Annotated in this window: 51 protein-coding genes (2 of these 51 only partly in view); 23 read left to right on the top strand and 28 right to left on the bottom strand. The window is 67.4% G+C overall.

The window, feature by feature from the left end; translation table 11 throughout:
* Together GTW51_RS09470 and GTW51_RS09475 are read right to left on the bottom strand one after the other, a co-directional pair.
* On the bottom strand, window positions 1-439 hold the 5' portion of the coding sequence (locus tag GTW51_RS09470; RefSeq protein ID WP_163043674.1) for a YceD family protein. It extends 140 nt beyond the left edge of the window; 439 of the gene's 579 nt are visible here — the first part of the coding sequence; the start codon lies at window positions 437-439; the stop codon falls past the left edge of the window.
* Window positions 436-966 (bottom strand): ubiquinol-cytochrome C chaperone family protein, encoded by a 531-nt coding sequence (locus GTW51_RS09475; RefSeq protein ID WP_163043675.1) that lies wholly within the window; start codon window positions 964-966, stop codon window positions 436-438. The genes GTW51_RS09470 and GTW51_RS09475 overlap by 4 nt, the downstream gene beginning before the upstream one ends.
* 188 nt (window positions 967-1,154) lie before the next feature.
* On the opposite strand from GTW51_RS09475, the gene GTW51_RS09480 reads away from it, so the two are divergent.
* Window positions 1,155-1,637 (top strand): outer membrane protein assembly factor BamE, encoded by a 483-nt coding sequence (locus tag GTW51_RS09480; RefSeq protein ID WP_163043676.1) that lies wholly within the window; start codon window positions 1,155-1,157, stop codon window positions 1,635-1,637.
* Between the two features lie 74 nt (window positions 1,638-1,711).
* Here GTW51_RS09480 and GTW51_RS09485 read toward each other — a convergent pair whose 3' ends face one another.
* From GTW51_RS09485 to GTW51_RS09535, 11 genes are all read right to left on the bottom strand, one after another.
* The gene (locus GTW51_RS09485) at window positions 1,712-3,862 is read right to left on the bottom strand and encodes a sodium-translocating pyrophosphatase (protein WP_163043677.1); all 2,151 of its coding nucleotides are present in this window, start codon (window positions 3,860-3,862) and stop codon (window positions 1,712-1,714) included.
* Between the two features lie 145 nt (window positions 3,863-4,007).
* Entirely contained in the window at window positions 4,008-5,231 is a 1,224-nt protein-coding gene (locus GTW51_RS09490; protein WP_163043678.1) for an MFS transporter, read from the bottom strand.
* Window positions 5,231-5,722: a transcription antitermination factor NusB gene (gene nusB / locus GTW51_RS09495; protein ID WP_163043679.1), complete on the bottom strand. Its 492-nt coding sequence runs from the start codon at window positions 5,720-5,722 to the stop codon at window positions 5,231-5,233. The genes GTW51_RS09490 and nusB overlap by 1 nt, the downstream gene beginning before the upstream one ends.
* A 5-nt stretch (window positions 5,723-5,727) precedes the next feature.
* Window positions 5,728-6,177, bottom strand: coding sequence for a 6,7-dimethyl-8-ribityllumazine synthase (gene ribH / locus GTW51_RS09500; protein WP_163043680.1), 450 nt, complete (start codon window positions 6,175-6,177; stop codon window positions 5,728-5,730).
* Window positions 6,178-6,314: 137 nt separating this feature from the next.
* The gene (locus tag GTW51_RS09505) at window positions 6,315-6,932 is read right to left on the bottom strand and encodes a riboflavin synthase (RefSeq protein ID WP_163043681.1); all 618 of its coding nucleotides are present in this window, start codon (window positions 6,930-6,932) and stop codon (window positions 6,315-6,317) included.
* Window positions 6,932-8,074 carry a bifunctional diaminohydroxyphosphoribosylaminopyrimidine deaminase/5-amino-6-(5-phosphoribosylamino)uracil reductase RibD gene (gene ribD / locus GTW51_RS09510; protein WP_163043682.1) on the bottom strand — a complete coding sequence of 381 codons (1,143 nt, stop codon included), beginning with the start codon at window positions 8,072-8,074 and terminating at the stop codon, window positions 6,932-6,934. Before ribD ends, GTW51_RS09505 begins: the two co-directional genes overlap by 1 nt.
* Window positions 8,071-8,553, bottom strand: a complete 483-nt coding sequence (gene nrdR / locus GTW51_RS09515; RefSeq protein WP_163043683.1) for a transcriptional regulator NrdR — start codon at window positions 8,551-8,553, stop codon at window positions 8,071-8,073. The genes ribD and nrdR overlap by 4 nt, the downstream gene beginning before the upstream one ends.
* Window positions 8,554-8,607: 54 nt before the next feature.
* Window positions 8,608-9,924, bottom strand: a complete 1,317-nt coding sequence (gene glyA, locus GTW51_RS09520) for a serine hydroxymethyltransferase (protein WP_163043684.1) — start codon at window positions 9,922-9,924, stop codon at window positions 8,608-8,610.
* Between the two features lie 178 nt (window positions 9,925-10,102).
* Entirely contained in the window at window positions 10,103-11,446 is a 1,344-nt protein-coding gene (locus GTW51_RS09525; RefSeq protein ID WP_163043685.1) for a L,D-transpeptidase family protein, read from the bottom strand.
* 260 nt (window positions 11,447-11,706) lie between these two features.
* Window positions 11,707-12,216 carry a transcriptional regulator LdtR gene (gene ldtR, locus GTW51_RS09530; protein ID WP_163043686.1) on the bottom strand — a complete coding sequence of 170 codons (510 nt, stop codon included), beginning with the start codon at window positions 12,214-12,216 and terminating at the stop codon, window positions 11,707-11,709.
* A 159-nt stretch (window positions 12,217-12,375) separates the two neighbouring features.
* Window positions 12,376-12,801 (bottom strand): DUF6163 family protein, encoded by a 426-nt coding sequence (locus GTW51_RS09535; protein WP_163043687.1) that lies wholly within the window; start codon window positions 12,799-12,801, stop codon window positions 12,376-12,378.
* Between the two features lie 269 nt (window positions 12,802-13,070).
* Here GTW51_RS09535 and hemB point away from each other — a divergent pair, with 269 nt between their 5' ends.
* The 4 genes from hemB to GTW51_RS09555 all read left to right on the top strand — a co-directional run bounded on the left by hemB (window position 13,071) and on the right by GTW51_RS09555 (window position 17,370).
* Entirely contained in the window at window positions 13,071-14,105 is a 1,035-nt protein-coding gene (gene hemB / locus GTW51_RS09540; RefSeq protein ID WP_163043688.1) for a porphobilinogen synthase, read from the top strand.
* 79 nt (window positions 14,106-14,184) lie between these two features.
* Window positions 14,185-14,658, top strand: coding sequence for an RDD family protein (locus tag GTW51_RS09545; protein ID WP_163043689.1), 474 nt, complete (start codon window positions 14,185-14,187; stop codon window positions 14,656-14,658).
* Window positions 14,659-14,777: 119 nt separating this feature from the next.
* Entirely contained in the window at window positions 14,778-16,604 is a 1,827-nt protein-coding gene (locus GTW51_RS09550) for an SLC13 family permease (RefSeq protein ID WP_163043690.1), read from the top strand.
* A gap of 16 nt (window positions 16,605-16,620) precedes the next feature.
* On the top strand, window positions 16,621-17,370 hold the full coding sequence (locus tag GTW51_RS09555; RefSeq protein WP_163043691.1) for an arginyltransferase: 750 nt from the start codon (window positions 16,621-16,623) through the stop codon (window positions 17,368-17,370).
* Window positions 17,371-17,429: 59 nt separating this feature from the next.
* Here GTW51_RS09555 and parC read toward each other — a convergent pair whose 3' ends face one another.
* Entirely contained in the window at window positions 17,430-19,682 is a 2,253-nt protein-coding gene (gene parC, locus GTW51_RS09560) for a DNA topoisomerase IV subunit A (RefSeq protein ID WP_163043692.1), read from the bottom strand.
* 233 nt (window positions 19,683-19,915) lie between these two features.
* On the opposite strand from parC, the gene GTW51_RS09565 reads away from it, so the two are divergent.
* Window positions 19,916-21,118: a hypothetical protein gene (locus GTW51_RS09565; protein WP_163043693.1), complete on the top strand. Its 1,203-nt coding sequence runs from the start codon at window positions 19,916-19,918 to the stop codon at window positions 21,116-21,118.
* A gap of 89 nt (window positions 21,119-21,207) precedes the next feature.
* On the opposite strand, the gene GTW51_RS09570 is transcribed toward GTW51_RS09565, so the two are convergent.
* A complete protein-coding gene (locus GTW51_RS09570; RefSeq protein WP_163043694.1) occupies window positions 21,208-21,810 on the bottom strand; it encodes a DUF2076 domain-containing protein in 603 nt (200 codons plus the stop codon).
* Window positions 21,811-21,911: 101 nt separating this feature from the next.
* Window positions 21,912-23,702 carry an aspartate--tRNA ligase gene (gene aspS / locus GTW51_RS09575; protein WP_163043695.1) on the bottom strand — a complete coding sequence of 597 codons (1,791 nt, stop codon included), beginning with the start codon at window positions 23,700-23,702 and terminating at the stop codon, window positions 21,912-21,914.
* 174 nt (window positions 23,703-23,876) lie between these two features.
* Between aspS and rnd the strand changes: the two genes are divergently transcribed.
* The gene (gene rnd, locus GTW51_RS09580) at window positions 23,877-25,028 is read left to right on the top strand and encodes a ribonuclease D (RefSeq protein ID WP_163043696.1); all 1,152 of its coding nucleotides are present in this window, start codon (window positions 23,877-23,879) and stop codon (window positions 25,026-25,028) included.
* Between the two features lie 19 nt (window positions 25,029-25,047).
* On the opposite strand, the gene GTW51_RS09585 is transcribed toward rnd, so the two are convergent.
* From GTW51_RS09585 to GTW51_RS09605, 5 genes are read right to left on the bottom strand one after another with little or no spacing between them, the layout of a single operon-like run.
* Window positions 25,048-26,562, bottom strand: a complete 1,515-nt coding sequence (locus GTW51_RS09585) for a Ppx/GppA family phosphatase (RefSeq protein WP_246232859.1) — start codon at window positions 26,560-26,562, stop codon at window positions 25,048-25,050.
* Window positions 26,555-29,095, bottom strand: a complete 2,541-nt coding sequence (locus tag GTW51_RS09590) for an RNA degradosome polyphosphate kinase (RefSeq protein WP_246232862.1) — start codon at window positions 29,093-29,095, stop codon at window positions 26,555-26,557. The genes GTW51_RS09585 and GTW51_RS09590 overlap by 8 nt, the downstream gene beginning before the upstream one ends.
* 2 nt (window positions 29,096-29,097) lie before the next feature.
* Window positions 29,098-29,811 carry a P-loop NTPase family protein gene (locus GTW51_RS09595; protein WP_163043698.1) on the bottom strand — a complete coding sequence of 238 codons (714 nt, stop codon included), beginning with the start codon at window positions 29,809-29,811 and terminating at the stop codon, window positions 29,098-29,100.
* Window positions 29,812-29,822: 11 nt separating this feature from the next.
* A complete protein-coding gene (locus tag GTW51_RS09600; protein ID WP_163043699.1) occupies window positions 29,823-30,980 on the bottom strand; it encodes an AI-2E family transporter in 1,158 nt (385 codons plus the stop codon).
* Window positions 30,977-31,543 (bottom strand): CDP-alcohol phosphatidyltransferase family protein, encoded by a 567-nt coding sequence (locus GTW51_RS09605; protein ID WP_163043700.1) that lies wholly within the window; start codon window positions 31,541-31,543, stop codon window positions 30,977-30,979. The genes GTW51_RS09600 and GTW51_RS09605 overlap by 4 nt, the downstream gene beginning before the upstream one ends.
* 131 nt (window positions 31,544-31,674) lie before the next feature.
* Here GTW51_RS09605 and purM point away from each other — a divergent pair, with 131 nt between their 5' ends.
* The 3 genes from purM (at window position 31,675) to GTW51_RS09620 (ending at window position 36,659) form a co-directional block, all read left to right on the top strand.
* Entirely contained in the window at window positions 31,675-32,742 is a 1,068-nt protein-coding gene (purM, locus tag GTW51_RS09610; protein WP_163043701.1) for a phosphoribosylformylglycinamidine cyclo-ligase, read from the top strand.
* Window positions 32,739-33,437: a phosphoribosylglycinamide formyltransferase gene (purN, locus tag GTW51_RS09615; protein ID WP_163043702.1), complete on the top strand. Its 699-nt coding sequence runs from the start codon at window positions 32,739-32,741 to the stop codon at window positions 33,435-33,437. The genes purM and purN overlap by 4 nt, the downstream gene beginning before the upstream one ends.
* 315 nt (window positions 33,438-33,752) lie before the next feature.
* Window positions 33,753-36,659, top strand: a complete 2,907-nt coding sequence (locus tag GTW51_RS09620; protein WP_203565995.1) for a hypothetical protein — start codon at window positions 33,753-33,755, stop codon at window positions 36,657-36,659.
* 83 nt (window positions 36,660-36,742) lie between these two features.
* On the opposite strand, the gene GTW51_RS09625 is transcribed toward GTW51_RS09620, so the two are convergent.
* Window positions 36,743-38,857: a molybdopterin oxidoreductase family protein gene (locus GTW51_RS09625; RefSeq protein ID WP_163043703.1), complete on the bottom strand. Its 2,115-nt coding sequence runs from the start codon at window positions 38,855-38,857 to the stop codon at window positions 36,743-36,745.
* A gap of 151 nt (window positions 38,858-39,008) precedes the next feature.
* Window positions 39,009-40,121 carry an alkene reductase gene (locus tag GTW51_RS09630; protein ID WP_163043704.1) on the bottom strand — a complete coding sequence of 371 codons (1,113 nt, stop codon included), beginning with the start codon at window positions 40,119-40,121 and terminating at the stop codon, window positions 39,009-39,011.
* A 155-nt stretch (window positions 40,122-40,276) separates the two neighbouring features.
* On the opposite strand from GTW51_RS09630, the gene GTW51_RS09635 reads away from it, so the two are divergent.
* The 3 genes from GTW51_RS09635 to GTW51_RS09645 all read left to right on the top strand — a co-directional run bounded on the left by GTW51_RS09635 (window position 40,277) and on the right by GTW51_RS09645 (window position 42,342).
* The gene (locus tag GTW51_RS09635) at window positions 40,277-41,122 is read left to right on the top strand and encodes a 23S rRNA (adenine(2030)-N(6))-methyltransferase RlmJ (RefSeq protein ID WP_163043705.1); all 846 of its coding nucleotides are present in this window, start codon (window positions 40,277-40,279) and stop codon (window positions 41,120-41,122) included.
* A 69-nt stretch (window positions 41,123-41,191) separates the two neighbouring features.
* Window positions 41,192-41,731, top strand: a complete 540-nt coding sequence (locus tag GTW51_RS09640; RefSeq protein WP_163043706.1) for a hypothetical protein — start codon at window positions 41,192-41,194, stop codon at window positions 41,729-41,731.
* 14 nt (window positions 41,732-41,745) lie between these two features.
* Window positions 41,746-42,342: a glutathione S-transferase family protein gene (locus GTW51_RS09645; protein WP_163043707.1), complete on the top strand. Its 597-nt coding sequence runs from the start codon at window positions 41,746-41,748 to the stop codon at window positions 42,340-42,342.
* A gap of 21 nt (window positions 42,343-42,363) precedes the next feature.
* Here the strand turns inward: GTW51_RS09645 and GTW51_RS09650 are convergent, their stop codons facing one another.
* A complete protein-coding gene (locus tag GTW51_RS09650) occupies window positions 42,364-43,029 on the bottom strand; it encodes an outer membrane protein (RefSeq protein ID WP_163043708.1) in 666 nt (221 codons plus the stop codon).
* A gap of 265 nt (window positions 43,030-43,294) precedes the next feature.
* Between GTW51_RS09650 and uvrC the strand changes: the two genes are divergently transcribed.
* The 5 genes from uvrC (at window position 43,295) to GTW51_RS09675 (ending at window position 47,257) form a co-directional block, all read left to right on the top strand.
* A complete protein-coding gene (gene uvrC, locus GTW51_RS09655) occupies window positions 43,295-45,373 on the top strand; it encodes an excinuclease ABC subunit UvrC (protein ID WP_163043709.1) in 2,079 nt (692 codons plus the stop codon).
* Window positions 45,374-45,466: 93 nt separating this feature from the next.
* A complete protein-coding gene (pgsA, locus tag GTW51_RS09660) occupies window positions 45,467-46,048 on the top strand; it encodes a CDP-diacylglycerol--glycerol-3-phosphate 3-phosphatidyltransferase (protein WP_163043710.1) in 582 nt (193 codons plus the stop codon).
* A 55-nt stretch (window positions 46,049-46,103) separates the two neighbouring features.
* The gene (moaD, locus tag GTW51_RS09665; protein WP_203565997.1) at window positions 46,104-46,355 is read left to right on the top strand and encodes a molybdopterin converting factor subunit 1; all 252 of its coding nucleotides are present in this window, start codon (window positions 46,104-46,106) and stop codon (window positions 46,353-46,355) included.
* Between the two features lie 2 nt (window positions 46,356-46,357).
* A complete protein-coding gene (locus tag GTW51_RS09670; protein ID WP_163043711.1) occupies window positions 46,358-46,831 on the top strand; it encodes a molybdenum cofactor biosynthesis protein MoaE in 474 nt (157 codons plus the stop codon).
* Window positions 46,832-46,930: 99 nt separating this feature from the next.
* Window positions 46,931-47,257 (top strand): CBS domain-containing protein, encoded by a 327-nt coding sequence (locus tag GTW51_RS09675; RefSeq protein ID WP_163043712.1) that lies wholly within the window; start codon window positions 46,931-46,933, stop codon window positions 47,255-47,257.
* Between the two features lie 58 nt (window positions 47,258-47,315).
* Here GTW51_RS09675 and ndk read toward each other — a convergent pair whose 3' ends face one another.
* Window positions 47,316-47,738, bottom strand: a complete 423-nt coding sequence (ndk, locus tag GTW51_RS09680) for a nucleoside-diphosphate kinase (protein ID WP_163043713.1) — start codon at window positions 47,736-47,738, stop codon at window positions 47,316-47,318.
* A gap of 77 nt (window positions 47,739-47,815) precedes the next feature.
* Window positions 47,816-48,505, bottom strand: coding sequence for a glutathione S-transferase N-terminal domain-containing protein (locus GTW51_RS09685; RefSeq protein WP_163043714.1), 690 nt, complete (start codon window positions 48,503-48,505; stop codon window positions 47,816-47,818).
* A 33-nt stretch (window positions 48,506-48,538) separates the two neighbouring features.
* Between GTW51_RS09685 and GTW51_RS09690 the strand changes: the two genes are divergently transcribed.
* The 3 genes from GTW51_RS09690 (at window position 48,539) to GTW51_RS09700 (ending at window position 52,084) form a co-directional block, all read left to right on the top strand.
* Window positions 48,539-49,045: a DinB family protein gene (locus tag GTW51_RS09690; RefSeq protein WP_163043715.1), complete on the top strand. Its 507-nt coding sequence runs from the start codon at window positions 48,539-48,541 to the stop codon at window positions 49,043-49,045.
* Window positions 49,046-49,165: 120 nt separating this feature from the next.
* Window positions 49,166-51,073 carry an ABC-F family ATP-binding cassette domain-containing protein gene (locus GTW51_RS09695; protein WP_163043716.1) on the top strand — a complete coding sequence of 636 codons (1,908 nt, stop codon included), beginning with the start codon at window positions 49,166-49,168 and terminating at the stop codon, window positions 51,071-51,073.
* 150 nt (window positions 51,074-51,223) lie between these two features.
* Window positions 51,224-52,084: a hypothetical protein gene (locus GTW51_RS09700; protein ID WP_163043717.1), complete on the top strand. Its 861-nt coding sequence runs from the start codon at window positions 51,224-51,226 to the stop codon at window positions 52,082-52,084.
* On the opposite strand, the gene GTW51_RS09705 is transcribed toward GTW51_RS09700, so the two are convergent.
* Together GTW51_RS09705 and GTW51_RS09710 are read right to left on the bottom strand one after the other, a co-directional pair.
* On the bottom strand, window positions 52,035-52,487 hold the full coding sequence (locus GTW51_RS09705; RefSeq protein WP_163043718.1) for a DNA polymerase III subunit chi: 453 nt from the start codon (window positions 52,485-52,487) through the stop codon (window positions 52,035-52,037). The genes GTW51_RS09700 and GTW51_RS09705 overlap by 50 nt on opposite strands.
* A 78-nt stretch (window positions 52,488-52,565) precedes the next feature.
* Window positions 52,566-54,074, bottom strand: coding sequence for a leucyl aminopeptidase (locus tag GTW51_RS09710; protein WP_163043719.1), 1,509 nt, complete (start codon window positions 54,072-54,074; stop codon window positions 52,566-52,568).
* Between the two features lie 241 nt (window positions 54,075-54,315).
* Here GTW51_RS09710 and GTW51_RS09715 point away from each other — a divergent pair, with 241 nt between their 5' ends.
* Entirely contained in the window at window positions 54,316-55,503 is a 1,188-nt protein-coding gene (locus GTW51_RS09715; protein WP_163043720.1) for an LptF/LptG family permease, read from the top strand.
* A protein-coding gene (gene lptG / locus GTW51_RS09720; protein WP_163043721.1) for an LPS export ABC transporter permease LptG crosses the window boundary here: on the top strand, window positions 55,500-56,349 show its 5' portion. 233 nt of this gene lie beyond the right edge of the window; 850 of the gene's 1,083 nt are visible here — the first part of the coding sequence; it begins with the start codon at window positions 55,500-55,502; its stop codon lies off the right edge, out of view. The genes GTW51_RS09715 and lptG overlap by 4 nt, the downstream gene beginning before the upstream one ends.

Below are 56,349 nucleotides of genomic sequence, written 5' to 3' on the forward strand. Positions count from 1 at the left end.
ACACCAGAGCCTCGGCGATATAGGGACCGAGATCGATGCGATCGCCCTGGAAGACTTCCGGCGGATCGTCGCCCTCGGGGTCGATGTGCAACTCGTGCTCGCTGGGTGCCGCGATGCGGGCGAGCTTCGAGCCCTCCGGCACGAAAACGGCCCTGAAGGCCTCGTCGATCGCCCGGTCGAGCGGCTCGAGGCTGACGACGCTTTCCTGCTGCACCCGGGCGACGATCGAGCCCTCGACGCGCACCCCGTCGCGGCGCCACGGCGTCGCGCGCAGGTCGACCTTGAGGGACCCGACCGCGACGATACCCAGCTGCCGCGCGAGCGCTGCACGTTCCCGCTCATCCGCCTCGAAGCGGACCGCCATGCCGTCGCGGGGCAGCTTGACCGCCGAGATCTCGTAGCGAAGGGCCACCCCGTCGTCGTTGTCTGCGCGGTTCATGTCGCTTCCCTCATCTCCAGTCGTCCGGCAAGAATCGCCGCCGCCGGCACTGCCTCGAGACAGTTGCCGGTCTCCCTCATGTAGGCGGCAAGTCGCTGTGGCGCACCCTCCCCGGCGTCAGGTGCGACGGCGCGGGGCCGAAGCGCCTCGGCGAGACGGCCGCTCCCCGGCTCGGCGTCCATGGCCGGATCGTAGGCCTTGACCCGCTCGTAGAAGATTCCCGCCAGCTTGCGCATGCGCTTGGGCACCGACTGGTCGCCAACGCCGAGTTCGCGGATCGAGCGGTCGACGTCGGCGATGAAGCGATCGACCACGTCCTGCGCCACCGGGCGAAGCGCTTTGTCTTCGCGGCAGCGGCGGAGGAACAGGAAGACGTGGATCGACAGCGCCTCGAAACGGCCCATGACGGTGTCCGGAATGCCTGCATCTTCATAGAGATGCGGCTGACGCGCGCGTTCGACGAGATCGACGTAGATCGCGTCGATGATCTCGCGATTTCGGCGGCCGGCTCGCAATCGTTGGAACATGATGGAATGCCTCGTCTCTGCGGCAGGCGGTGCCACAGGCTTGCGTCGATTGCAACGCCGCCAAAGGTGCTTTACCTAGGCTCCGCCGCAGCTTTTGCCGGCGATATCGGGATCTGCCGGGGGTATTTCGGCAGTGCCTCAGATAAGCCGCCAAGCCATAGGCAGCTCAGATCGGTGGCCCAGGGAGTATGATCCGCGTGAACAGTACCGTCCGCCTGAAACGACCGCTCCTTGCTTCCGCCGCCTTCTCGGTCCTGCTTGTCCTCGGGGCCTGCACGACGGCCGAGGTGCTGAACCAGGGTTACATCGTCGACGAGCGGTCGCTCGAGCTGGTGCCGGTCGGCTCCAGCCGCGAGCAGGTGCTGCTGGCGCTCGGCTCGCCCTCGACCACCGCCACCTTCGATAACGAGGTCTTCTACTACATCTCGCAAAAGCGGGTCCGGCCGGTCGCGTTCATGGAGCCGCAACTGGTGGACCAGCGCGTGCTCGCCGTCTATTTCGACGGCGAGGGCCGCGTCGCCAATATCGCCAATTACGGCCTGCAGAACGGCCAGCTCTTCGACTTCATCTCGCGCACGACGCCGACCGGCGGCCGCGACGCCTCGTTCCTCGGCCAAATCCTCACCGACACGACCAGCGGCGCGCCCGGCCCGCGCCTTCCGTCGCAGTAACGCGTCTTTCAGGACAGCCAAAAAAGGCCCTGCGAAATCATCGCAGGGCCTTTTTTCTTGGGCGGAATTCGCGCTCAGGAGTGCGCGAGCACCGCCAGCAGCAGCAGCGCGACGATGTTGGTGATCTTGATCGCCGGGTTCACGGCGGGACCCGCGGTATCCTTGTAGGGATCGCCGACCGTGTCGCCGGTCACCGAGGCCTTGTGCGCCTCCGAGCCCTTCATGTGCCGCACGCCAGCCGAATCGACGAAGCCGTCCTCGAAGGACTTCTTGGCGTTGTCCCAGGCGCCGCCGCCCGAGGTCATCGAGATGGCGACGAACAGACCGGTGACGATGACGCCCAGCAGCATGGCGCCGACCGCTGAGAAGGCCTGGCTCTTGTCGGCGACCAGCAGCACGGCAAAATAGACCACGATCGGCGCCAGGACCGGCAGCAGCGAGGGAACGATCATCTCCTTGATCGCCGCCTTGGTCAGAAGGTCGACCGCCCTTGCGTAGTTCGGCTTCGACGTGCCGGCCATGATGCCCGGATCCTCGCGGAACTGCTTGCGTACTTCCTCGACGATGGCGCCCGCGGCCCGGCCGACGGCGGTCATCGCCATGCCGCCGAACAGGAACGGGATGAGCCCGCCGAGCAGCAGGCCGACGACGACATACGGATTGCTGAGGGCGAAGTCGGGCTGCACGTCGCGGAAATATTCGTAGCCATTGCCGGCCTGTGCCTGTGCCACGAAGTATTGAAGGTCATAGTTATAGGCGGCGAAGAGGACCAGCGCGCCGAGGCCCGCGGATCCGATCGCATAGCCTTTGGTCACCGCCTTGGTGGTGTTGCCGACCGCATCGAGCGCATCGGTCGAGCGGCGCACGTCGGCGGGCAGGCCCGCCATCTCGGCGATGCCGCCGGCATTATCGGTCACCGGCCCGAAGGCGTCGAGGGCGATGATCATGCCGGCAATGCCCAGCATCGCCGTCACCGCGATGGCGGTCCCGTAGAGGCCGGCGAGCTGGAAGGTGGAGATGATGCCGCCGACGATGACGATGGTCGGCAGCGCGGTTGATTCCAGCGATACGGCGAGGCCCTGGATGACGTTGGTGCCGTGGCCGGTCACCGAGGCTTGGCTGATCGAGCGGACAGGCCGGAAACCGATGCCCGTGTAGAACTCGGTGATCCAGACGATAAGACCCGTCACCACGAGGCCGATGATGCCGCAGATGAACAGGTTGAGCCCGTTGATCGTCAGGCCTGCGGCCGACTGGCCGATGTCGCCGAAGCCGATCGTCGCCCAGGTGGCGATGGCCAGTCCGACGATCGACAGCAGCGTTGTCGCCCACAGGCCCTTGTAGAGGGCGCCCATGATCGAGCCGTTGGCGCCGAGGCGCACGAAGAACGTCCCGACGATGGAGGTGACGATGCAGGCGCCGCAGATCGCCAGCGGATAGACCATGGCGCTCTCGATGATGTCCGTGCCGGCGAAGAAGATCGCCCCCAGCACCATCGTCGCCACCACGGTCACCGCGTAGGTCTCGAACAGGTCGGCCGCCATGCCGGCGCAGTCGCCGACATTATCGCCGACATTGTCGGCAATGGTCGCCGGGTTGCGCGGGTCGTCCTCGGGAATGCCCGCCTCGACCTTGCCGACGAGATCGCCGCCGACATCGGCGCCCTTGGTGAAGATGCCGCCGCCGAGCCGGGCGAAGATCGAGATCAGCGACGCGCCGAAGCCGAGCGAGACGAGCGCGTCGATGACGGTGCGGTCGGAGGCGGCGAAGCCGAACTGGACGGTGAGCACGTAGAAATAGACGGTGACACCGAGCAGCGCGAGGCCGGCCACCAGCATGCCGGTGATCGCTCCCGACTTGAAGGCGATGCCAAGGCCCAGCGCCAGCGACCGGGATGCCGCCTGGGCAGTCCGGACGTTGGCGCGCACCGAAACGTTCATGCCGATGAAGCCGGCGAGGCCCGAGAGGATGGCGCCGATGGCAAAGCCCGTGGCGGCATAGAGCGATAGCAGGAACCAGGTGAGCGCGAAAACCACGGCGCCGACGATGGCGATGGTGGTGTACTGGCGCGCCAGATACGCCTGCGCGCCCTCGCGAATGGCGGCGGCGATCTCGCGCATCCGGGCGTTGCCCTGATCTGCGGAGAGAACGGAGCTGGTCGCCCATATCGCGTAGGCGATCGCCAGCAGGCCGCAAACGGCCACGACAATGAGAATTGTTGGCATGCTGTCCCCTCACCTGTGCACCTGGCGCGGAGCGCTGGCGCATACCCTGTTCTGCCTGCCCGCGGTAGGCTCCCCCCGCCCCCGGACAGAGTGAGGCTATAGGAAGGCCGAATGCCGTCAAGCAGTCAGATAGGTGGCGCGGGATTCAACCCTCGGCGGCAACCCGCCGGCCGCGTATCGCCTGCAGCGCGAGGGCGGCCAGGCAGGTCGCGACGACCGGGAAGACCACAAAGTTCATCGTCTCCCAGCCTGCCGCGACGTAGATCCGGCCCGACAGCAACGAAGCGGCGGCGACGCAACCGAACAGCACCATGTCATGCAGGCCCTGCGTCTTGTTGCGCTCCGAAGGGCGGTAGGTCTCGGCGACCATCGCGGTCGCGCCGATGAAGCCGAAGTTCCAGCCGAGGCCGAGGAGCACGAGGCCGAGCCAGAAATTCCAGATCGCCAGCCCCGCCAGCGAGACAGCAGCGCTGGCGGCGAGCAGCAGCATGCCGGTGGCGACGATCCGGGTCTTGCCGAAGCGGGCGATCAGGCGGCCGGTGAAGAAGCTCGGGCCGAACATGGCGAGCACGTGCCACTGGATGCCTAGTACGCTGACGTCGCGCGACAGGCCGCAGCCGACCATCGCCAGCGGCGCGCCGGTCATCACGAAGCTCATCGTCGCATAGGTGCCGACGCCGCAGAGCAGCCCGACGAGGAAGCGCGGCTGCCGGACGATTGCCGCCAAAGGGCGCGGCGGGATCGCATCGTCGACATGGTTCTCGCTCGATACGGGAGGCACCCGCAGGAAGCTGAGCACCGCGGCCCCGATCAGCCCGAGCACCGCCAGCGCGAAGAAGGCGCCGGCAAACTCCACCGGGAAGAACAGCCCGTCGGTGAAACGGACGGCCTGCGGGCCGATCACCGCGGCGAAGATGCCGCCGGCGAGCACGATCGCGATGGCACGCGGCTGATAGGTGCGCGGCGCACCGTCGGCTGCCGCAAAACGGTATTGCTGGGTGAAGGAGCCGCCGGTTCCGACCATCACCAGCGCCAGGGCGAACAGCCAGAAGCTTTGCTGGAAAAGCGCCAACGCGGCGCAGAGCGCACCGGTGGCCGTTATCAGGGACCCGGCCACGAAGCCGTGCCGGCGTCCGATCGCGCGCATCAGGGCGGCGGCAGGAATGGCGCCCAGCGCGACGCCGAGATTGTAGCCGGTGACCGGCAGCGTCGCGAAGGACTTGTCGGCCGCAAGGAGCCAGAAGCCGGCGAGGCCGCCGATGGAGATGGCGATCGGCCCGGCCGAACCGACGACCGCCTGCGCCGTTGCCAGCACCAGGGCATTGCGCCGGGCCGCATTTTCCGCGACGCCCCGCGCAATGCCCGTCATCAGTCGCGTCCCTTGCCCTCGCCCCGCTCGGACCGAGCGATGCGATCGAGAACGGCGTTGACGAGCTTGGGCTCCTCGTCGTTGTAGAAGGCCTTGGCGACGTCGACATATTCCGAAACGATCACCGCTACCGGCACGTCCTTGCGGGCGGAAAGTTCGTAGCAGCCGGCCCGCAGGATCGCCCGCAGCGTCGTGTCGAGACGCGACAGCGGCCAGTCGGTCGGCAGCGACGCGTGGATCAGCGGGTCGATGCTCGTCTGGGCGCGGACGACGCCCGAGACGACATCTCGGAACCAGGCGGCATCGGCATCACGATAGGTCTCGCCATCGATTTCCTGGCCGAGGCGATAGCTTTCGTATTCGGTGACCGTCTCCAGGAGACCGGTGCCGCCGACATCCATCTGGTAGAGCGCCTGCACGGCGGCGAGACGCGCCGCGCCGCGCTTGTTGGCCTGCTTGACGGAACGCGGTTGCGGGTCGGTGTCGGCCATCGCCCTTACGCCCCCAGTCGGTCGCGCAGCGCGATCATCGCCAGGGCGGTGCGGGCCGCCGCGCCGCCCTTGTCCTTGCGCTTGGGATCGGCCCGCTCGAGCGCCTGCTCCTCGTTCTCGACGGTCAGGATGCCGTTGCCGATCGCCAGGTTCTCGTCGATGGACAGGACCATCAGCGCACGAGCCGATTCCCCGGCGACGATCTCGAAATGGTAGGTCTCGCCGCGGATGACACAGCCGAGGACGACGTAGCCGTCATACTCGTTCTCGCCCTCGTCGGCGCCGGTCAGCGCGAAGCCGACGGCGGCCGGTGCCTCCAGCGCGCCGGGCACGGTGACGACCTCGTAGGTGGCGCCGACATCGTCGAGCGCGGCCTTCGCGCCCGCGAGCAGCAGATCGCCGATGTGATCGTAGAAGCGGGCCTCGACGATGAGGATGTGCGGCTTTGCGGCCATGATCTATTCCTTCGTGGCGAATGACGCGGCAACGCCAGCCGGGTGGACCCGCAAGGACGGTCCCGCAGCAGGTTCCGCCACCCGCCCGCGCCGGCTGATGCTTGGCTGTCCGAATGGGCCGGCGGCTGACGATCCGCTCACGAAGCGGCCGGGTGCGCGCCGAACAGGCGCTCCGCATAGCGCGCAATCTGGTCGACCTCAAGGTTGACGACGTCGCCGACCTGCCGATCCTTCCAGGTGGTCACGTCGAGCGAGTGCCGGATCAGCAGCACGTCGAAGCAGTCGTCCTCGACCGAATTGACCGTCAGCGACGTGCCGTCGAGGCAGACCGAGCCCTTGCGGGCGATGAAGCGCTTCTCGTCGGGGCCGGCCCGCAGCCGGAATCGCGTCGCCTCGCCTTCCGCCTCCACCGCGACGATCTCGGCGAGCCCGTCGACATGGCCGGACACGAGGTGTCCACCGATCTCGTCGCCGATCCTCAGCGAGCGCTCGAGATTAATCGCCGTGCCCTCGTCCCACACGCCGGCAGTGGTCAGCCGCAGCGCCTCCTCCCACGCCTCGACCTCGAACCAGCGCCGGTCCTCGTCGGCCTGCGGCAGGGCGGTAACCGTCAGGCAGACGCCGGAACAGGCGATCGAGGCACCGAGCGCGATCGACGCGGTGTCGTAAGCGGTGCCGATGCGGAGCCGCCGCCCCTCGTCCAGTGTCTCGACCCGCTCGATACGCCCCACGTCGGTGATCAGTCCGGTAAACATCAGTCGTCTCTCCGCACATATTCGAACCAGCGATCCGGCCCGAAGCGATAGCTTCGCACCGGCCGGAAGCGCTGGCCGGCGATGGACGGCACGATCGGCGCGGCAACGCCGTTCGGGCCGACTTCGGTGTCGCCCTCGACCAGGATCAGCCGGTCGACGAGGTCGCTGTCCAGGAAGCTCGCCCCGGTCTCGGCGCCGCCCTCGACGAGGATGCTCGACATGCCGACGGCACCAAGGTCCTCCAGCATTTCCGGCAGCGCGATCCGGCCGGTGTCCGGGTCGGTCTCGCAGGACAGGAACGCGACGCCACAGGCGACGAGCGCGGCGCGGCGGGCGGGATCGGCGTCGACGAAGGTAGCGATCAGCGTCGGCGTGTCGCCGGCGGTGCGCGCCAGCGCCCGATCCGGCTCCGTGCGCAGCCGCGGGTCGAGGACGATGCGGGTCGGCGAGCGGTCGCCAAGGCCCGGCAGCCGGCAGTCGAGCCGCGGGTCGTCTTCCAGCAGCGTACCCGAGCCGACAAGGATCGCGTCGTGGCGGGCGCGCACGAGATGGGTCTGCGCATCGGCGACGGGGCCGGTGATCTTAACCTGGCCGCCGCCGCGGATGCCGATCTTGCCGTCGCGCGAAACCGCAAGCTTGAGAGTCACTTCCGGGCGGTTCCTGCGATGCCGATTCAGGTAGCCGGACATCGTCTCCGCGGCTTCCTCGGCCATCACCCGCGGCGTCACCGACAATCCGGCGGCGCGCAGGATCGCGTGCCCCTTGCCGTCGACGCGCGGATCGGGGTCGGCCGCGGCGGACACGACGCGCGCCACGCCCGCCGTCACCAGCGCCTCGGCGCAGGGCGGCGTGCGGCCATGATGGGCGCAGGGCTCGAGCGTCACATAGGCCGTCGCCCCGCGCGCCCGATCGCCGGCTTCCGCCAGCGCCACGGTCTCCGCATGCGGGCGACCGCCGAGCGCGGTGACGCCGCGACCGACGACGACCGGCCCGGCGCCGTCGTCGCGCACGATCAGCGTCGCAACCGAGGGATTGGTGGCGGTCCGGCCGGCGTTGCGCATGGCAAAGCGGATCGCCGCTGCCATGAAGCGGCGGTCGGTCTCGGTGGCGGCCGGGATCATCTCTTTGGAGACGGCGGTCATGCCGGCTTCGCCGGGTCCGCCGGCAACTGCGAACGCGCCAGCTCGCCGATCACCGATTCGAAGTCCTTGGCCTCGCGGAAGTCGCGATACACCGAGGCAAAGCGGACATAGGCGACGTCGTCGAGGCCCTTCAGCGCCTCCATCACCATCTCGCCGATCGTATCGGACGGGATTTCCTGCTCGCCGGACTGCTCGAGCCGGCGCACGATGCCGGAGATCAGCCGCTCGATGCGCTCGGGATCGACCGGGCGCTTGCGCAGCGCCACCTCGACCGAACGCGCCAGCTTGTCACGGTCGAACGGCACCTTGCGGCCGGCCTTCTTCAAGACCTGCAGCTCGCGCAACTGGATTCGCTCGAAGGTGGTGAAGCGGCCGTTGCAATCCGGGCAGACGCGACGGCGCCGGATCGCCCCGCCATCCTCGGCGGGGCGCGAATCCTTCACCTGGCTGTCTTGCGAGCCGCAATAGGGGCAGCGCATGAATCCTCGCTTACTGGCCTTGCTGTGCCGCGGTGATCGACGCGCGCCGACGCGTCAGAGCGTCGGGTAGATCGGGAAACGGTCGGTCAGGGCGATGACCTTCGCCTTGACCCGCGCCTCGACCTCGGCATTGCCCTCTTCCGAATTCGCCGACCGCAGCCCGTCGAGCACCTCGACGATCATCTGGGCGACTTCCCGGAATTCCTGGACACCGAAGCCGCGGCTCGTCGCTGCGGGCGTGCCGAGACGGACACCCGACGTGATGGTCGGCTTCTGCGGATCGTTGGGAACGCCGTTCTTGTTGCACGTGATGTTGGCGCGGCCGAGCGCCGTCTCCGAGTGCTTGCCCGTGAGGTTCATCGGCCGGAGGTCGACCAGCATCAGATGGGTATCGGTGCCGCCGGATACGATATCCAGCCCGCCCTCGCGCAGCGTCTCGGCCAGAACCTTGGCGTTCTCGACGACACTCTTGATGTAGGACTGGAAGGTCGGCGTCAGCGCCTCGCCGAAGGCCACGGCCTTGCCGGCGATGACGTGCATCAGCGGCCCGCCCTGAAGGCCCGGGAAGATCGCCGAATTGATCTTCTTGGCGATCGCCTCGTCGTCGGTCAGCACGATGCCGCCGCGCGGGCCGCGCAGCGTCTTGTGGGTCGTCGAGGTGACGACATGGGCGTGCGGAAACGGGCTCGGATGCTGGCCGGCGGCGACGAGGCCGGCGAAATGCGCCATGTCGACCCAGAGATAGGCACCGACCTTGTCGGCAATCGCCCGGAAACGGGCGAAGTCGATGTGGCGCGAATAGGCAGAGCCGCCGGCGACGATCACCGCCGGCTTGTGCTCGACGGCGAGCGCCTCGACCTGGTCGTAGTCGATCAGCCCGGTCTCAAGGTCGAGCCCGTACTGCACCGCGTTGAACCAGCGGCCGGAAAGATTGGGCTTGGCGCCGTGGGTCAGATGGCCGCCGGCATCGAGGCTCATGCCGAGCAGCGTGTCGCCGGGCTTGGACAGCGCCAGCAGCACCGCCTGGTTGGCCTGGCTGCCGGAGTTCGGCTGGACGTTGGCGAAGCCGCAGCCGAAGAGCTGCTTGACCCGCTCGATCGCCAGATCCTCGACGATGTCTACGAATTCGCAGCCGCCATAATAGCGCCGGCCGGGATAGCCCTCGGCGTATTTGTTGGTGAGGACGGAGCCCTGTGCCTCGAGCACGGCCCTGGAGACGATGTTCTCCGAGGCGATCAGCTCGATCTCGTGGCGCTGCCGGGCAAGTTCCTGGCCGACGGCGCCGAAGATCGCCGGATCGCGCTCGCTGAGCGAGGCAGTGAAGAAATCGCCGAAATCATTGGCGTCACCGGTGCGGACGGCCTGGCTCATGATCGTTTCTCCCGTTGCAGTGGCTGGTTCTGCGGGCCCACCTGCCTGTCGCGACGCCCTTAGCACAGCCGCTGACGGCGCACCAACCGCGCCAGGCGGCGGCCGCTTCAAAAAGCCGCGGCCGGGCGCATCGCTGCACCCGGCCGGCATTCAGTCATTCGCGATGGCGGTCCCGCGATCAGTAGCCGTCGTCGCCGCGTGCGTAGGGGTTTTCCTGCCCGGCCGCATAGGCGGTCGTCGTCAGCTCGCTCATCGCCAGCTGCTCGGCGCCATCCAGATGGTAGATGTCGTCGCGGAACTGCACCACCGTCGGATCGGTCGCCCAGGCGGAGACATAGGTGAAGTGGACCGGGATCGGGTTGGAGAGATCGATGTCCTGGCGCGTACGGGCAGCGATGATCTGCTCGATCGCCTGGCGATCCCAGCCCGGCTCGTCGCGGGCGATCCAGACGATCAGGTCGCGGACGTTCTGGACACGGACGCAGCCCGAGGATTCAAAGCGCATCAGCTCGGAGAACAGGCTCTGCTGCGGCGTGTCGTGCATGTAGACCGCATGGGCGTTCGGGAAGTTGATCTTCACCGAGCTCATCGCGTTGTTCTTGCCCGGCTCCTGGCGGAACAGGTAGCGCACGGCGTCGTCGGAGTTCCAGTTGATCGTCTCCGGCGCAATCTCCTGACCCTTGCCGTCGAAGATGTGGATGTCGTTCCGCTCCAGATAGGTCGAATCCTTCTGCATCAGCGGAATGATGTCCTTGCGGACGATCGAGGCAGGCGCGTGCCAGTACGGGTTGAGATTGAGATTGGTGATCTTCGAATCGAGAATCGGCGTCTGGCGATCGGTCTTGCCGACCACGGCCGTATGGCGCTGGACCACGCGGCCGTTCTCGACGGCCTCGATGGCGGCTGCCGGAATGTTGACCATGACGAAGCGTGCGGCCCGCTCGCTGGCGAGCGATTCCTGCAGTCGACCGAGATTCACCTGCAGCTGGCGCAGGCGCAGATCCGCCGGCACGTTCATCGCCTTGAAGGTGTGGGTCGCCGCGACGCCGTCGGCCGGCAGGCCGTGGCGGGCCTGGAAGCGCTTAACCGCGGCGTCGACATAGGTGTCGAAGGACGGCGAGGCGCCGGCGCTCTGCGGCAGGTCGCCGGACGCGTAAAGCCGCTGGCGCAGGGCCGTCACGGACGGCGAGGTGACGCCGAGGCGGAGCGTCTCGCCTTCCGGCACCGTCTGCCAGCCGCCCATGGAGACGAGTTCGCCATAGGCCTGCACCGCCTGCTGGGTGGCGGCGAAGGTGTTCTGCGAGAAGATCGGCGAGTTCGAGGCGACTTCGCGAACGTTCGTGCCGCGCGTGTCGAACTGGTCGTCCCAGTTGCCGCGGCTCGGTGCGCGCAGGAGATCGTTCAGCGCGTTCTGCGCGAAGGCCGCGCCGGGTAGCAGCGCCGCGCCGGCCGCTGCCGTCGCCAGGACGAACTTCCGGCGCGTCAGCCGCTTTGCGTTCGAGCCGTCGTTGGAAATCGTCATGGTAACCCCTCGTCTTGCCGCCGCCCCTGCGTGGAACCCGCCCGCGGGTGGCCTCCAGGCTCCCCCGCGGGCGCATGAGGCCGCACCTCGTACCCCGCCTGCGTGACCAAAGGGTAAGGCACCGCAATATGGCCAAAGCGTGAAGCGATGCCCCTGATCTACAACGGTTACCGGTAGTCAGATGCGCTGCGGACGCGCGAATGCCCCGCCGACCCTTTCGGGAGCCGCGGAGCCTTCACGCAGACGTGTGGGGCGGACGATCAGAGCCGGTAGAGGATCTGGTCGTTCCAGAAGCGGTCCAGCCGCTGCAGCGAGCGATTCATCTTCTGGAATTCCTGCTCGTCCAGTCCGCCGACCTTGTCGATCGAGCCGATGTGGCGGTCATACAGCTCGGCGACGACGGCCGCGACTTCCATGCCGGCGTCCGTCAGCGAGACGCGCACGGCGCGGCGATCGACCCGCGATTTCTGGTGGTTGATGAAGCCGAGCTCGACCAGCTTCTTCAGATTGTAGGAGACGTTCGAGCCCAGATAGAAGCCGCGGGTGCGCAGCTCGCCGGCGGTCAGCACCGAGTCGCCGATATTGAAGAGCAGCAATGCCTGGACGGCGTTGATGTCGGTGCGGCCGCCGCGTTCGAACTCGTCCTTGATGACGTCGAGGAGGCGACGATGCAGACGCTCCACCAGCTGCAGCGTCTCGAGATACAGCGACTTCAGCTCTGCCTTGGCTTCCGGCTGCGCTTGGTGGTCGTTCTTCGTCTGCGCGTTCATAGTATACTCCGCTGTTGATCTGATGGATGTTCTCTTTCGACCCCATCTTGAAAATCAACCTACGCGGCGCGTCTAAAATTCGACTTAAACCGCAGGCTTAATGCGGCCTTACGAGCGACAGTTCAATTGTTTTGCTTAACGAAATCCCGCGGGCGGGTTTCAGCGGCGGCGAGCCTTGCGTTCCTCGCGCCAGCCGACGAGGCGCAGCGCCGCCAGCATGCCCAGTCCCCAGACGTGGAAGCCGAGCCAGACGAGGTCGCCGCCGAACAGCTCGGGGAAGCCGAGATGCATCACGGCCTCGATCAGCGCGATCAGGATCCAGATCACCGCGCCCCAGCCCGCCGTCAGCCAGAGCCCGATGCCACCGACCGGATAGAGGACGGCAAGCGCCGGCGCAGCCATCTTCCACCACAGCGGCATCAGATCGAAGCGATCGAACGGTCCGTCGGAGATGCCGACGAGGCGGATCCAGTAGCCGATTCCGAGCGTGAACAGGGCGAGCGCGGAGAGCCGGTAGAGCCACACGATCAGTCGCTGATTGAGGCTTTCGGCCGGGGCGTCCCGCGGGGTGAGCTCGATGGTCAAATTGCTACGGCCTTTCTCGCCAGCATGATGTCGGGGAGCCGCAGGCTCGGGGTTATATCGTAGGCAGTGATCTGCCCAGGCTTGGCCTCCCCGCGATGGCCCTCGACGCTAGGGCCCGGCCGCGAGCGCCGTCAATCTTGCGATAGCCGCAGCGAAGGCCTACCCAAGGCGCCAACGGCGCGGCGGACGCCACGCCGCGCGACCGCCGGGCGAACCATTGCCCCAACCGGGCGCCGATAGCCATGCCGAGCGAAGGGACGGACATTCCGATGGACCACCGAAGCGATGCCCTCCCCTTGATCAGCGAACGGATCGACGCGGTCACCGGCGGGCTGCGGATGCGCCGCCTGCGCCAGGCAGACTGGACGCGCCGGCTGGTCCGCGAGACGACGCTGGGCGTCGACGATCTGATCTGGCCGATCTTCGTACGGGAAGGCGATGGCGACGGCGAGCCCGTGCCGTCGATGCCGGGCGTCTTCCGGCTGTCGGTCGCGGGCTGCGTCGAGGCAGCGCGGCAGGCGCGCGATCTCGGCATCCCGGTGATCGCGCTGTTTCCTTACACGGATCCCGGCAAGCGGGACGAGACCGGCTCGGAGGCGCTGAACGAGGGCAATCTCGTCTGCCGCGCCAGCCGGGCGATCAAGTCCGCCGTGCCGGAAGTCGGGATCCTCTGCGACGTCGCGCTCGATCCCTATACAAGCCACGGCCATGACGGCGTGATGCAGGGCGATCGCATCCTCAACGACGAGAGCGTCGACATGCTGTGCCGCCAGGCGGTGGTCCAGGCGCAGTCGGGCTGCGACATCATCGGCCCATCGGACATGATGGACGGCCGTGTCGCCTGCATCCGCGGCGCGCTCGACTCGGCCGGACTGCGCGACACGCTGATCATGGCCTATTCGGCGAAATATGCCTCGGCCTTCTACGGCCCGTTCCGCGACGCGGTCGGCTCGGGGGTGATGCTGCGCGGCGACAAGCGGACCTACCAGATGGACTATGGCAACTCGGAAGAGGCCTTGCGGGAGGCGGCGCAGGACATCGCCGAAGGCGCCGACATGATCATGGTCAAACCTGGCATGCCCTATCTCGACATCGTCGGCCGGCTGTCGCGCGAGCTTGGCGTGCCGACCTTCGCCTACCAGACCTCCGGCGAATACTCGATGATCATGGCCGCCGCGCAGAATGGCTGGCTCGACGGCGAAAAGGCGATGCTGGAAAGCCTCGGCGGCTTCAAGCGGGCCGGCGCGGCCGGCATCCTCAGCTATTTCTCACCGCGGGTCGCTGCGCATCTGAAGGCTCGCTGACGCCCCTCGCCGGCCTGTTGCGGCGCGGCATTCGGGTACCCATTTATCTGATGACCGCTTCCGACCAAGGATCTTCGAGATGAGCTACCAGGCCGAAACCAGCTACGTGAACGCCGCCGCGCGCGACCTGGACGAGCCGCGGCTGTACTCCGGGGTCCGCACGCGCCGCATCGTCGCCTTCCTGTTCGACTATGCGCTGGTCCTCATCCTCTCCATCCCGGCCGCCATCGTCGTTTTCCTGCTCGGCCTCGTGTCACTCGGGCTGGCCTGGGGGCTGTATGCCGTGCTCCTGCCGGTGATCGCCATCGTCTATGTCGGCTTCACCATGGGCAGCGCCGCGCAGGCGACGCCCGGCATGCGGCTTGCGGATCTGCGCGTCCGGCGGCTGGATGGCGCCCCGGTCGAGCCGGTGCTGGCGGTGCTTCACGGCGTCCTGTTCTGGGCCTCGGTTTCGGTGCTGACGCCACTGGTTCTGCTCGTCGCGCTGTTCACCGGCCGCAAGCAGCTGCTCCACGATCTGCTGCTCGGCACGGTCATCGTCCGCGACCACTGAGCAAAGCGCGCCCGCTGCCGCTTCAGCGGCCAGCCACCATCGCGGCGCATAGGCCGGCGGCTTGCCACGCCGGCCCGTGGAACCGATAAGCTGCGTTGTACAACAAGACGCGGCGGTTCATGGATTCCTTTCACCTCTGGGCGACCTACCTGCTGATCGTCGGCAGCATCGTCGGCTACGCGCTCGATCGCTGGCCTATCGAGGCCGTCGCTGCCGCCTCGCTGGCCGCCTTCCTCGTGCTGTTCGCCGCCCTGCCCTTCCGGGATCCGGCCGGGCTCGCGGTGACGAGCGCCGACATGCTGTCGGGCTTTGCCAACCCCGCGCTGATCACGGTCATGGCGCTGCTGATGATCGGCCAGGGCCTGTTCGCCACCGATGCGATGGCGATGCCGACACGCTGGCTGGCGCGGCTCGGCGGCTCTGCCGGGACCGGCGCGGTCGCCATCGTGCTCCTGGCGGCGATGGTCCTCTCGGCCTTCCTCAACAACACCCCCGTCGTCGTGATCTTCATTCCGATCCTGACGATGCTTGCGACGCAGCGCGGCATCGCGCCGTCGCGGGTGTTCATGCCGCTCTCGTTCCTGTCGATCCTCGGCGGCATGACGACCCTGCTCGGCTCGTCGACGAACCTTCTGGTCGCCGGCGTCGCCGAGCGGTCGAACATCACGATCGGCTTCTTCGACATCACCGTGCCGGGGATCGCCATCGCCGCGGTCGGCGCGTTCTACGTGATCAAGATCATGCCGAAGATCCTGAAGGTGCGCGACGGCACCGGCGGACGCCTGATGGATCCGGGCGGCAAGCAGTTTCTCGGTGAACTCGACATCATCGAGGGCCATGCCTTCGCGGGCATCACCGCGCGTGCCGGCCTGTTCACCGGGCTCGGCGACCTGACGCCGCGGATGATCCTGCGCGGCGACGAGACGATCCTGCCGCCCTTCGACGACATCACCTTGACGGAGGGCGACCGGCTGATCGTCACCGCGACGCGCCGCGCCTACGCCAAGGCGCTGTCGAGCGGCAATCTGACGATCAAGGCGCTCGACCCGTCCGGCCAAAGCGGTGCCGAGCATACAAACAAGATCGGCCCGGACATGGTCATGGCCGAAGCGGTGGTGGCGCCGGGTTCGCGCTATGCCGGCCGCACCATGCAGTATTCCGGCCTCAGGACGCAGTTCGGCATCACCCTGTTCGGGCTGCAGCGCAAGAGCCGCATGGCGCGTTCTGCGCTTTCCGAGATTCGGCTGGAGCCCGGCGACACGCTGCTCCTTTGCGGGCGCGAGGCGGCGATCGCGACACTCCGGGGCAATCACGATCTGTTGTTGCTGGAATATTCCGCGCGACCGATCCCGCAGGGTGCCAAGGCCGCGCTCGCTGCCTCGATTTTCTTTGCCGTGGTGCTGATGTCTGCCGCCGGCGTGCTGCCGATCGTCGTGCTCGCCGTCCTCGGCGCGCTGCTGATGGTGGCGACCGGTTGCCTCACCATCGGCGAGGCGGCCCGCTCCTTCGACCGCTCGATCTTCATGCTGGTCGGGGCCTCGATCGCCGCGGCGACGGCGCTGGAGCGCACCGGCGGTGCCGCGCTGATCGCCGACGGAACGGTGTCGCTGCTCGCCGACATGCCGCCCGCCATCATCCTGTCGGGGTTGTTCCTGGTCATCGCGATCATGACGAACCTTCTGTCGAACAATGCCACGGCGGTGCTGTTCACCCCCCTCGCCCTCGACATGGCCCGGCGCCTTGGCGTCGCGCCGGAGCCGTTCCTGGCTTGCGTCATCTTCGCCGCCAACGCATCCTTCGCCACGCCCATCGGTTACCAGACCAATCTCCTGGTCATGGGGCCCGGGCGCTACCGCTTCGTGGACTTCCTCAAGGCAGGGATTCCACTGGTGATCCTCGTGTGGTTAACTTTTTCGCTCGTTGCACCATGGTACTACTCGCTGTGAGGGAGGGTTTGCGTCCATGACCGTGCATCATCCGCAGACCCCGCAATTCTTCCTCACCTCCCCGTCCGCCTGCCCCTATCTGCCCGGCCAGGCCGAGCGGAAGGTATTCACCCATCTCGTCGGCGATCGCGCCTCGGGGCTGCTGGACCTCCTCAGCCAGGGTGGCTTCCGCCGCAGCCAGAACATCGCCTATCGCCCGGCCTGCGAGCGCTGCCGCGCCTGCGTCTCGGTGCGGATCCTCGTCGACGAGTTCCGGCCCGGCCGGTCGATGCGCCGGGTCATTGCCCGCAACGCCGACCTCGTCGGGCGGATGAGCGAGCCGAGCCCGTCGAGCGAACAATATTCGCTGTTCCGGCGCTATCTCGACGACCGGCACACGCATGGCGGCATGTCGGAGATGAGCGTGCTCGACTACGCGATGATGGTCGAGGACAGCCAGGTCGACACGCGGCTGATCCAGTATCGCGAGCGCGGCCCGGATTCGGCCTTCACCACCGCCTCGGATGGCGACCTGGTCGCCGTCGCGCTCAGCGACGTCATGGGGGATGGCGTCTCGATGGTGTATTCGTTCTTCGAACCCACCGAGAGTGCCCGCAGCCTCGGCACCTACATGATCCTCGACCATATCGAGCGAACCCGCCGCATGGGCCTGCCCTATCTCTATCTCGGCTACTGGGTGAACGGCTCGCGGAAGATGGACTACAAGATCCGCTTCCAGCCGCAGGAGCATCTGATGGCGAAGGGCTGGGAACGCTACGAGGGCTGACCCCCCGGGTGGCTTGCGGGCCGCCTTAAGGGGAGCCTGACGCCCGACCCGGCGCCGGCTCAGCCGGCGAAGCGGTTGCTCTTCGGAAATCCCTTCGGCACGAGCCGGCCGGCCTGCGCCCGGTCGCCGCGCCACTCCAGCAACTCGGCCTCCGAGCGCACGAAGGCGCGGCCGGCGGAATCCGACCAGGCAAGGCCCTCCGCCATGCGGAAGACCCGCGTATCGGCGACGCCGCCATCCTTGTAGCGCTGCAGCCGGACACCCTTGCCGCGGGCCATCTGCGGCACCTGGGCGAGCGGGAAGACGAGCATCTTGCGGTTGTCGCCGACGATGGCGACGTGGTCGCCGGCGCCGACGGGCACCGCCAGCGCCAGCCGCACGCCGGGCGAGACGTTCATCATCTGCTTGCCCTTGCGGGTGGCCGACAACATGTCGGCCTCGGTCGCGACGAAGCCGTTGCCGTCGGAGGACACGAGCAGCCGGCGGCGCTCCGGCTCGGCGACGAAGGCGACCGCGATGTCCTGCTCGTCGTCGAACTCGAAGGCGAGACGGATCGGCTCGCCCTGGCCGCGGCCGCTCGGCAGCTTGTCGGCACCGAGCGTGAAGGCCCGGCCGCCGGTCGACAGGAACAAGAGCTTGTCGGTGGTCATCGCCGGGAAGGCGAGCTTCAGCCCGTCGCCTTCCTTGAAGGTGAGCCCGCTGTAGTCGGTCAGGTGGCCGCGCATGCCGCGCAGGAAGCCCTTCTTCGACAGAACGACCGTCACCGGCTCCTTCTCGATGAGCGCGACGGTGATGTCGTCGAGCGCGTGGTTCGGCGCGTCGGCGAACAGCGTGCGGCGCCGCCCGAGCTTGGTCTTCTTGGAGAAGGTCTCGCGCACCTCGCGGATTTCAGCCGCGATTCCCGCCCATTGCTGGGTGTCGGAGGCGAGCAGCGCCTCCTTGCCGGCCTTCTCCTCGGTCAGCTGCTCGAACTCGCGGCGCAGCTCGAACTCCTCCAGCTTGCGCAGGGAGCGCAGCCGCATGTTGAGGATCGCCTCGGCCTGAACGTCTGTCAGGTCGAAGGTGCGCATCAAGGTCGGCTTCGGCTCGTCCTCCTCGCGGATGATCCGGATCACCTCGTCGAGATTGAGGAAGGCGATCAGGTAGCCGCCGAGCACCTCCAGCCGCCGCTCGATCTGGGCGAGCCGGAAGCGGGCACGCCGGACCAGCACCTCGCGCTGATGCGCCAGCCACTCGGTCAGGACGTCCTTGAGCGACATGACCCGCGGCACCTTGCCGCCGGACAGGACGTTCATGTTGAGCGGGAAGCGTGTCTCGAAGTCGGTCAGCCGGAACAGCGATTCCATCAGGATCTCGGCGTCCACCGTCCGGCTCTTCGGCTCCAGCACGATCCGCACGTCCTCGGCGGACTCGTCGCGGATGTCGGCGAGCAGCGGTAGGCGCTTGGCCTGCAGCAGTTCGGCAATCTTCTCGATCAGCTTGGACTTCTGCACCTGATAGGGAATTTCGGTGACGACGACGACGTAGCCGCCGCGCCCGAGCTCTTCCTTCTCCCAGCGCGCGCGCACCCGGAAGCCGCCGCGGCCGGTGTCGTAGGCCTCGCGGATCTGCGCCTGGCTGTCGATGACGACGCCGCCGGTCGGAAAGTCCGGCCCCTGCACGAAGCGCAGCAACATGTCGGTGGTGGCGTCGGGGTTCTCGATGAGCTTCAGCGCCGCATCGCAGAGCTCGGCGGCGTTGTGCGGCGGGATCGAGGTCGCCATGCCGACGGCAATGCCGGAGGAGCCATTGGCGAGGAGATTCGGGAAGGCGCCCGGCAGCACGATCGGCTCCTGGTCCTCCTCGTTGTAGGTGGCCCGGAAGTCGACCGCGTCCTCGTCGATGCCGCGCAGCAGCAGCGTCGCCACCTCGGTCATCCGCGCTTCGGTGTAGCGCATGGCCGCGGCGCTATCGCCGTCGATATTGCCGAAATTGCCCTGGCCGTCGATCAGCGGATAGCGGATCGCGAAATCCTGGCTGAGTCGCACCAGCGCGTCGTAGATCGAGGCGTCGCCATGCGGATGAAACTTGCCCATCACGTCGCCGACGATGCGGGCGCATTTCTTGTAGCCCTGGCCCGGGTCGAGGCGCAGGACGCGCATCGCATGCACGATGCGCCGATGCACCGGCTTCATGCCGTCGCGCACGTCCGGCAGCGCACGGCCCATGATTGTCGACAGCGCATAGGCGAGGTAGCGCTCCTCGAGCGCCGCCTTCAGATCGATCGGTTCGATGTCCCCGGCGCCGGCCGGCGGATCGGTCAACTTGCCCATGCTGCCCGTCTAGGGCACGGCGCCAGCCGGAACAAGACCGGAACGCGGCTTATCCAGCGCTTTGTGCCGTGACGGCACAGCCATCGCCTTGCCGTCGCCGCTGCGCCGCCATGACCGCGGCATCTTCGCCGCCCACACTCTCTTACCAGCCAGCCGCTTCCGTCCTAGATTGCGGCGGACGTAGCGACACCGCCCGATGGCAGCGTGCCGGGGCGCCGTTTCAAGAGGTTTCCATGATCATCAAGACAGGCATTCCGGCCGCCGCCACGGCGGCGCTGCTCCTGTGCACCAGCTCGGCCCTCGCCGTCGATGCGCAGGCCTTTGCCGACCGGCTCAAGGCCGTTGCGTCGACCCAGAGCGTCGAGATGAGCTTCGACAGCGCCGAGGAGGACGGCGACGACGTGGTGCTGCGCGGCGTGCGCTTTTCCCCTGCCTCCGCCGAAGATGGCGACAAGATCGACGCGATCACCTTCGAGAACGTCACCGGTTCGACGGCCGAAGGCTGGACGGTCGAGCGCGTGCCGATCGCCGACATCGACGAGACCGAGGAAGGCACGCACTCGACGGTGACCGGCATCGTCATCGAGGGGCTGCATCTCGTCGGCACGGAGGCAACCGATACCCCTATCGCGATGACATCCGCCGACTTCTTCTTCGACCGGGCCGCGGTTGAATCGGTCAACGTCGAGAAGGACGGCCGAAAGGTCTTCAGCCTCAGCGGGGCCGAGATGGAGAACGAGATCGCCGATGACGGCACGCTGACCTCGGAATTCGACTCGGGTACGTTCGATGCCGACTTCACCGCGGCGAACGACGATGCCGAGAGCGCCGCAACGATGCGCGACCTCGGCTACGCGACGCTCGGCGGCAACATTGCCGGCACCGCGACCTGGAACCCGACAACCGGTCTGCTCGAGCTCGACCCGTTCGACATCGACCTCACCGACGCCGGCAGCCTCTCCTTCACCTACGCGATCAGCGGCTACACGCCCGCCTTCATCGAGTCGCTGAAGCAGATCCAGCAGCAGATGGAAGCCAACCCCGACAACCAGTCGGCCGCCGGCATGGCGATGATGGGCCTCGTATCACAGCTATTCCTGAATTCGGCCGATCTGGTATTCGTCGACGACAGCCTGACCGACAAGCTGCTCGACTATTACGCCGAGAAGAACGGCGAGACGCGCGAGCAGCTGATCGGACGCCTTACCGGCATGCTGCCGGGGATGCTTTCGTACCTGCAGAACCCGACGTTCCAGGAGGAGGTCATCGCGGCCGTCACGACCTTCCTCAACGATCCGCAGTCGCTGTCGATCGCGATCGCGCCGAACGCCCCGGTCCCGGCGACGCAGCTGATCGGCGCCGCGATGGGTGCGCCGCAGACCCTGCCGGGTGTCCTCGCCCTCAGCGTTTCGGCCAACGACGCCACCGACAACTGACAAAGAAAAGCCGCGCTGCCCGATCGGGGTGGCGCGGCATCTAGTCAATCAGGTCTGACGAGGATCAAGCCTCGCCGCCGGCTCGTTTCTCAGATGTCGTCGAAGCCGCCGCCGAAATCGCCGCCGCCATCGTCGAAGCCGGTCTCCTCGTACCCAGCATCCGCCTCCGGCTCCGCGGCCGCCGTCTCGTCGGCACCGCCGGCGTCAGCCGCCGCCGTGTCGTCACCGGCGAACAGGCTGCCCAGCATGGAGCCGAGCATCACGCCGCCAGCAACGCCGAGCGCCGTCTGAGCCGCACCGGCGAGAAAGCCGCCGCCACCGCCGCCCCGGCGCATGCCCGCAGACGGCACGCTGGCGCTACCGCGCTGGCCCCAGGCCGAACTGGCGGGCCGCAGCGGGGCGCGACTCGCCCCTCCCGTGAGATTACCGAACAGGCCGCCGCGCGAGGATGCCGACTGCTGCGATCCCGACGCCGTGCCGGCTTCCAGCTCGTCGATCCGCGCCTTGGCTGCCGCCAGGGCCTGATCCTGGACGATGATCGTCTGGGCCATGAAATACGGCGCGCCCGGCTGGCTGCCGATCCGCTCGCGGATGAAGGATTCGGCCTCGCCGTCGCGCGGCGGCGCGGTGCGCTCGGCCTGGTCGAGCCGGTCGAAGAGACCGTGAATGAGCTGTTTTTCGGTCTGGTCCATGGTCGCGTGTCACTCCCTGAGCGGAGACATTCCGTCATGGGGATATGTCGACGCCCCGTCCGCGCTACCAACGCGAACGGGTCACAAGCCCGTGATGGACCTCAGGCGTCCTTCTTGGCGACCGCGACCCGCAGGCTGAGCTCGCGCAGCTGCTGCGACGAGGCCTCGGCCGGCGCGTTCATCAGCAGGTCCTGCGCCTGCTGGTTCATCGGGAACATGGTGATCTCGCGCAGGTTCTTGGCACCGACCAGCAGCATGACGATGCGGTCGACACCGGCGGCCATGCCGCCATGCGGCGGCGCGCCGTATTGGAACGCGCGATAGAGCCCGCCGAAGCGCTCCTCGACCGTCTCGCGATCCAGCCCCACGATCCCGAAAGCCTTGACCATCGTCTCGACCAGATGGTTGCGGATGCCGCCCGAGGCGATCTCGAAGCCGTTGCAGACCATGTCGTACTGGTACGCCTTGATGGTCAGCGGATCCTGGCTCTCCAGCGCTTCCATGCCGCCCTGCGGCATCGAGAACGGGTTGTGGCCGAACTCGACCTTCTTGTTGTCCTCGTCCCATTCGTAGAACGGGAAGTCGATGATCCAGCAAAGCGCGAAGCGGTCGCGATCGACGAGGTTCAGCTCCTCGCCGGCGCGCGTCCGGGCCGCGCCCGCGAAGGGGTAGAACTTCTTCGGATCGCCGGCGACGAAGAAGCAGGCATCGCCATCGTCGAGGCCGAGCTGCTGGCGGACCGCCTCGGTGCGCTCCTCGCCGATGTTCTTGGCGAGCGGGCCGGCGCCCTGCACGGCGTCGCCTTCCTTGCGCCAGAAGATGTAGCCGAGGCCCGGCTGGCCCTCGCCCTGCGCCCAGGAATTCATCCGGTCGCAAAAGGCGCGGGAGCCGCCGGTCTTCGCGGGAATCGCCCAGACCTGGTTGTGGTCGCCCGAGGCGAGGATGTTGGCAAACACCTTGAAGCCGGAGTCACGGAAATGCTCCGAGACGTCCTGCATCTCGATCGGGTTGCGCAGATCGGGCTTGTCGGAGCCGTATTTGCGGATCGCCTCGTCATAGGCGATGCGCGGGAATTGCTGCGTCACCGGCTTGCCGTCGGCGAAGGTCTCGAACACCTGCCGGATCACCGGCTCCATCGTGGCGAGCACGTCCTCCTGCTCGACGAAGCTCATCTCGAGATCGAGCTGGTAGAACTCGCCCGGCAGGCGGTCGGCGCGCGGGTCCTCGTCGCGGAAGCAGGGCGCGATCTGGAAATACCGATCGAAGCCCGAGACCATGATCAGCTGCTTGTAGATCTGCGGCGCCTGCGGCAGCGCGTAGAACTTGCCGCCATGGATGCGCGAGGGCACGAGGAAGTCGCGCGCGCCTTCCGGCGAGGACGCCGTCAGGATCGGCGTCGAGAACTCGGTGAAGCCCGCCTCGCTCATGCGATTGCGCATCTCGGCGATGATCCTGGTGCGCGATACGATGTTGCGGTGCAGCGTCTCCCGGCGAAGGTCGAGGAAGCGGTACTTGAGGCGGATGTCCTCGGGATAGTCCGGCTCGCCGAAGACCGGCAGCGGCAATTCCTTCGAGGCCGACAGGATTTCGATCTCCTGCGCGAAGATCTCGATCTCGCCGGTCGGCAGCTTGGCGTTGACGGTCTCGTCGGAGCGCGCCTTGACGACGCCATCGACGCGGATGACCCATTCGCCGCGCACCGTCTCGGCCTGCTTGAAGGCCGGCGAATCGGGATCGACGACGATCTGCGTCAGGCCGTAGTGGTCGCGCAGGTCGATGAAGAGCAGGCCGCCGTGGTCGCGGATGCGGTGCGCCCAGCCGGACAGGCGGACCGTCTCGCCGACATCCCCCTTGCGCAGGGCGGCGCAGCTGTGACTGCGATAGCGGTGCATGGCATTCTCTCTGTGGTGTCGGCGCCGCCGCGTTTGAACGCGCGGTCGACCGGGCTTGCGGTAAGGCTGAAATCGCGGGCGACAAGCGCATGGGCCTTACGCGCTGTCAAGATTTCGCGGGATTCCGCCCCCGTCCGGCTATCAACGGCCGGGGTCTTGGGGCAGAAGGGAAGCATGCAAACCATCACCACTACCGCGGCGCTGGCCGAGGCCTGCGCCACCTTCGCCAAAGCCGCCTTCGTCACCGTCGATACCGAGTTCATCCGCGAGACGACCTTCTGGCCGGAACTCTGCCTCGTCCAGATGGCGTCCGACGACCTCGCCGTCCTCGTCGACCCGCTGGCCGAGGGAATCGATCTCGCGCCGTTCTTCGAGCTGATGCGCGACGAGCGGGTCGTGAAGGTCTTTCACGCCGCGCGCCAGGACATCGAGATCGTCTACAAGCTGGGCGGCCTGGTGCCGGCGCCGCTGTTCGACACCCAGGTCGCGGCGATGGTCTGCGGCTACGGCGATTCGATCGCCTACGACCAGCTGGTGGCGCGCACCAGTGAGGGGCGCATCGACAAAACCTCGCGCTTCACCGACTGGCGCCACCGGCCGCTGAGCGAGGAGCAACTCGTCTACGCCCTCGCCGACGTCACCTATCTGCGCGACGTCTACCGAGCGCTGAAGACGCAGCTCGAGGCGGAAGGCCGCTCGGACTGGGTCGCCGAGGAGATGGCGACGCTCTCTGACCCGGCGACCTACGACCTCCACCCGGACGACGCCTGGCGGCGCCTGAAGCTCAGGGTGCGAAAGCCGATCGAGCTGCAGGTCCTGAAGGAAGTCGCGGCCTGGCGCGAGCGCGAGGCACGCCAGATCGACAAGCCGCGCGGCCGCATCATCAAGGACGACGCGATCTACGAGATCGCCCAGCAGCAGCCGCGCGACGAACATGCGCTGGCGCGGCTGCGGACCATCCCGCGCGGCTTCGAGCGCAGCAATGCTGGCCAGGAGATCGTCGCTGCCGTCGCCCGCGCGCTGGCCGTGCCGAAATCTGACCTGCCGGCGATCCCGCGTCCGCCGCAGCTTCCCGAAGGCACCGCCGCGGCGGTGGAATTCCTCAAGGTGCTGCTGAAGATCGTCGTCGAGGAGAAGGGCGTGGCCGCCAAGATGATCGCCTCCGGCGACGATCTGGAAAAGCTTGCCTGGAAGGGCGAAGCCGCCGAGATCCCGGCGATGGAGGGCTGGCGCCGCGAGATCTTCGGCGAACGCGCACTCGACCTGCTGAAGGGCGAGACCGGCCTGGTCTATCGCAACCGGCGCGTCGAGGTGGTGGCGCTCTAGCGCAGAGGCGCCATCACCCTCAGCGCGCCTCCATCCGCAGCGATTTGCCGATGGTCTTGGCGAATTGCTGCAGGCGGCCTTCCGGCCGTTCGCCGATCAGGGCCGACAGCTGCCGCGGCACCGCCAGCGTGAAGCCGCCGCGCAGATCCTGCACCCAGCGCAGCTGGTCGAGGACCCCCGGCATCGATGCCGTCAACAGGTAGGTGACGCGGAACAGCGAGGCGAGCATCCGCGCGCGCGCCAGCAGCCGCTCGTCGACCAGACTTTCCAGCTCCGGCAGTTGCACCTGCTCGAAGCTGCCCTCGTGGCGGTAATAGTTGGTGAGGCCGAGATAGGCGCGGCCGCGATGGTCGACGGCCGGAAATGCCGCGTGGGCGATGATCGACAGCGCCTGCTTGCCGCGATAGTCGGGATGCGCCCGCCAGCCGATGTCGGCGAGGAGGCAAGCCGCCTCGCGCAGCCGTTCTTCCTGCGGCGACTCGTCGATCCCGAACGCCTCGAAGGTTCGCCGGCTCCATTCGACGAGTTCCACCGCATGGGCCGGGGAACGCGAACGCAGGATCGACAGCTCGCGCGCCGCCTCGATGAGCGGATCCTTGGCCTTCTCCTCATCAGGCAGCAGCGAATGCAGATAGCCCTCCCTGACGCCGAGCGCCGAAAGGACGATCCGCGAGGGATTGATGATACGGATGACGCTCTTCAGCGTGATCGCGCCATAGGCGAGCAGCGAGCGCCGCGACTTGGAGACCGCGGCGATGCCGGGGATCTTCTCCGGGTCGCTGCGGACGACCGCGTCGAGGAAGCCGTCGAGCTTGGTGGCATCGATCTCGTAGCCATGCATGACGTGCAGCGGGTAGCGGTTCTGCTCCATGTGCAGCTTGGCAAGGTTGCGCCACGTGCCGCCGACGGCGAAGAACGGCCTACCCTCGCCGACGCCGGCCAGCGCGCTCGCCGACATGTGGCTGTCCGAGATGGTCTGGGCCCTCACCAGGTCGCCCTCGGAAAGGTCGCGCAGGCGAAGGCCCCCGAGCGGCAGCGTCAGACCCCCTTCGAAGACGCCGTCGTGGATGTCGACCAGTTCGAGGCTGCCGCCGCCGAGATCCCCGGCGACGCCGTTCGGCCGATGAAAGCCGGACAGAACGCCTTCGGCGGCGTAGCGCGCTTCGTCGGGCCCCGACAGGATGATCACTTCCCGGCCGATCGCCGCTTTGGCGGCGGCAAGGAACTCCGGCCCGTTCTGGGCCTCGCGGGCCGCCGCGGTGGCGATCGGGTAGAGATCGACCACCTGCGCCTGCTCGGCGAGCTGGCGGAACCGCCGCAGCGCGCCCAGCGCGCTCTCGACCGCCTGAGGATCGAGGCGGTTGCTCTGGGCCAGCCCCTTGCCGAGGCCGCTCAACACCTTCTCGTTGAAGAGCACGGTCAGCGACTGGCTGTTGCCCTCGTAAATGACCAGTCGCACCGAGTTCGAACCGATGTCGACGACCCCCACCGGGATACGGCCCTGCAGCCGTCCCTGGACCGGGAGTTCAGTCAAAGCGGGCGTGGTCCGCTCGCTGTCTTGCGATGAGTCTGGGTGCATCCGACTTCAGTGCTTTGCCGCGCCCGGAGAGGCTCGGATTGGTCATGAAATAGCGCTGGGCGTTGAACGGCTGTTCGCCTGGCGATGGAACGATGTGGCGCGACGTGCCGTCCGAAGCGACCGACCAGCTCTGCTGGTTGTCGAGAATGTTGCCGAGCATGATCTGCGACAGGATCTGGCTATGCACGGTGGGCGTGGTGATCGGAACCAGCGTCTCCACGCGCCGGTCGAGATTGCGCGGCATCAGGTCCGCCGAGCCGATATAGACGATCGCCCCCTCCGATGGCAGCCCATTGCCGTTGCCGAAGCAGAAAACCCGGCTGTGCTCCAGAAACCGGCCAACGATCGACTTGACGCGGATGTTGTCCGACAGGCCCGTCACGCGCGGCCGAAGGCAACATATGCCACGCACGATCAGGTCGATCTCCACCCCTGCCCGGCTCGCCCGGTAAAGCTCGTCGATGATCGCCGGATCCACCAGCGAGTTCATCTTCATCCAGATCTGGCCGGGCCGGCCGGCCCGCGCATGCGCGGTCTCGTCGCGGATATGGCCGATGATGCGCTGGCGCAGGTTCAGCGGCGAGATCGCCAGCTTCCGGACCTCGGTGGGTTCGGCATAGCCGGTGATGTAGTTGAAGATCAGCGAGATATCGTGTGCGATCTCGGGATCGGCCGTGAAGTAGGAGAGGTCGGTGTAGATGCGCGCGGTGATCGGGTGGTAGTTGCCGGTGCCGATATGGCAGAAGCTGACCAGCCGCCCCTCTTCCCGGCGCACCACCAGCGACAGCTTGGCGTGGGTCTTCTTCTCGATGAAGCCGAACACCACCTGGACGCCCGCCCGCTCGAGGTCGCGGGCCCAGCGGATGTTGGCCTCCTCGTCGAAGCGCGCCTTGAGCTCGACGAGCGCGGTGACCGACTTGCCGGCTTCCGCCGCATCGACCAGCGCCCGGACGATCGGCGAGTCGTTTGAGGTGCGGTAGAGCGTCTGCTTGATCGCGATGACGTTCGGGTCCTGCGCTGCCTGGCGCAGGAACTGCACCACGACGTCGAAGGATTCGTAGGGGTGATGGACGATGATGTCCTTCTCCCGGATCGCCGCGAAGCAGTCGCCGTTGTGTTCGCGAATCCGCTCGGGAAAGCGCGGCAGATACGGCGTGAACTTCAGTTCGTCGCGCGGCGCCTTGCAGAGCTGCGACACCGAATCCAGCGCCAGCATCCCGTCCATGACCGAGATGCGGTTGTCCGGCACCTCCAGTTCGGCCGCGACGAAGTTGCGCAGCGCCTCGGGCATCACCGAATCGAACTCGATGCGGATCACCTGCCCGCGCCGGCGGCGCTTCAGGGCGCTCTCGAACAGCCGCACGAGATCCTCGGCCTCTTCCTCGATCTCGATGTCGGAATCGCGGATGATCCGGAACGTCCCGGCGCCGCGCACCCGGTAGCCGGGGAACAGCTTGGCGATGAACAGCGCGACGACACTTTCCAGCGGCACGAAGCGCATCACGCCGTTATCGGTCAGCGGCATCTCGATGAAGCGCTGCAGCGCGACCGGCAGGCGCAGCAGCGCATTCATGCGCTGCGAATCGCGCTCGCGCATCAGCGTCAGGGCGATCGAGAAGCCGAGATTGGGGATGAACGGAAACGGATGCGCCGGGTCGATCGACAGCGGCGTCAGCACCGGGAAAATCGTCTCCTCGAAATGCCGCTCGAGCCAGGCGCGGTCGGCCCCCTTCAGGTCGCCGGCCCCGACGATGTGGATCCGTTCCTGGCGCAGCGCCTTGACGAGATCGGCGAGGGAGGCCTGCTGCTCTTCCTGCAGCTCGACGACATCCGTCAGGATCCGGTCCAGCTGCTCCTGCGGGGTCAGCCCGTCGATGCTGCGCACGGCGATCTTCTCGCGCACCTGGCCGGCGAGGCCGGCGACGCGGACCATGAAGAACTCATCCAGATTGTCCGCCGAGATCGACAGGAACCGCACCCGCTCGAGCAGCGGATGCGCGGTATTCTGCGCTTCCTCGAGAACCCGGCGGTTGAACTGCAGCCAGGAGATCTCGCGGTTGATGAACCGGTCGGCGGGCAATGGCTCGTCGACCGCCTCGGCGGTCGCGGCAGGCGTTTCCGCCTTGGCGGGCGGCGTCTCCAGGATGAGCGCCGCTTCAGAGGCTTCCGTCACGTCGCCGGCGGCGGCCGGGCTCGCTTCGGGCGCCGCCTCGGCCTCTGCGTCCGGCGCGCTCGAAGGCTTGGCGGCGGCAGGCCGGCGCCTCGCCGTCGCGGGCTTTCGCGTGCGGGTGCCGGCCCTCGGCTTGGCCTTGGCCGGCGTTGCAGCCGTGCCTGACGTCTCGCCGTCGGTCACCGGCCCGCTCGCCGCGCTCGTTTCGCTGGCCACCTGCTCGTCCGGCCCCGCCTGCGGCTTGGCGGCCGAGAGGCGTCGCGTGCGGGTGGCCGGCTTGCGCGTGCTCGTCCGGGGCTTCGGTGAATTCGTGTCCATGGTCATTCCTCCGTGGCGGCCGGATAGGGGCCGGACACGACCGTTTGATGACGCACGGCTTCCTCGCCGCGGTCAAGCACCCGCTTGAGCAGGCGGCGGGTGACGCGTTCCTTGGAGGCGAGCGCCTCGCGATCGGCCGCGGCCACCAGCAGTCGGGCCTCGTCCAGCGATCGCTCCATGCGCTCGGTGAGATAGCGCAGCGCCTTGGCGTCGATGTCAATCTGCCGGTCGGCGAACAGCTTCATCAGGACGCCGGCCAGAAGCTCGTCGTCCGGGGCGCCGAGTTCGGCGACGGTCGCGGCAGCCAGCCGTGACCGCAGGTCGGCGAGGGCGAACGGCAGTTCCCGCGGTTGCCGGCGCGACGTCGCCAGCAGGGTTCCGCCGCCGAGCCGGGCGGCATTGACGATGGCGAAGAGCTCGTCCTCCGCCATATCCGTCCGGTCGATATCGTCGATCACGGCATGGAAATCAGCCTGTTCGAGCAGCGCCGACACACCGCCCCGCCCCAGCGGCACGGCCCCTGCCCGCTCCGCCCAGGCGGCGGCGAGATGGGTCTTGCCGGAGCCCGGCGGGCCGACGACGACCAGCACGGAATGGCGCCAGGCCGGCCAGCTATCGATGGCCTCGACGGCAAGGCGGTTCGAGCCCGACAGGACGATGTCGTCGCGGGCATGCGAGGCCTGGTGCGGCAGGTCGAGCGGGATCTGGGCAGGCACTGCTTCCGACCTCAGGCGCGGGGTTCCGGGTCACTACCCGACTGGATGACCTGCGGCGGCGTCCGGGTTTCGATCCGGGCCGAATCGACCAGGCCGCTGCGCCCGAAGAACATCTCGCTGCGCAGATACTGGGAGAGCGCGAAGCGCACCAGCACGCCGACGGCGGCGGCCGCCGGCACGGCGATCAGCAGGCCGACGAACCCGAACAGCGTGCCGAACGCGAACAGCGCAAACATCAGCCAGACCGGATGGAGGCCCACCGAGGCGCCAACGAGCTTGGGCTGCAGGATGTTGCCCTCGAAGAACTGGCCGACGAAGAAGATCGCCGCGACCGCCAGCACCCACGGCCAGTCCGGCCAGAACTGCACCAGCGCGACGCCGACCGAGAGCACCAGCCCGATGGCCGAGCCGACATAGGGAATGAAGGAGATCATCCCGGTGAACAGCCCGATCAGGAGGCCGAAATTCAGGCCCACCAGGGTTAGGCCGACGCCGTAGAACGTCCCGAGGATCAGGCAGACGCTGCCCTGGCCGCGCACGAAGCCGGCGACCGACGCATCGATGTCGCGCGCCAGGCGCCGAACGGTGGCCGCATGCTGGCGCGGGATCCAGCTGTCCACCTTGTCGACCATGCGGTCCCAGTCGAGCAGCATGTAGAAGGCGACGACCGGCGTCACCACGAACAGCGACACGAAATTGACGACGGCGAGCGAGGACGACCACAGCGAGCCGAGGAAGGACGTGACGATGCCCGTGCCCTGGCTGGCGAACTGGGCAAGGTCCTGCTTCAGATCGAGCTCGTCGCCGGAGAAGAGGAAGGCGAGCGGGCCCGTGCGAGCGGAGACGGCGAGCCCCTGCAAACTGTCGAGATAATCCGGCAGGCGCTCCGAGAAGCTGACGATCTGGCCGCCGACCACGGGCACCACGATCAGCACCGCCGCCGCGAGGCCGATGATGAACAGCACGAGAATGACCACCGTCGCGGCGATGCGCGACAGGCCGCGGCGCTGGAACCAGTCGGCGACCGGATCGAGGAAATAGGCCATCGCCATGCCGAGGACGAAGGGCAGCAGAATGCCCGAGAACACCCAGAGCATCAGGACGACGATAAGGGCCGCAAGGCTCCAGAACAGCACCTGGCGTCGGATCAGCGCGCTCTGGTCGGTCATCGCGATTCGTCTTCCCGGTGCATCGGCATTTCGCCGGAAGCCATATGCCGAAGCCACTCGAGGAGATAGGCAGCGGCCGATATTGCGGTCAAGAGCGCCGTGACCCCGACGAGGACGTCGACGACCGTCGCGAGCGGCAGGTGGAAGACCGGCTCGGCCAGCGCGAAGCCGGCGAGCAGGAGTTGCGCCAGCGTCGTCAGTTTCGACACCATCAGGGGCCGCATGGTGACAGGCCGGCCCATCACGAACGAGAGGACGACCGCCGCCATGATCAGCACGTCGCGGGTGACCACGGCGATGGCCAGCCAGGCCGGCAGTTCGCCGAGCAGGGCCAGGCCGACGAAGATGGTGATCAGCAGCGCCTTGTCGGCGATCGGATCGAGATAGGCACCGAGCGCCGATTGCTGGTTGAAGCGCCGGGCGATGGCGCCGTCGACCGCGTCGGAGATGCCGGCGACGATGAAGATGAGGAAGGCGAGGTCCCAACGGCCGTCGATCAGCGCCCAGACGAGCACCGGAACGGCCAGCAGCCGGGCAATCGAGATGAAGTTCGGAACGGTCATCGGGCGATCCCCTGCCGCCCCGTCGCCTCGTCCGCGGCCTGCCCGACGCCTGTGACGATCCCGCTTGCCATGGCGCGGGTCTTGCTCGCGGCCGTCGATCATGTCAACTCGGCGCGAACAGAGGCGGGACCATGACCGACAAGACAAACGCTCTGACCTATCGCGACGCCGGGGTCGACATCGACGCGGGCAACGCGCTCGTGCAGCGCATCAAGCCGCATGTGCGCGCCACGGCGCGGCGCGGCGCCGACGGCGAGATCGGCGGCTTCGGCGGGCTCTTCGACCTGAAGGCAGCCGGCTTCACCGACCCGCTGCTCGTCGCCGCCAACGACGGCGTCGGCACCAAGCTCAGGGTCGCCATCGAGACCGGCATCCACGACACGATCGGCATCGATCTCGTCGCGATGTGCGTCAACGACCTCGTCGTGCAGGGCGCCGAGCCGCTGTTCTTCCTCGACTATTACGCCACCGGCAAGCTCGACCCGGCCGAGGGCGAAGCGATCGTCCGGGGTATCGCCGAGGGCTGTCTGCAGGCCGGCTGCGCGCTGATCGGCGGCGAGACGGCGGAGATGCCCGGCCTCTACGCCGACAAGGATTACGACCTTGCCGGCTTCGCCGTGGGCGCGGTGGAGCGCGACCGGTTGCTGCCGGCGGGCGGCATTGTCGCCGGCGACATGATCCTCGGCCTCGCCTCCTCCGGCGTTCATTCCAACGGCTATTCGCTGGTGCGGCGCATCGTCGAGCTGTCCGGCACAAGCTACGCCGACCCGGCGCCGTTCGATACCAGCCGCAGCCTCGGCGCGGCGCTGATCGAGCCGACGCGGATCTACGTCAAGTCGCTGCTGTCGGTCTTCGCCGAGACGTCCGGCATCAAGGCGCTGGCCCACATCACCGGCGGCGGCTTCGTCGAGAACATTCCCCGCGTGCTGCCGGATACCCTGCGCGCCGACATCGACCTGTTCGCCGTGAAGGTGCCGCCGGTCTTCGGCTGGCTGTCGCGGACCGGCGGCGTTGCCGAAGCCGAGATGCTGCGGACCTTCAACTGCGGCATCGGGATGATCGTGGTGGTTTCCGAGGCCGACGCGGCGACCGTCGGCGCGCTGCTGCAGGCGGCAGGCGAGACGGTGGTGCCGCTCGGCCGCATCCTGGAGCGCAAGGACGACGCCGTCACCTTCAACGGCAGCCTGGCGCTCGCATGAGCAGCGTCCGCCGCAAGCGGGTCGTCGTCCTGATATCGGGGCGCGGCTCGAACATGCAGGCGCTGATCGCGGCCACGATGGACCCGGCCTTTCCGGGCCAGATCGTCGGCGTGATCGCCAACAGGCCCGATGCGCCGGGCCTCGACACGGCGCGGCGCCACGACATCACGGCGATCGCCGTCGACCAGAAAGCCTACGAGAATCGCGAAGCCCACGAGGCGGCCGTGCTGGACGTGCTGGCCGGGCTCGACCCGGACATCGTCTGCCTCGCCGGCTACATGCGGCTCCTGTCGGCGACCTTCGTGCTGCGCTATTCTGGACGGCTGATCAACATCCACCCGTCGCTGCTGCCGCTGTTTCCTGGCCTCGAGACCCACGAGCGGGCGCTGGCCGCCGGCATGCGGATCCATGGCTGCACCGTCCATTTCGTCACCGAGCGCATGGACGAGGGTCCGATCATCGCCCAGGCGGCGATCGCCGTCGAAGCCGGCGACACGGCCGAGACATTGTCCGGGCGGTTGCTCGCCGCCGAGCATCGGCTCTATCCGCACGCTTTGAGACTGGTGCTCGACGGCACGGTTCGCATGACCAACGGCCGCGCAATTCTCGAGCGCCGGGCGCCAGCGGCCGAGGCGCCGGACGGGCCGGTGGAAAGCCCGCGGATGCTGGTCTCGCCGGACGCGCGACGGGGATAGGTTTCCCGTCGGGACCGAACAGGACCCGGTGCCTCAGCCTGTGGATGGGACGATTTTACCTTAGGTCAAGCTGGCGGCGGATGCGCTCGTCTGCCATTGTGGGCGCGCCAGCCTGCCAGCCGCATGCAGCCTGGCCGGATCGTCGCCTGCCTCCGATGCGCCAAGTCATCGACTCAGACAGGCCGAACTGCTCCGGTGGCGCAGTAGAACGCTCCTGGGGGAACCGCGGCTGGGGTGGCGATGACATTTCTTCGCGATGGCATTCGGCACCCTTCTCGCCGCCTGCGCCAAGCGACATTGGCCGCAGCGGCCCTCATGGCCGCCATGGAAGTGGCCCAGGCGACCTCCTGCCCCGCCGAACGCCCCGAACCGCTGCTGCCGACGAATCCGGCCGCGTGCGCCAGCCTCGCCGAGGCGGTGCGCAAGCCGTCAGCCTTGCCCCTCGACCAGTATGAGGCGAAGCTCGACCAGTTCTTCGGCCAGTACTGCCATCGCGACACGGCGGCCGGCTGGCGGCGCGACCGCACCGTGCGCGACACCGGCCCGTTCACGGCGCGGTTCGCCGACGGCAACTGGACCGGCACCGATCACGGCACGCACGCGCCGGTGGTGATCTGGTACTCGCCGGAAATGGCCGACTGGCTGGTCGCCAACCGCGCCGACGACGGCCCGGCCGCCGAAGCGCCGGTGCCGGACGGCGCGATGATGGTGAAGGAGATGTATCCCGCGCCCGCCGCCGACTGCGTCGCCGTACCACCGGAGCGGCTGTTTCCGACCAGCGGCGCGGCGGTGATGATCCGCGATGCAGAGGGCTCCTTCGATGGCTGGTTCTGGGGCTGGTACGGTTTCGGGGCGGACAGCGGCTGGGCGCCGGACTGGCCGCCGCCGCCATCGAACCCGCTGCCCAACATGGGCTTTGCGCAATACTGCCTGAACTGCCACGCCTCGGCCGAGAACAACCATACCTTCGCCTCGCCGAAGAACATTCAGGGCGAGCCGGGACGCTCGCTGGTGTTCCTCAGCCAGAACGTGCCGCCGCAGCCGCCCGCCGAATCGCATCATGACGCGGTCACCACCCAGGAGGACCCGGTTCGCCGGCACGTGCAGCCGCTCGCGGCGCCGGACCGGGACGTGCTGGCGGCGCTGCGCGCCTACGCATCCGGCGCCGCCGAGACCGACAGTGTCGCGCCGATGCCCTCGCAGACCTACGACCAGACCTGGGTCGCCGCCGGCGGGCCGACGGCCGCCGACACCTTCCTCACCTCCAGCCAGTGCCTCGGCTGCCACGATGCCGGGAGCACCGGTCTGCAGTTCGACATGACTGCGCCGAACCCGCATGGCGCGGGCCTCGCGAACCTCTCGCCCTATGCGACCTGGCGCTCCTCGCCGATGGGGCTGGCCGGCCGCGACCCGTTCTTCTTCGCCCAGTTGGCGAGCGAGACGCAGAGTTTCCACCCGGGCGCCAGCGATGTCGTGCAGGACACCTGCCTCGGCTGCCACGGCATCAACGGCCAGCGGCAGTTCCATATCGACGGGGCGGCGGACGGCGGCGCCTGCGCGCCGTTCACGCGGGAGATGGTCGACGCCGTCCCCTACCCGGACGGCAATCCCACCGCCGATCATGCCAAGTTCGGGGCACTGGCCCGCGACGGCAACTCCTGCACGGCCTGCCACCGCATGGCGCTGGGCGAAGCCGGTACGGCGGCGGCGGACCAGCCGCAGAACGCCTGCGTCGCCGAGCGGCAGGCATTCCTCAACCCCGACAACACCGGCTTTGCCAAGACCTTCACCGGCAGCTTCCTCGTCGGTGCGCCGGACCGGTTGATCGGCCCGTTCGAGAACCCGAAGACCAAGCCGATGGAGGCCGCTTTCGGCAACATTCCGGCGCACGACACGGCGATCGCCAGTTCCGAGATCTGCGGCACCTGCCACACGGTGCACCTGCCGGTGATGCAGGACGCCAAGGTGATCGCCCATACCTACGAGCAGACCACCTATCCCGAATGGGCGTTCAGCGCCTATCGCACCGGCGAGAGCCCGGACGGCACGCTACCGCTGGGCGCCGGGAGCGCCGCCGATTCCTGCCAGGGCTGCCACATGCCGTCGCGCGATGCCGCCGGCGTGCCCTATCGCTCGAAGATCGCCAGCATCCAGGAATATTCCAACTTTCCGCAGGCGGAGAACGTGCGGCCGCCGGAGGAGATCGACCTCGCCGAGCGCGACGGCTTCGCCCGGCACACGCTGGTCGGGCTCAATGTCTTCCTGATCAAGATCGCCCAGCAGTTTCCCGACATATTGGGGATCGGCCTGCCGGACCCGATGCTCGGCAAGAAGGGCCTCGACCCGCTGCTGCGGACGGAGCGGGCAATGCTCGACCTCGCGGTCGAGAGCACTGCGGCGATCACGGCTACGGAGATCGCCAACGATGGCAAGACCTTGAGCGCCACGGTTAACATCGAGAACAAGGCCGGCCACAAATTCCCATCCGGCGTCGGCTTCCGCCGGGCCTTCGTCGACTTCCGCGTGCTGGACTCGGACGGCGAGACGCTATGGGCGTCGGGCCGCACGGACGCGGCCGGGGTGCTGGTCGACGCCGCCGGCGCGCCGGTGACGGGCGAGAACTGGTGGAACGAAGACTGCTCGGCCCGCATCGAGCCCGACAAGCGGCTGCACCAGCCGCATTACCAGGAGATCACCCGGCAGGATCAGGTGCAGGTCTACCAGGAGCTCGTCTCCACGCCGCCGGACGGGCCGGCGATCTGCGGGCCCGGCTCGACGCCGCAGGGCATGCTGACGACGAGCTTCCTGTCGATCTGCTCTTCGGTGAAGGACAACCGGCTGCTGCCGCACGGCTATCTCGGGGTCGAGGATCGCAAGGTGATCGCTGCGGCGCTGGGGGCCGGCGAGGAGCTGGCGCTGGAGACCGGCTCCTACGGCGTCGGCGACGATCCGGACTACCAGACCGGCGGCGGCGACAGTTTCGTCTATGCGGTGCCGCTCGCCGACCTGCCTGCAGGCAAGGAGCCGGCCTCCGTCGAGGCGACGCTCTACTACCAGGCGACGCCGCCCTTTTACCTGCAGGACCGCTTCTGCACCGCCAAGGGCCCCGACACCGACCGGCTGAAATATCTCGTCGGCCGCCTCGATCTCAGCGGCACGGAAGCCGAGGACTGGAAATTGCGGGTGGTGACGACCGGGCCGGTGGCGATCAAGGCGCACTGACCCGGCCAACCGGGCGAACGAGCGCGACGTCAGCTGCGCTCGCTGTCAGCCGGCGTCGTCGCCCGTGGCGAGCGCCGGCCGGCTCAGACCGGCTCGGTCCGCAGCCACACCTTGTTGTCGTGGAATGCCGCACCGCCGAACGGCGCAACCGGGTCTGCCCCAGTCAGGACGTTGATCCCCTCCCCGTCGAGGAAGTCGGTGTTGGCCCACAGGCCCTCGTGGACCAGCACGCCAGGCCTGACCGTGTCGCTGACCTTGACCGGCAGGCGCACCTCGCCGCGGCCGTTGCCGATGGTGACGAGCTGGCCGTCGCCGAGGCTCTCGCGCAGCGCGTCCTCGGGATGGACGAGCAGTTCCGGCCGGCCTTCGCGCGACCGCGAACCGCGCGTTTCCGCAAAGGTCGAGTTGAGGAACTGCCGCGCCGGCGAGGTCGCCAGCCGGTAGGGGTGCGCGCCGTCGGCCGTCTCGATCAGCTCGACATGGTCGGGAAACACCGGCAGGCCGGCGACCGGGCCTTGCGCTCCCAGACTCTCCGGCGGACGGTTCGGCGCCGGCGAGCCGGTCCAGTCCGGGCGGAAGCGGAATTTGCCGTCCGGCCAGGCGAAACCCGAGAGAAAATGCGCCGTCTCGAACGGCGGCTGCCGGTCGATCCAGCGCTCGCGCTGCAGCCCGTCGAAGCCCTCGATGTCGCCGGCGGCCTTCAGCATCGTGTCGATCAGCGTCCGCTCGGTCAGGCCGAAGCCGGGCCGGTCGGCGACGCCGAGGCGCCTGGCCAGTTCCTCGACGACGAAATGGTTGGTGCGCACCGTCTCAGGCGGGTCGACCAGTTTCGGCCCGAGCACGATGTGGTTCTGGCCGCCGCCGCGATAGATGTCGTCATGCTCGAGGAACATCGTCGCCGGCAGCACCAGATCGGCGAGCTTCGCCGTGTCGGTCATGAATTGTTCGTGGACGCAGGTGAACAAATCGTCGCGGGCAAGACCCTGCCGGACCAGCCGCTGCTCGGGGCAGACATTCGCTGGGTTGGTGTTCTGGATCAGCATCGCCGTCACCGGCGGGCCGTTCGACAGTGCCGCGGCGTCGCCGGTCAGCACCGCGCCGATCCGCGACTGGTCGAGGTAGCGGATATTCGGATCGCGGTCGGCCGTGCCCATGATCTCGGACTTGTCGAGGCCGAAGATGTCGGAGTTGGAATGGAAGGCGCCGCCGCCCTCGTGCCGCCAGTTTCCGAATACCGCCGGCACCGACATCGCCGCATGCATGGCGACGGCGCCGTTGCGCTGGCGGGTAAAGCCATAGCCGAGCCGGAAGAAGGTCCGCGGCGTCCGCCCGACCAAAGCGGCGAAGGCCTCGATCTCCTCGACCGAAAGCCCGGTGATGGCGGCAGCCCATTCGGGCGTGCGGCTAGCCAGATGCGCCTCCAGCCCGACCGGATCGTCGGTGTAGCGGGCGAGGTAGTCGCGGTCCGCGGTGCCGTCGCGGAACGCCACGTGCATCAGCGCGCAGGCGAGCGCCGCGTCGGTGCCGGGCCGCAGCTTCAAGGCGAGATCGGCCTGCTTCATCGTGGCGTTGTCGTAAATGTCGATGACGACGATCTTCGCGCCGCGTTCCTTGCGGGCCCTTGCGGCGTGGGTCATCACATTGACCTGAGTCGCCACCGCGTTGGTGCCCCAGATGACCAGGCAGTCGGACTGCGCCATCTCGCGCGGGTCGGCGCCGCGCATGGCCCCCGCCCCGACGAACCAGCCGGTCCAGGCCATGTTGGTGCAGATCGAATCGAACTGGCCGGAATAGCGCTTGCCGTGGCGCAGGCGATGGATGCCGTCGCGCTGCACGAGACCCATCGTGCCGGCATATTGATAGGGCCAAACCGATTCCGAACCGTGCCGCGACTCGGCCTGGACGAATTTCTCGGCTACGAGGTCGAGCGCGTCGTCCCAGCCGATCTCGCGCCAGCCGCCCTCGCCCTTGCCGCCCACCCGCTGCATCGGCTTCAAGAGCCGATCCGGCGAATGGACGCGCTCGGCGTAACGGGCGACCTTGGCGCAGATCACCCCGGCCGTGTAGTCGTTGGCCGCCGCCCCGCGCACCCGGCCGATCGTGCGGTTGTCGAGGATCTCGACATCCAGGGCGCAGGTGGACGGGCAATCATGCGGGCAGGCGGAATGCCCGATGGTGACGGCGAGCGGCTTGTTCATTCCCGATTGATAGCGCAACCGACGCCGCGACCCCAACTCAAAATGCCGATCGCTGGCATTCGTCCCGGTGCACTGATCACGTCGTCCCCCGGCACGAAAAGGGGCCGGACCATCGGTCCGACCCCTTTCGAAACGACACCCGAGGGATCGTTCAGGCGGCGTTGGCGTAGCGCGCGCGCTCTTCCTCGCTGAGCGACGGATAGTCGGTCAGGCCCTTCTCGTCACCGCCATAGAAAGTCTCCTCGTTCCACTCGGCGAGCGGCGCGTCGAGCTCGAAACGCGTCACCAGGTCCGGATTGGAGATGAAGAGCCGGCCGATGCAGGCGAGATCGGTCTCGCCGCTCTCGACCCGCTCGACGGCGAGCTCGCGATCGTAGCGGTTGTTGCCCATGTAGACGCCGTCGAAGTGATCCTTGAGCGTCCAGGCCTTGAACTTGTCCGGATCGCGATTGCCACGGGTCTCGCCCTCGATGACGTGGAGATAGACCAGCTTGCGCTTCGACAGTTCCTCGACATAGCAGGTGAACAGCGGCTCGGGATTGCTGTCGCGCAGGTCATTGGCGGGGCTCACCGGCGAGATGCGGATGCCGACGCGTTCCGGACCCCAGACGGCGACCACGGCATCGACGACCTGGAGCGGGAAGCGCATGCGGTTTTCGATGGAGCCGCCATATTCGTCGGTGCGCTGGTTGGCGCCGTCGCGCAGGAACTGGTCGAGCAGGTAGCCATTGGCCGAATGGATCTCGACGCCGTCGAAGCCGGCGGCCTTGGCGTTCTCCGCCGCCCTGACGTAGTCGGCGACGACACGCGGCAGCTCGTTCTTTTCGAGCGCCCGCGGCACCGGAATGTCCTTCATGCCGTCATTGGTGAAGGCGGTCATTTCCGGCTTCACCGCCGACGGGGCGACCGGCAGCGCGCCGCCCGGCTGCAGGTCCGGATGCGAGACGCGGCCGACATGCCAGAGCTGCATGACGATCTTGCCGCCCTCGGCGTGGACGGCGTCCGTCACGCGCTTCCAGTCGGCGACATGGCGATTGGTGAAGATACCCGGGGTCCATGCGTAGCCACGGCCTTCCGGCGAGATGTTCGTCGCCTCGGTGATGATCAGCCCGGCGCCGGCGCGCTGGCGATAATACTCGACATGCATGTCCTTGAGATCGCCCTCGTCGGTGGCGCGGCTGCGGGTCAGCGGTGCCATGACGACGCGGTTGGCGAGACGGACGGGTCCGAGGTCGAGGGGTTCGAACAGCTTGGCCTTGGTCATTGCGGGGCTCTCTCCTGAATGCGATGAGGGCGCGATGCCCCTTCACTGCACCATCTGGGGATCTGCTGCAGTGCGGTAAGTCCGATGAACACAGCGTTCGTCAAATCCCCACAGCCGTCTTGGACGGAACGACGACGCCGGCGAAAGGAGACCCCGTGAATTACCGCCATGCCTATCACGCGGGAAACTTCGCCGACGTGGTCAAGCATGTCCTGCTGACGCGGCTGGTCGAGTATCTCAAGCGCAAGGACAAACCCTTCCGCGTCTTCGACACGCATGCCGGCCGCGGGCTCTACGATCTTGCCGCCGACGAGGCACAGCGCACGGGTGAATTCCGCGACGGCGTCGAGCGGATCATGGCGGCTGCCGGCGAGCTGTCGGCCGACCCGCTGTTCTCGGCCTATTTCGAGGCCATCCGGCCGGACATCGACGCTCATCGCTATCCCGGCTCGCCGCTGATCGCGCGCCGCCTGCTGCGCAGCCAGGACCGGCTGTCGGCCTATGAACTGCACCCTGCCGATGCCGCGGCCCTGCGGGCCTTGTTTGCCGGCGACGTCCAGGTGAAGGCGATCGAGCTCGATGCGTGGCTGGCGCTCGGCTCGCATCTGCCGCCGAAGGAAAAGCGCGGCCTGGTGCTGATCGACCCGCCCTTCGAGAAGCCCAGCGAGATCGACGACATCGCCGCCGGCCTCGCTCGCGCCTTTCGCCGCTGGCCGGGCGGCACCTATGCGGTCTGGTACCCGCTGAAACGGCCGGAGGCCGTCGCGGCGCTGCACCGGGCCCTTGCCGGCCTCGGCGCCGACGAGGTCATCGTCGCGGAATTCCTGCGCGAGGCCTACAGCCCGGACGAGCGCTTCGTCGGTACCGGCCTCGCCGTGATCAACCCGCCCTTCGTCTTTGCCGAAGAGGCGGAGACGATCCTGGCCCGACTGGTGCCGCTGCTCGGGCATGGCCCGACGGCAACAGCCCGGGTTTTTGCGCCCGTTGCCGCTACACCCTAGCGGCAGCCCGTCGCTTTCATGATAACGCTCGGGCAACGATCCGTCGCTTTTGCCGCGAAAGGCTCCGCCATGCGCCCTTCTTTCGTCTTCGCCGCCGTGCTCATGGCTGCCCTCTCCGTCGCTGCACCGTCGAAGGCGGCGGATGCGATGCGCGGTCATGCGCCGTCATCGGCCACCAGCACGCTTCCCGCCTGCGACGATGCGAAGGTTCTCGCCGAGGTCGAGGACCAGTTCGAATATGGCGCGCCGCGCGTGCTCGAAGCGCCGCTGGCGATTCTCGAGTTCAGCGGCATGTTCGAGAAGGCGTATTTCCCGCAGATCACCGCCGGCGCGCCGGCAGTGAATCCGATCGAACGGCGCTACTGCCAAGCCCAGGCGCTGATCTCCGACCACCAGCAGCGGACGGTCTATTACGTGGTCGAATACCCGATGGGGTTTGCCGGTTCGAACGGCTATCTGGGCATCTTCTCGCCGCTGCGCGGCTGGCGTGCCGAGGGCTGCGTGCTCGGCCTCGATGCGTGGCACGTCTACGGTGCCAACTGCGAATCGCTGCGCCGCTTCCAGCCGGAAGGCCGCACCTATGCCTATCCCGACTACGTCACCAAATAGGTTCCGCGTCTCTCATGCGTCTTTATTATGCGTCTGCCTCACCCTTCGCCGCCAAGGTCCGCATGGCGGCCAGCCATTGCGGCTTCGTGCTGGATGAGGTCGCCGTCGACACCTCCGCCGAGCCGACCGACCTTCTCGCCGCCAACCCGCTCGGCAAGATCCCGAGCCTGGTGACAGACGACGGCTGCCCGGTCTTCGACAGCAGCGTGATCTGCGACCTGTTCGACCGGATGGGCGGCAACCAGCTGGTGCCGCAGCCGCTCGATGCCTGGCGGGCGGTGAAGACCTTCGAAGCGACGGTGGACGGCGTCGTCGATGCGCTGCTGCTGACCGTCTACGAGGTCCGCTACCGGCCGGAAGAGAAACGCTATGACGGCTGGGTCGACAAGCAGACCCGCAAGGGCGAACGCGGGCTGGTGGTTCTCGACCAGCGGCTCGACGAACTCACCGAGGAGCTGACCATCGCGCATTTCGCGCTGGCCGGCCTGCTTGGCTGGATGAATATAAGGTTCCCGGGCAAGGCCGCCGGCGAATTCCCGCGGCTCGCCGCATGGCTCGATGCGTTCGTCGCGGCAAACCCGTCGCTGGCCGAGTACGTGCCGCGCGCATAGGCGAAACGGTTTCGGCGCAGATCAGAATTTTAGCGCGACGCCGGCCCGGATCGAGTGCTCGTCGAAGCCGGACGACACCGAGGTGTTGCCGAGATCGTAGGTTTCGCTGCCGTAGTCGGAGTAGCGATATTCGAGCCGCGAGGTGATGCTGTCGGTGATCTGCGCCTCGACGCCGCCGCCGACCGTGTAGCCGACGCTGGTCTGCTCGTCCGACAAGCCGTTCAGCGACACTTCGTTGCGCGAGGCGGCGACGCCCGCCGTGGCGAAGACCAGGAACGGGTCGACCGCGACGCCGGCGCGCGCTCGCAGCGATCCGAAGATGTTGCCGTCCGCCGAGATCGCCGAACCGGTCGCGACATTGAACCCGTCGGCATCAACGGCCGAGCCGCCGAGATCGGCTTCCAGCCCGTAGACGAAGCGGTCGGTCTGGAGGCTGTAGCCGGCATAGACGCCGCCGACGAAGCCGTCGCCGTCGAAGCTCGCGCCGCCGCTCTGGTCGAAATTGGCGCTGTTGTAGCCGACGAAGGCACCGGCATAGGGGCCGGACCAGACATAGACGGGGGTTGCAGCGGCACCAACGCCCACCGGCGAAGGCACGGCCTCGCTGTAGACGGCATCGGCCGCAAACGCAGGCGTGCTCAGCAGCGCCAGCGCGGTACCCAGGGCAAGATGTCGAAGCTTCACCATACTCAGGCCTTTCAGATGCCCGTTCCGGTTCCTGACCGAAGAGGTGGGGACGATCTCCAACGGGAAAAGTGCGAATGTCGGGCGAAGGCTCCCGCCAGAGTGAAATAATCTGAAATAGGATGAGAGCGTTGCAGGTTGGCCACAGCCACGCGGGCCGCTCGCGACGCGTCCGATACCGGCCCGCTCCCGACCCCGTGCATTCGACGGCCGGACGAATCATATAACGAAAACGCGCGGTGCAGATCGCACGCGACGACGACAACTCATGCGGCGCCAGCCGAGGCAGCGCCTTCAGGACGACATGACCGATCCCGACGACATCGACGACCTGGAAGACGACGACGCGGCGGAGCCGGCGGATATTGCCGTCACCGCGAGCAGCGCGGAGCTTCTGGCGTCGATCGAGTGGGACGATGCCGGCGGTGTCGCCGCAAGCGGCCTGACCGGCGTCGATCTCATCGTCGCCCTGGCCAAGCGGCTGCCGAACCGGCCGGGCGTCTACCGCATGTTCGGCAAGGACGGCGAGGTCCTCTATGTCGGCAAGGCGCGCTCGCTGAAGAAGCGCGTCGTCAGCTACACCCGCCTCGGCGGCCATACGCAGCGTATCGCCCGGATGATCCGCGACACGCGGCAGATGGAGTTCGTGACGACGCGCACCGAGACCGAGGCGCTGCTGCTCGAAGCCAATCTGATCAAGCGGTTGCGCCCGCGCTTCAACGTTCTGATGCGGGACGACAAGTCGTTCCCGTACATCCTGGTCAGCGAGGACCACGAGGCGCCGGCGATCATGAAGCATCGCGGCGCGCGCTCGCGGAAGGGCAGCTATTTCGGGCCGTTCGCCTCGGCCGGCGCGGTTGGCCGCACCATCAACTCGCTGCAGCGTGCCTTCCTGCTGCGGACCTGCACGGACTCGGTCTACGAGACGCGGACCCGTCCCTGCCTGCTGCACCAGATCAAGCGCTGCTCCGCCCCCTGCACCGGCGAGATCTCGATCGACGACTACCGCGAACTGGTCGGCGAGGCGAAGGCATTCCTGTCGGGCCGCTCGAGCCAGATCAAGAGCGGCATGGCGACGGCCATGCAGTCGGCCTCGGAGGATCTCGATTTCGAGCGCGCGGCGATCTATCGCGACCGCCTGGCGGCGCTCTCCCATGTTCAGGCACACCAGGGCATCAACCCGGCCGGCATCGAGGAGGCCGACGTCTTCGCCATCCATCAGGAGGGCGGGCTCACCTGTATCCAGGTGTTCTTCTTCCGCACCGGCCAGAACTGGGGCAACCGCGCCTATTTTCCCAAGGCGGACCCGTCGCTCGAGCCGGAAGCCGTGCTGGGCGCGTTCCTCGCGCAATTCTACGACGACAAGCCGGCGCCGCGGCTGGTGCTGCTGCCGATCGCCGTCGAGGACGAGCCGCTGCTCGCCGACGCGCTCAGCGTTCGGGCCGAGCGGCGGGTGAAGATCGAGGTGCCGGCGCGCGGGCTGAAGAAGGAGCTGGTCGACCACGCCTCCAGCAATGCCCGCGAGGCGCTCGGCCGGCGGCTGGCCGAGACGTCGTCGCAGGCGCGCCTCCTCAAGGGCGTGCAGGAGACGTTCGGGCTGGCGCGCACGCCGCGGCGGATCGAGGTCTACGACAACTCGCACATCATGGGCACCGCCGCCGTCGGCGCGATGATCGTCGCGGGGCCTGAGGGCTTCGTGAAGAACCAGTATCGCAAGTTCAACATCAAGGGCGTCGACATCACTCCCGGCGACGACTTCGCGATGATGCAGGAAATGCTGACGCGACGGTTCTCGCGCCTGCTGAAGGAGGAGGCCGAGGCCCCGCTGGCGGAGAGCGCGGCGGACGACAGCGGCGACGACGAGGAGGCCCTGTCGGAAGCCGGCCTGCCGGCCTGGCCCGACCTGATCCTGATCGATGGAGGCAAGGGCCAGGTGTCGGCGGTGCGCAGCATCCTCGAGGAACTCGGCATCGCCGACCGGGTGACGATGATCGGCGTCGCCAAGGGCGTCGACCGCGACGCCGGCCGCGAACGCTTCGTCACGGCGGGACGCGAGCCGTTCACGCTGCCGCCGCGCGATCCGGTGCTCTACTTCCTGCAGCGTCTGCGCGACGAGGCGCACCGATTCGCCATCGGCACGCACCGCGCCCGCCGTAAGAAGGAGCTGGTCAAGAATCCGCTCGACGAGGTGGAGGGGATCGGCCCGTCGCGCAAGCGCGCGCTGCTGCATCATTTCGGTACCGCCAAGGCGGTGTCGCGCGCCGGGCTCAGCGATCTCCTCGCCGTCGACGGCATCTCGGCGGCGATGGCGAAGTCGATCTACGACCATTTCCACGAGCGGGGATGAACGCATCTTCGCCGCATAAGACGATCACTGCGGTTGACGCGACCCACCTGCCCGCGCTTCTAGGGGGCGCGCATCTGCGACGTGGACCCCATCATGGCATCTCGGGCTCTCAGCCTTCCCAATCTCCTGACCTATGCGAGGATCGTCTGCGTTCCGCTGGTGGTCCTGTGCTTCTTCATGGAAGGCCAGCTGCGCAGCCCGGACTACGCCCGCTGGTCGGCGCTGGCGATCTTCATCGTCGCAAGCGTCACCGACTTCTTCGACGGCTACCTTGCGAGAGCCTGGCAGCAGACGTCGACGATCGGCCGGATGCTCGATCCGATTGCCGACAAGCTGCTCGTCGCCGCGGTGCTGCTGCTGCTGGCCGCGGACGGCACCATTGCCGGCTGGAGCATATGGGCAGCGATCGTCATCCTCTGCCGTGAAATCCTGGTTTCGGGCCTGCGGGAGTATCTGGCCGAACTGAAGGTTTCGGTCCCGGTCACGCGGCTCGCCAAGTGGAAGACGACGATCCAGATGGTGGCGGTCGGTTTCCTGCTGGCCGGTCCTGCCGGCGACAAGATCTTTCCCTATGTCACCCAACTCGGGATCGGCCTACTCTGGGTCTCGGCGCTCGTGACGCTCTACACGGGTTACGATTATTTCCGCGCCGGCCTGCGCCATATCGACGACTGAGGGTTCCCGCGGCGATCATTACGCGACCGGGGCGACGACAGCGGAGACGATACTCATGAAGCTCGCTTATTTCGCCTGGGTCCGCGAGCGCATAGGGCTGTCGGAAGAAGAAGTCGAACTGCCGGCCGGCGTCGAGACGGTCAGTGACCTGCTGCATTGGCTGAAGGGCCGCGGTGCCGGCTACGACGCCGCGCTTCAGGCGCCGGAGATCATTCGTGTCGCCATCGACCAGGAGCATGTCGACCATTCGCAGCCGCTCGCGGGCGCACGCGAGATCGCACTCTTCCCGCCGATGACCGGCGGCTGACCATGGCTGACAAGATCATCGACCCGGTCGTGCGGATCCAGGCGGGTCGCATCGACATGGCTGCCGAGATCGCGGCTCTGTCGGGATCCGGTCAGGTCGGCGCGGTGGTGACCTTCTCCGGCTATTGCCGCGACGAAGGCGGGCGGCTGGAGGCGCTGGAACTCGAGCACTATCCCGGCATGGCCGAGCGCGAGATCGAGCGCATGGCGCGCGAGGCGCTGTCGCGCTGGCCACTCCTGGGCTGCACGGCGATCCACCGCTTCGGCCTGGTGAAACCGGGCGAGGACATCGTCTTCGTCGGCTGCACCTCGGCGCACCGGCAGGCCGCCTTCGACGGCGCCTCCTTCCTGATGGACTTCCTCAAGACGCGCGCGCCGTTCTGGAAGCGCGAGCACCTGATCGACGGCTCGACCGGGGGCTGGGTGGAATCGCGCGATACGGACGACCACGCCGCCGATCGCTGGCACAAGCTCTGACGCCGTCCTGCACTGCACTGTCAGCCGCTTAGGACTCCCAGCTTCCGCACCTGTCATGTTTGATTTACACTTCTCCCGATCTTGGGAGGAGGCACCATCATGAAGATCAGGGATCGGCCGGAGTTTCGCGACAAGCCCAAACCGCTGAGCTTCGGCCCGGACGTGCTGGTCATCGACGCTGCCATGCAGATGGCAAAGCGCAATATCGGCTCGGTCATGGTGATCGACGCCAACCAAAAGCTGCTCGGCGTGGTGACCGAGCGCGACATCCTCAACCGCCTCGTCGCCCGCGAACGCGATCCCACGACGACAAGGCTCGACGAGATCATGACTGCGGGCGTGCGCGTCGCGAAGGCCGACGACGACCTGATCGAATGGATGCGGATCATGTCGAACGAGCGCTTCCGCCGCCTGAACGCGCCCTGAAACGACGAAGGGAGGCACGACGGCCTCCCTTCGCATCATCTTTTAGAGCCGAGATGGTTCAGCCGACGATTTCGGTCTCGGAGAACCAGTAGGCGATCTCCTGGCTGGCCGTCTCCGGCGCGTCGGAGCCGTGCACCGAGTTTTCGCCGATCGACAGCGCGAACGCCTTGCGGATCGTGCCTTCGGCCGCATCCGACGGGTTGGTCGCGCCCATGATCTCGCGGTTGCGCGCGATGGCGTTCTCGCCCTGCAGCACCTGGACGATGGTCGGGCCCGAGCACATCGACTCGACGAGCTCGCCGAAGAACGGCCGCTCCTTGTGGACGGCGTAGAAGCCCTCGGCCTCGCGGCGGCTCATCCAGACGCGCTTGGAGGCGATGACGGAGAAGCCGGCCTCCTCGAACATCTTGGTGATGGCGCCGGTGAGGTTGCGGCGCGTGGCATCCGGCTTGATCATCGAGAACGTGCGTTCGACCGCCATGGGATATCCTTTGAAAGAGGTTTGGAAGGTGGCGGACCTATAGCCGTCGGCCCCCGGCCCGGCAAGCCGGCCGCGCGTCAGGCCGCCGCCGGGACGAGCCGTCCCTCGCCGCCATGCAGGTCGAGGCAGCGCTCGAACCAGTCGGCGATCGGGTCGCCAGCCGGCAGCACCGGCAGGGACGAGCTCACCCGCAGCCACTGGAATGCGCCGAAGACGATATAGTCGGCAAACAGCGGATCCGGCCCGCCGAGGAATGGCTGTGCGCCAAGCAGTGCCCGCAGCGGCTCGAGTTGCTGCAGGAACGGCGCGACGCGCTGCTCCCGCCCTTGGACCAGGGCTTCCAGCGTCTTGCCCATGCGCGTCTCGCGGCTCTGGCGAAAATACGCCTGGTCGACCGGATCCAGCGCATCGTGGATGTCGAGCAGCGCCAGACTCCCGACCACCGGATGGATGGTCCGCTGCGACCAGCTTTCGACGAAGCGCGACAGATGCCGGCCGCCCTCCCCGCCGAACAGGCTCGGCGCGTCCGGGTAAGTGGCTTCCAGATATTCGGCGATGGCGAAGGAGTCCGCCACGACGGTTGCGCCGTCGCGAAGCACCGGCACGATGCCAGACCCGCCCTCGATCGTCGGAACTCCGGTGAACGGCACCGGTACGGTCTGGAAGTCGAGGCCCTTGTGCCGGAGGGCCAGCCGGACCTTCCAGCAATGCGGCGAGAAGGGCTTTGCCGGATCGCTGCCGACGAGTTCGTGAAGTAGGATCGCCACGGGTGTTTCCTTCGCAGTGGGCAGGACGGCGCGATGTATCACGACATGACGGTGATGTTCGCCGGCTATAATCGCTGGTGCAACGAACGGCTCCATGCATCCGCGGGCACGCTTTCGGATGACGAATTCCGTGCCGACCGCGGCGTCTTCTTCAAGTCGATGCTGGGCACGCTGAACCATATCCTGGCAGCCGACCGCATCTGGATGCGGCGCTTCACCGGCTCGGGCGATGCGCCGACGCAGCTCGACGCGATCCTTTACGACGATCGCGAGGCACTGCGCTCCGCCCGCATCGCTGAGGACACCCGGATCGTGGAATGGGTCGCGGGCCTCTCTGAACCGGATTTGGCCGCGGCCTTCAGCTACGAGACGATCTCTTCCCCGCAGGTGATGACCCAGAAGCTCGGCCCCGCGCTGCTGCACATGTTCAACCACCAGACCCATCACCGCGGACAGGCGCATGCGATCCTGACCGGCTTCGGGCGAGAGGCGCCGAGCCTCGATCTCGTTCGCTTCCAGCGAGAGACCGGACAGGGCTGATCGAGTTCTCGAACGAACTGCCGCCCGAGACCGATCACTTTCGCGCCTGTTCGGCGGTCGCCGCCGACTTCTCGCGCCAGCCCCCTTCCGCACTGCGGCATGGCGTGGCAAAAGGGCGCCATGCTTCAGATCACAGACCTCTCCGCGCGCGTTGCCGGCCGCCTGCTCATCGACCATGCCAGCCTGACGCTGCCGACCGGCACCAAGGCCGGGCTGGTCGGGCGCAACGGCGCCGGCAAGTCGACCCTGTTCCGCGTCATCACCGGCGACCTCGCCGCCGAGACCGGGTCGGTGTCGTTCCCGAAAAACACACGGCTCGGCCAGGTCGCCCAGGAGGCGCCCGGCACCGAGGAATCGCTGATCGAGATCGTGCTGAAGGCCGATGTCGAACGCGTCGCGCTGCTCGCCGAAGCGGAGACCGCCACCGATCCGAACCGCATCGCCGACATCCACATCCGTCTCGCCGACATCGAGGCGCATTCGGCGGAATCGCGCGCTTCCTCCATCCTGTCCGGGCTTGGCTTCGACATCGCGGCGCAGGCCCGCCCGGCCTCGTCCTTCTCCGGCGGCTGGCGGATGCGCGTCGCGCTTGCGGCGGTGCTGTTCTCGCAGCCCGACATGCTGCTGCTCGACGAGCCGACCAACTATCTCGATCTCGAAGGCACGCTCTGGCTGGAGAACTTCGTCTCGCGCTATCCGCACACCGTGCTCGTCATCAGCCATGATCGGGACGTCCTCAACAACGCCGTCAACGCGATCGTCCATCTCGACCAGCAGAAGCTGAACTTCTATCGCGGCGACTACGACCAGTTCGAGCGCCAGCGGGCCGAAAAGCTGGAACTGCTGCATAAGGCGATCGGCAAGCAGGAAGCCCATCGCAAGCACATGGAGGCGTTCGTCGAGCGCTTCCGCGCCAAGGCCTCGAAGGCGCGGCAGGCCCAGTCCCGCCTCAAGGCGCTCGAAAAGATGCAGCCGCTGCAGGCGATCGTCGAGGACCACGTGACGCCGTTCGTCTTCGAGGGACCGGAAAAGGCCGCCGCCTCGCCGATCATCCGCATGGAACATGCGACGGTCGGCTACACGCCCGGCCGACCGATCCTGTCGCGCCTCGACCTGCGCATCGACACCGACGACCGGATCGCGCTGCTCGGCCAGAACGGCAACGGCAAGTCGACCTTCGCCAAGCTGCTGGCCGGCCGGCTGGCGGAGCAGTCCGGCACCATCACCCGTGCACCGGGGCTGAAGATCGCCTTCTTCGCCCAGCACCAGATCGACGACCTGCGGCCGGCGGAAAGCGCCGTGCAGCACGTGCGGCGGCTGATGCCCGATGCGGCGGAAGCCAAGGTCCGCGCCAAGGTCGCGCGGATGGGCCTGCCGACCCAGAAGATGGACACCGCGGCCGAGAAGCTCTCCGGCGGCGAGAAGGCCCGGCTTCTGATGGGCCTGGCGACCCTCGATGCGCCGAACCTCCTGATCCTCGACGAGCCGACGAACCATCTCGACATCGAGGCCCGCGAAAGCCTGGTGCGGGCGCTCAACGACTTCCCCGGTGCCGTCATCCTGATCAGCCATGACCGCCACATGGTCGAGGCGACGATGGACCGGCTGTGGATCGTCGCCGAGGGCACGGTCTCGCGCTACGACGGCGACCTCGAGGACTACAAGAAGCTGGTCCTGTCGGGCGGCACCAAGGGCAACAGCGTCGGCGCCGATCCGGCAGACCTTGCCTCGGCGCCGGCGCCGCAGGTCTCGAAGATCGACCAGCGTCGCATCGCCGCCGAGCGCCGCGAACAGCTCAAGCCGTTGAAGGCGAAGATCAGCCAGCTGGATATCCAGATCTCGCGCCTGCAGAAGACCATCGAGGGGCTCGACGAGACGCTCGGCGATGCCGCGCTCTATACCTGCGATCCGGCTCGCGCGGCCGCGCTCAACAAGCAGCGTTCCGATGCGGCGAAGACGCTCGCTTCCTGCGAGGAAAACTGGCTGGCACTGACCGCCGAACACGACGCGGCAATGGCGGCCGAATAGCGCTTCGGCCCTGGCCCCACGGCCCGACAGGCCTCTCGCCGTGGGGTGTTCGCAAAGCGGACCGTCGCGCGCCAATGCTGATCCGGCTTGATCCAGCGTCGCAAAACTGTCATCTCCACTGACCATTGAACCCAAGAGGCCGACGCGAGAATGCGTCGCGGCGCATTGACCTCAGTCCTCCGGTACCGGCCGGACACGCGCCGTCGCACTCAGGGCCGCGAACGCAGGTCGATCATCTTCATGCCGACATTCCTCATACGCGCGGCAAGACTGGCCCTGGCGATTCCGCAGGCGGCGCTCGCACGCCGGACGGCAAAGGAGCTGTTCTGGTTTGGTGCCCTGGCTCTCTGCTCCGTGGCAGCTGCCTGGGTCTTCTCGTTGATCGTCGAGCCGACGTCGGGTCCGACCGAGTTTCCTGGCGAGAACGGCCCCAGCGAGATCCTGCAGGCGGCGATGGTCATCGCAGCGGGTCTCCTGTTCTTTCTTGCCGCGCTCCGCTTCGGCTTCGAGATCTTTTACGCCAGCGTCGCGATTGCCGTAGCCTGCGGGCTCGCAGCGGTTCGCGAATTCCCGCGTTGCGGCAGCTCCTTTTACGATACCGGGCCGTGCATCACCGACAACGGCAAGCTGCTGATCACGCTGGTCCTGGTCGGCTCGGCCATAGCCTTGCTGGCGGTGCGGCGCGAGGCGTTCTCCCGGCACCTGCGCGAGTTGAACTTCTTCTGGATCGTCCCGTGCGGGATAAGCGGCGTCCTGCTGGTCGTCGCTGAAATCGTCGGCGAGACCTACTACCGCGTGTGGATCGAGGAGACGCTGGAACTTGGGAGCTATCTCAACCTGCTGGTCTTCTCCGTCGCGCTGAACATCCGGCCAAATTGGTTCCAGTTAGCCAGGGCACCTTATTGGAAATCGGCGACTGTGCTGAAGCGGCGCCGCGCGGCGCATGGCGGCCACGCTGGGATCAGGCTTTCTTCACCCAGCGACGATCCTCGGTCTGCTGCCAGTAGGTGACCGCGTGGCCGGCGGCCTTCTCCGCCGCCCACCGTTCCCTCGCCCGGGCGATCTGCTCGCCGTCGTGGCCGTCGAACAGATAGACGGCCCGCACGTAGCGTTCGAGCGATAGCGGCGTAGCGCCTTCCACCAGGAATCGCACGTGCGGCTCGTTGGACTCCTGCGTCGGCTCGATTGTCAAGACGACCGGCTGCAGCGCCGCGGATCCTTCCGCGTCGCTGCCATGTGGCAGAAAGCCGTCATCCTTGTAGACCCACAAATGGTGATCCAGCGCGTCGCGGCGTTCCTCGGTGACGAACTGCACGACGACGCGCCAGCCCCGGGCGAGGCTGCGCTCCAGCAGATCCGGAAGGGCGTCCTCCAGCCGGCTCTCGGTCATGTGGTAGAACAGGACTTCCGCCATCGTGCTCCCCCTCCGATCACCGTCTTCCATCAAGTGCGAGCGCGCAGCGCCCCGGCGCCATCGCCCGCCCCGCCGAGGTCAGCCTGCCTGATAGTGGTCCTTGACCAGCCGGTCGAGCAGCCGCACGCCGAATCCCGAGGCCCAGGACTGGTTGTACTCGTTGGTGGGCGATCCCATCGCCGTACCGGCAATGTCGAGATGCGCCCACGGCACGTCGTTGACGAAGCGCTGCAGGAACTGTGCGGCGGTGATGGAGCCGGCCGCCCGACCGCCACCGATATTGCGGATGTCGGCGAACTTGCCTTCGATCATCTTGTCGTATTCCGGTGCCAGCGGCATCCGCCAGACCTTCTCGCCGCTCACCTTGCCGGCATCGGCCAGTCGCTCGGCAAGCTCGTCATTGTTTGAGAACAGGCCGGCGTGATGATTGCCGAGCGCCACGATGATGGCGCCGGTGAGTGTCGCCAGATTGACCATGAACTGCGGCTTGAAACGCTGCTGGCAGTACCAGAGGACGTCGGCGAGGACGAGCCGGCCTTCCGCGTCCGTGTTGAGCACCTCGATCGTGGTGCCTGACATCGCGGTGACGATGTCGCCTGGGCGCTGCGCGTCGCCGTCGACGCTGTTCTCGACGAGGCCGACGATGCCGATGGCGTTGACCTTCGCCGATCGGCCGGCCAAGGCCCGCATCAGCCCGGTCACGGCGGCGGCGCCGCCCATGTCGCCCTTCATCTCGTCCATCGAGGCCGCCGGCTTGATCGACAGACCACCGGTGTCGAAGACGACACCCTTGCCGACGAACGCCACCGGCGCCTGGTCGGCCGGGCCGCCGTTCCAGCGCATGATCACGACCAGCGGCGGCCGGGGCGAGCCCTGCGCGACGCCGAGCAGCGCATCCATCTTCAGGTCGCGCAGCTGGCTTTCGCCGAGCACCTCGACCTCGACGCCCTGCGCCGCCAGCGCCTCGATGCGTTCGGCAAATTCCACGGGTCCGAGCGTGTTGGCCGGTTCGTTGACCAGGTCGCGCGCAAGCATCGTCCCGGCCGCGACGGCTTCCTCCACCGCATAGGCAGCCTTTGCCGCCTCGAGGTCGGCCACGGCGAAGCGAAGCCGAAGCGGCTCCTTGTCCTCGTCGGCGTCCTCGTCCTTCTTCTTCGAGGCCTTGGTCTTGTAGTTGTCGAAATCATAGGTACGCAGCACCGCACCTGCTGCAATGCGGGCGATGTCGGTCGAAGCGACAGCGCCGCCCTCCGGCAATGCGCAGCGGACGGTGACGCTCCGCGCGCCTTTGACCTTCGACGCGATGACGCCGCCGAGCTTCAGCCAGTCTTCTTCCGTCGCAGGCTTGTCGGAATGGGTGCCGACGACAAGCAGCCGATCGACCGCCACGCCCTGCGGCGCCAAGAGGTCCAGCGTGGACAGCGCCTTGCCCTTGAACTTCGCCGGTTTGCCGGCCTTTTCGATCAGTCCGGTCACGGCTTCGCCCAGCTCTGAGGCCACCGCCCCGCCTTGTCCCGCCAGGACGACGAGCACGCCTTCGGGCTCGGCATCGGCGGAAACGAATTCGATCTGTGGGAGGGTGGCCATGAATACTCCTGTCGCGGTGCGGTCGATGCCGGGAGCCACCGATGAGTCGGACGGCGCCGGGCGGAGCCTATGATGGATGCGCGAACGGGCTTTGCAAGGTCCGGGTCGCCGGTTACACCGCGTTAACCACGTCGCTTCGCCCTTCTTTAGCCAAGCTGTTGCAGTGTACGAGGGGATGGTCCGGCCTGCGGACTTTCCCGGCAAGGCAGCGTCGGGGCGTGCAACCGGGATGACGATACGAATGACGCTCCTCGAACGCTACGTCTTCAAGGCAGCCTTCGGGTATGCCGCGGGATCGCTGGCGTCGTTGGTGCTCATCGTCTGGATCGTGCAGGCCCTGTCGCGCATCGACATCATCAAGACGACCGCATCCGCTGCCGGCAACATCTTCTGGATCGCGCTGATGCTGCTGCCAGGGCTGGTGGCGGGCGTCCTGCCCTTCGCGGTGCTCATCGGCGCCATCCAGGCACTGAATTCGCTGAATGCCGGCTCCGAGCGGGCGGTGATCGCCGCCTCTGGTGCCTCCCCGAAAGTCGTCACCCGGCCGATCCTGCTGCTCGGGGCGATCGGCGGCCTGATGATTCTCGTTCTCAGCCATGTGGTCGGACCCTATTCGTCGAGCGCCTTCCAGAACGGTCTGCGTTCGATCAACGCCGACACGCTGACGCTCTTCCTCCAGCCCGGGCGATTCGAGCGCGTCCAGTCGGATCTGGTGGTCAGTGTCGGCGACGCCAACGGCTCGGTGATCGAGAGCCTGTTCATTGCTGACACCCGCGATCCCGCCTTCGACCTCACCTATTTCGCCCGCGAAGCGCGCGTGATGGAGGATGACGGTCGCTCGACCCTTCTGCTCTACGATGGCCAGTTGCATCGGCGGAACACGACGGACGGCGGCGTGTCGGTGATCGAGTTCCAGACCTACGCCTTCGATCTCGCCGAGTTGCGGCCTTCGTCGAGCGGCGACTGGATCCGCAGCTCTGAACGCAGCACCTACGAATTGCTGTTTCCCGACCCGAACGACGCGCTGTACCAGTCGAAGCCGCTGAGCCTCGTCGAGGAGGCCACCGATCGCATGACGAGTTGGCTGTATGCGATCGCCTTCGCCCTGTGGGCAGTCGTCGTCGCCGGCGATCCGCGCACCAATCGGCAGGGAACCGGTCCGGCCATGTTCCTCGGCCTTTCCGGCGGTCTCGTACTCAAGGCGCTGGGTTTCGTCGCGCTTTCGCTGATCGAGGAAGGCTATCTCTGGGTGTTTGTCACCTGTCTCCTGCCGCTCGGCGCCATTGCGATCAATCTCCTCCTGATATGGCGCGGCCTCGGCCCCGCCAGCTGGCCGATAGCGGAATGGACGGCCGTGCAGTTCGACCGCATGTCGGCGACGCTCGCCCGGCTGCGCCCGGCCGCGTTTCAGAACGGGTCCGGCGGATGAGGAACTGGACCCTCAACCGTTACTTCTTCCGGCTCTACGTCGTCAGCTTCCTGTCGACGCTGGTCGCCGTCTTCGCCCTGGTCTACCTGATCGACATGATCGAGGTGAGCCGTCGCGGGCGGATGACGGAGTTCGGCTTCGGCGCGATCGCGCTGTTCTCCGCGCTGCGCGTCCCGTCCTTCATGGAACAGGCCTTCCCGTTCATCATCCTGTTCTCGTCGATCTTCACGCTGCTGTCGCTCAGCCGGCGCCTCGAACTGGTTGTGGCCCGCGCCGCCGGCGTATCGATCTGGCAAATCCTGCTGCCGTTCGTCGTCGGCTCGCTGTTTCTCGGCCTGCTCGCGACCTTCGCCTACAATCCGCTGTCGGCCTACGCCAAGGGCCAGGCGGCAGCCTTCGAAGCCGAGACCGCCAGTGCGGGCATGGCACCGAGCTCGGACCAGGTGCCGTGGCTGCGGCAGAATGCCGAAGGGGTCACGTCGATCATCGGGGCGAAGACCGTGGCGCAGAACGGCGTGCTGCTCGGCGAGGTGACCGCCTTCGTCTTCGGCGAGGACGGTCTCGTGCGCGAGCGGGTCGACGCGCCCCAGGCGGTGCTCGGCGATGGCGCCTGGACGCTCGACAAGCCGCGGGTCACGCGTATCGGCAATCCGCCGGAGCACCCGGCGACGTTCCGGCTGCCGACGAGCCTGCGGCCTGAGTTCGTCGAACAGCGACTGGCCGACCCCGAGGCCATCTCGATCTGGGAACTCGGCGACAAGATCGGCGTCGCCGCAAGCCTTGGCTTCAATTCCATGGCTTTTTTGATGCAGTACAACTCGCTCATTGCGCAGCCGGCGCTGTTCG

It is taken from the genome of Aurantimonas aggregata (assembly GCF_010500835.1).
In the GTDB taxonomy this organism is placed as follows: Bacteria; Pseudomonadota; Alphaproteobacteria; order Rhizobiales; family Rhizobiaceae; genus Aurantimonas; species Aurantimonas aggregata.

Excerpts from the sequence above, each read along its gene's own strand:
- GTW51_RS09475 (WP_163043675.1), bottom strand. The coding sequence starts at position 966 with ATGTTCCAACGATTGCGAGCCGGCCGCCGAAATCGCGAGATCATCGAC.
- GTW51_RS09480 (WP_163043676.1), top strand. The coding sequence starts at position 1,155 with ATGATCCGCGTGAACAGTACCGTCCGCCTGAAACGACCGCTCCTTGCT.
- GTW51_RS09485 (WP_163043677.1), bottom strand. The coding sequence starts at position 3,862 with ATGCCAACAATTCTCATTGTCGTGGCCGTTTGCGGCCTGCTGGCGATC.
- GTW51_RS09490 (WP_163043678.1), bottom strand. The coding sequence starts at position 5,231 with ATGACGGGCATTGCGCGGGGCGTCGCGGAAAATGCGGCCCGGCGCAAT.
- nusB (WP_163043679.1), bottom strand. The coding sequence starts at position 5,722 with ATGGCCGACACCGACCCGCAACCGCGTTCCGTCAAGCAGGCCAACAAG.
- ribH (WP_163043680.1), bottom strand. The coding sequence starts at position 6,177 with ATGGCCGCAAAGCCGCACATCCTCATCGTCGAGGCCCGCTTCTACGAT.
- GTW51_RS09505 (WP_163043681.1), bottom strand. The coding sequence starts at position 6,932 with ATGTTTACCGGACTGATCACCGACGTGGGGCGTATCGAGCGGGTCGAG.
- ribD (WP_163043682.1), bottom strand. The coding sequence starts at position 8,074 with ATGACCGCCGTCTCCAAAGAGATGATCCCGGCCGCCACCGAGACCGAC.
- nrdR (WP_163043683.1), bottom strand. The coding sequence starts at position 8,553 with ATGCGCTGCCCCTATTGCGGCTCGCAAGACAGCCAGGTGAAGGATTCG.
- glyA (WP_163043684.1), bottom strand. The coding sequence starts at position 9,924 with ATGAGCCAGGCCGTCCGCACCGGTGACGCCAATGATTTCGGCGATTTC.
- GTW51_RS09525 (WP_163043685.1), bottom strand. The coding sequence starts at position 11,446 with ATGACGATTTCCAACGACGGCTCGAACGCAAAGCGGCTGACGCGCCGG.
- ldtR (WP_163043686.1), bottom strand. The coding sequence starts at position 12,216 with ATGAACGCGCAGACGAAGAACGACCACCAAGCGCAGCCGGAAGCCAAG.
- hemB (WP_163043688.1), top strand. The coding sequence starts at position 13,071 with ATGGACCACCGAAGCGATGCCCTCCCCTTGATCAGCGAACGGATCGAC.
- GTW51_RS09545 (WP_163043689.1), top strand. The coding sequence starts at position 14,185 with ATGAGCTACCAGGCCGAAACCAGCTACGTGAACGCCGCCGCGCGCGAC.
- GTW51_RS09550 (WP_163043690.1), top strand. The coding sequence starts at position 14,778 with ATGGATTCCTTTCACCTCTGGGCGACCTACCTGCTGATCGTCGGCAGC.
- GTW51_RS09555 (WP_163043691.1), top strand. The coding sequence starts at position 16,621 with ATGACCGTGCATCATCCGCAGACCCCGCAATTCTTCCTCACCTCCCCG.
- parC (WP_163043692.1), bottom strand. The coding sequence starts at position 19,682 with ATGGGCAAGTTGACCGATCCGCCGGCCGGCGCCGGGGACATCGAACCG.
- GTW51_RS09565 (WP_163043693.1), top strand. The coding sequence starts at position 19,916 with ATGATCATCAAGACAGGCATTCCGGCCGCCGCCACGGCGGCGCTGCTC.
- GTW51_RS09570 (WP_163043694.1), bottom strand. The coding sequence starts at position 21,810 with ATGGACCAGACCGAAAAACAGCTCATTCACGGTCTCTTCGACCGGCTC.
- aspS (WP_163043695.1), bottom strand. The coding sequence starts at position 23,702 with ATGCACCGCTATCGCAGTCACAGCTGCGCCGCCCTGCGCAAGGGGGAT.
- rnd (WP_163043696.1), top strand. The coding sequence starts at position 23,877 with ATGCAAACCATCACCACTACCGCGGCGCTGGCCGAGGCCTGCGCCACC.
- GTW51_RS09590 (WP_246232862.1), bottom strand. The coding sequence starts at position 29,095 with ATGGACACGAATTCACCGAAGCCCCGGACGAGCACGCGCAAGCCGGCC.
- GTW51_RS09600 (WP_163043699.1), bottom strand. The coding sequence starts at position 30,980 with ATGACCGACCAGAGCGCGCTGATCCGACGCCAGGTGCTGTTCTGGAGC.
- GTW51_RS09605 (WP_163043700.1), bottom strand. The coding sequence starts at position 31,543 with ATGACCGTTCCGAACTTCATCTCGATTGCCCGGCTGCTGGCCGTTCCG.
- purM (WP_163043701.1), top strand. The coding sequence starts at position 31,675 with ATGACCGACAAGACAAACGCTCTGACCTATCGCGACGCCGGGGTCGAC.
- purN (WP_163043702.1), top strand. The coding sequence starts at position 32,739 with ATGAGCAGCGTCCGCCGCAAGCGGGTCGTCGTCCTGATATCGGGGCGC.
- GTW51_RS09620 (WP_203565995.1), top strand. The coding sequence starts at position 33,753 with ATGGCCGCCATGGAAGTGGCCCAGGCGACCTCCTGCCCCGCCGAACGC.
- GTW51_RS09625 (WP_163043703.1), bottom strand. The coding sequence starts at position 38,857 with ATGAACAAGCCGCTCGCCGTCACCATCGGGCATTCCGCCTGCCCGCAT.
- GTW51_RS09630 (WP_163043704.1), bottom strand. The coding sequence starts at position 40,121 with ATGACCAAGGCCAAGCTGTTCGAACCCCTCGACCTCGGACCCGTCCGT.
- GTW51_RS09640 (WP_163043706.1), top strand. The coding sequence starts at position 41,192 with ATGCGCCCTTCTTTCGTCTTCGCCGCCGTGCTCATGGCTGCCCTCTCC.
- GTW51_RS09645 (WP_163043707.1), top strand. The coding sequence starts at position 41,746 with ATGCGTCTTTATTATGCGTCTGCCTCACCCTTCGCCGCCAAGGTCCGC.
- GTW51_RS09650 (WP_163043708.1), bottom strand. The coding sequence starts at position 43,029 with ATGGTGAAGCTTCGACATCTTGCCCTGGGTACCGCGCTGGCGCTGCTG.
- uvrC (WP_163043709.1), top strand. The coding sequence starts at position 43,295 with ATGCGGCGCCAGCCGAGGCAGCGCCTTCAGGACGACATGACCGATCCC.
- pgsA (WP_163043710.1), top strand. The coding sequence starts at position 45,467 with ATGGCATCTCGGGCTCTCAGCCTTCCCAATCTCCTGACCTATGCGAGG.
- moaD (WP_203565997.1), top strand. The coding sequence starts at position 46,104 with ATGAAGCTCGCTTATTTCGCCTGGGTCCGCGAGCGCATAGGGCTGTCG.
- GTW51_RS09670 (WP_163043711.1), top strand. The coding sequence starts at position 46,358 with ATGGCTGACAAGATCATCGACCCGGTCGTGCGGATCCAGGCGGGTCGC.
- GTW51_RS09675 (WP_163043712.1), top strand. The coding sequence starts at position 46,931 with ATGAAGATCAGGGATCGGCCGGAGTTTCGCGACAAGCCCAAACCGCTG.
- ndk (WP_163043713.1), bottom strand. The coding sequence starts at position 47,738 with ATGGCGGTCGAACGCACGTTCTCGATGATCAAGCCGGATGCCACGCGC.
- GTW51_RS09690 (WP_163043715.1), top strand. The coding sequence starts at position 48,539 with ATGTATCACGACATGACGGTGATGTTCGCCGGCTATAATCGCTGGTGC.
- GTW51_RS09695 (WP_163043716.1), top strand. The coding sequence starts at position 49,166 with ATGCTTCAGATCACAGACCTCTCCGCGCGCGTTGCCGGCCGCCTGCTC.
- GTW51_RS09700 (WP_163043717.1), top strand. The coding sequence starts at position 51,224 with ATGCGTCGCGGCGCATTGACCTCAGTCCTCCGGTACCGGCCGGACACG.
- GTW51_RS09705 (WP_163043718.1), bottom strand. The coding sequence starts at position 52,487 with ATGGCGGAAGTCCTGTTCTACCACATGACCGAGAGCCGGCTGGAGGAC.
- GTW51_RS09710 (WP_163043719.1), bottom strand. The coding sequence starts at position 54,074 with ATGGCCACCCTCCCACAGATCGAATTCGTTTCCGCCGATGCCGAGCCC.
- GTW51_RS09715 (WP_163043720.1), top strand. The coding sequence starts at position 54,316 with ATGACGCTCCTCGAACGCTACGTCTTCAAGGCAGCCTTCGGGTATGCC.